We start from the raw sequence: 57,671 nt of genomic DNA on the forward strand, positions 1-57,671 counted from the left end.
GAACGGAATATGCACATACTGGATTATCCGACAGGGCTTCTTACTAGGACGGTTATACCGTTCAAAACAGGTAGTGCAAAACTGCCAGATGGTTGGTCATTTATTAACAATGTACGTAATCCAGACTGGCCGATGGGCGATAATACGGGGTCGTTGGTGCTATCGCCAACGGCTGCCTGGATTAACACAGCCAATGGCATTACCCGGATTAGTCTGGATAGCTTAACAGTACGATCGTACTCACCTAAAAACACCAGCGGCAAAATCGGGAATGTGAGAGCGATCCTGACGACTGACGATCAGGGCAATGTTTGGCTGGCGAATCGAAAATCAGTTAATGTGTTTAAGAACTCCTTTGCGGTACCGTACTATCAGCTAGGAAAAATTACCGACCAAACCGGCGACCTGACCGAAGCAGTGGTATATAACACGACCGCTTATTATTCATCGATTAGCCTAACACCTAAGTTATTTCATAGCTACAATGCTATTTATGAGCAGAAAGCCGATACACTGGCGAAGTTCTATACCGCTCCCGAAAATCGGGGCATAAATCAGACGATAGCGAGAGCGGGTATAGTCTGGATACTACAGTATAACGGAGCAAGCACTACAGCCCCCTTTGAACTAGTCCGACTGAATACCCTAACCCGCACCACTCAGGTATTTAATGCTGATAATACACCACAACTAAGAAAGTACATCAATCGCATAGTTATCGATGGATTAGGAAATCTGTGGGTGTCGCAGTCAGATTTGACCTTCTCATTTCCACCACTGGCCCGATATGATGGGCAAACTTGGACGACATTCAGCCAAAATAGCACAATGCCTATTTCGTATGTCACTAATATGGCCAGCGATCCATTGGGGAATTTATATGTAATTGATAACGCGTCTCCTCGTGGACTCTTTAAATATGATGGACTTAGCTGGAAGAAAATAACGACTATGCCGCTAAATGACTTAGGTGCTATGAGCGCTGATATCAACGGCAATCTATGGTTTAGCGGCAGTGCCTATCAGGTAATACGGTACAGCGCCTGCGCAAATGTGGCTACACCAACCCTGACAGTCTCTAGGCAGACCATTGAAATTGGCGAGAGTACTACACTTCAGGCGGCTGGCTGCTCTGACGTGATCTGGTCATGGACTAGCGAAACCGAAACGGTCACTAACCGCTTGGTTCGGGGAAGTAATCAACTGGTTGTAAAGCCGGAAGCCAACACCACCTATCGGGCGCGGTGCTATACCGGAAGTTGTGCCGGTGCTGATACTGTCCTGTCTGTTACGGTATTACCCAGGCTCTCCTTATTGCAAGCCAGCAAAGCGGTCTACTGCACCGGCGATTCGCTGACGGTCGGGTTCGGGGTGCAGGGAAAGGTTGTCAACCCAAATCAATACTGGTTTGTCGTGAAATCGGCTGGCAAAACAACGACCTTACCCGCTACGGTTCGGGGTGCTACGGTGTCGATGCTGGTATCGAATACATTTACCCCTGGCCGATATGTGTTTTATCTGGAGGCTTCCCAGCCGGTTGTGCGCACCCGCGATTCGCTTCAACTAACCGTATCGGCATTGCCCACCGCCGAACTGAGCAGTAACAAGCTTACATTCCCACTCGGCGACAGTGCTCGTGTTTCTGTAGCACTCACCGGGTTGGCTCCCTGGCGCTTTACTCGGTGGGATAATCAGGCGGTACGTGTCGATAATTCGCCTTATGTAGTTAGCCTCAAAGCCACTCAACCAACTAATTACAGTCTGTCGGTTACTGGGCTCAGCGATGCCAATTGTGCTACGGGTACCATCAAAAACTCCATAGTAGTAAGTGCGCTGGCATTAGGCAATGAACCGCTGTTATTAGAGGGAATCAGCGTGTATCCAAACCCGATAACTGACCAGTTGACTATTGAATTAAAGGCTGGCATAGCTCCCTTGGCCCGACTTCGGTTGAGTGATGAGCAAGGTCGGGAAATTCGCCAGAAAGTTCCTGTAGGCCGTGCCTTCCGGGACGAGTGGGATCTGCGGAGCTTACCGTCAGGGGCATATATTCTGCACATTGAAACACAGGATGGTCGAATGGTAAACTGGAAGGTGGTGAAGCAATAAAGGAAACGTGTGGCAAGTCGTGCAGGCCCGCCACACGTTTAGCCAATTACATTACACAGGATGATTATTGATCCGGTTAGCGATACCCACTAGTTATTGTTCGAAAGGAGCAGAGCTGCGGAGGCAACGCCAATCAGGATTAGCCAGGAAAGCCAGAAGCGACGACCGTCTCGTTTGCGCTCATCGGCTGTCATATCCCGGCGCCGTTTCGGCGAACGCTGAACGGCTTTGCTGAAATAATAGAAAGAGCCTGCCAATCCGCCCAGACCCAGGTAAAAGGTTAGTAAAGCGCCGAAACCGTATCCAGCGCAAAGAATATTACAGGCTAGCCCTGTCAGCACATATGCAACCGCCAGACCGGCTATCCCCAGAAGTATATACACGATACGTGGAGGGGTGTTGCTGGCTGCTGGTGTTACCTTGGCTTTTTCAGTCGAATGGCCGGGTTGCTGGACGGTATCGGGACGGGCGATGCTATCACGTACAACAGCGATGCTTCGACTGCCTAGCACCACACTTGGTGAGTCTGAATACTGAACGCGATGGACCCAAATGCCCCCCAATAGGCTGAATAGTAAGAAATTGGAAACAAATGCTGTGAAGGCCCATCGGCGCGAAACCCAATAAGGAGCAACCTTGTCTGTATGCTTGGTACGCATCTGAATCGATGCTGCCACACCAATGATGGCTAACAGGCTACTATATAACCAGGGTAAGGGTAGGTTATCGAGCAGGCTCGCTCCTAACAATACGGCATTGAAACCGTTGGCTAGTTCGCCAAGGATAATAAGCCCAATCGCCAACGGTGTATGACGACTGGCCCAGACGGAAAGAGTTTTCATAAGGCAAAGGTTTATTGGGTGTAACCATCTTGGCCTTAAACTGTTACCCGAAATGTAACTCTTTCTAAAAAACGAATTCCTGCCGGAGCTCCGGCAGGAATTCGTTTTTATTCCAGTGATAGATTAAGGTCTATTCAAGGGCTTTTTTCAATGTTTTCTCAATCCCTGATGTAAGCATCGAACTAAGGTTTTCGGCAACAGCTTCGACAAAGCCCGGTAACGTACTGAGGTCAGCCAACCAGAGTTTTTGATCGGAAAGAACACTTTTCACAAAAGCCTGTACGGTTGATTTGTCTTTGGGTTTCACGGTCTTCCAGTCGCCGTAGAAATAACCTGCTTTGTCGTCGCGGATGGGGTAGGTGAGGATGCCACCATTTACGGCAATTTCTCCGAAGAACTGCCCACCTTCTTCGCGAACAGCTTTCATAAAGAGTAGATAGGCCGCAAAACCTAGCGCCGTCATTGGCGGAACAGCGTTGTTCTGATCGAAATACCGTTGAATGGTCGCTACGTTACGGGCCTGCATTTTGGCCGTTTCCTGCAACGAAATATTCAATAGCAGATGGTCGAGGTGTGGGTTTCGGAACCGGTCGAGTACGTCATGGGCAAATTCCTTAACGGCCTCTTTATCCATGCCCGGAACCCCATAGTCAGGCACCGTTGGTACAATCTCGTTCAGCATCAGCGACTCGACGAATTTGCTCATGAGCGGATGGCGCATCTCGTCGGCAACGGTTTCCAGACCTAGCAGATACCCTAAAGGCATAGTCAGGGTGTGGGTGCCGTTCAATACCCGTAGTTTACGCTCCCGGTAAAAGTTGATATCTTCATCAATGATGATCTGCGGGGTATTTCCATCAGCAAAGGTGAGCATTTCCTTCACGCGGTCATCCCCTTCAATAGCCCACAGATGGTATGGCTCCGTAAAGGTCAGCAGGTTGTCTTCATAACCGGCCTCCTGTTGTAGCGCCTGCTGGGCTTCGTCGGTAGGACGGGTTACAATTCTGTCAACCAGGGAGTTGCAGAATCGGACGTGAAATTTGAGCCATTTTGTGAAGAGCTTACCCAGTTCGTTGAACTGCGCTAGTTTCTCGACGGCTTCGCGGAGCTTAAGACCGTTGTCGGTAACGAGTTCGGTTGGAATAACAACCAGTCCTTTGGCTTTGGAGCCGCCTACACTACGGAACCGCTCATACAAAAAGGCCGTCAGTTTAGCAGGGAACGACTGAGGGGGTTGCTGAAATATGCTTTCTTCCACATAATTCAGCCCAACTTCGGTCGTATTGGAAATGATGATCTGGAGTTTGGGATTTCGGGCCAGCATCAGAATCTCTTTCCACTGGGTCTGAGCCGCCAGTACCCGACTAATGGCCGAAACTACGGTTGTTTCAGCAACATCTTTCCCCTGTTGCACGCCCCGAACCGCTACGGTGTACAGATTGTCCTGATCCGAAAATTCATCGGTCTGACTATCAGTCGATTTTACGACCACAATCGAACCGCCAAACCGGCCATCGGCATTAGCTTTGTTGACTAAATAATCCGGCAATCCCCGAAGAAGAACACCGGTACCGAATTGCAGAATTTTTTCGGGATAAGTGGGCGTGGGGTGCGTCGAACGCGTTAGTTTAGGCATGGTTGGAGGGGTGGCATTCTGCTCTGCACTCATTAGGTAAGTAGTCGTTACTGTTGACAAAAATCGGTTTTATGACTGGTGTCGCCATCATTCAGCAATAATACGAACTCGTTTTGATAACCCGTACTGTGATTTTAGCAAATGTGCGAGTACTAGTACGATGTTGATAAAAGAGGACGACAACGAGGGTAAATACCCTTCCCAATCACCGTTTTAATTTGCCCGAACTGTCACCACTGGCCAGGGTTTCGATTTCGGCTACGGTTGCCAGATTCGCATCGCCCGGAATGGTGTGTTTCAGGGCAGAGGCAGCCGCTCCAAATTCAACGGCCCGTTGCAGGTCATTGAACGTCAGCAGACCATAAATCAGACCAGCTATGTACGCATCGCCCGTGCCAATTCGGTCGGTAATTGGCTGAATATCGTAGGTTCTTGATTTGTAAACGGTCTGCCCATCGAATAGTTTTCCCGAAAACTGATTGTGCGATGCGCTCAGTGAGTTGCGTTTGGTATCGGTAATGTACCGCACATTCGGAAACCGCTTGATCATGGCGCGTCCGGCCTCCTGAAACGTGCTGCCTACCACGCTGTATAGTTCCGAAAAAAGCCCTTTGCTACCTAGTACCAGCGTACAGCCTTCGGTCAGGGCCGGCATGATTTCTTGCGGACTGCGCCCGTATTGCCAGAGATTGCTTCGGTACACAATATCGGCCGATACGGGTACGCCCAGTCGGTTGGCTGTCTGGATGCCGTTCAGCAGGCAATCCGCTGCTCCCTGCGATAGGGCCGGGGTAATGCCTGTCCAGTGAAACCAGCTCGCTCCCTGTAAAACGGTCTCCCAGTCAATACTGTCGGATTTTATGCGGGCAAAGGCCGAATCGACCCGGTCATAGATGATCTGGCTGGCCCGACTTCCGGCTCCTGTTTCCAGAAAATAAAGTCCCAGCCGCCCATCGCCGTACTGAATGTATTGCGTATTGACGTCGTATTTGCGAAGGTATCCGGCTGCGGCCCGCCCCAGCGAATGATCGGGAAAGCGCGTAACGTGGGCTGCCTGTAACCCCAACTGAGCCAGCGATACAGCCACGTTTGCTTCGGTACCGCCGAAATGCATGGTTAGCGAATCGGTTTGGGTAAACCGCTCAACACCCGGCGGACTAAGCCGGAGCATGACTTCTCCAAATGTGATTATTTTCATCCGTTTTTTACAATCGACTGCCCACCAGCCAATGGGCACTTCGTTCTAATTCTTCGGCCTTTAGGGGCTCCAATTTCGGTAATATTAAATGAATAAGTACTAACGCAATCAGATACGAGCAACTGGCGATGATAAACATGGGTAAATAACCAAACGACGTAATGATGCGCCCCGACAGTAAACTCAGTAGAATGCTGCCTACGGCCCCAAACATACCACCAATTCCTGTAACAGAAGCCACCATAGTTTTGGGGAACAGATCCGAAGCAAAGGTGTACATATTGGCTGACCAGCCCTGGTGAGCGGCTGTAGCCAGCGCCAGCAGGCCAATCGCCACGGTCAGGCTACTGGTTTTGGCCGCAAAGAAAATGGGAATTACACAAACGGCACAGATCAGGAGTGTGGTTTTTCGGGCCTGATTGGCTGTCCAGCCCCAGCTCATGAACCGGGTACTGAGCCACCCGAAGAAGATACTTCCGGCATCCGAAACGATATAGATGATCAGAAACGGAACACCAAAGGTTTTGAGTTCGAGTTTCTCTTCAAAGGCATCGTTCGAGTTGAAAAAGTCGGGCAACCACGAGATATAAAACCACCAGATGGGATCGGCCATAAACTTCCCAACCGCAAAAGCCCAGGTTTGTTTATAGCCCAGCAACTGCCCCCAGGAAACTTTTACCGGAATTGCTTTTTCATTGTCGCTGCGAATGTATGCCAGCTCTTCCGCCGTAAGATTGGTCTGGCGCTCGGGCTTACTGTAGGTGAACCACCAGATAACCAGCAGGAAAAAGCCCAGTATTCCGGTAATCAAAAAAGAACTTCGCCAGCCAAACTGAATAATCAGGTAAGGTGCGATAAAGGCCGTCAGGATAATACCAACGTTGGTTCCGGCATTGAACAGCCCACTGGCAAAGGATCGCTCACTTTTCGGAAACCACTCGGATACGGTTTTGATGGCCGATGGAAAGTTAGCCGATTCGCCCAGACCCAGAAAAGCCCGTGCCCATCGGAGCCCGGCTATATTGGGCACAAATGCCGTCAGTACAGCCGCTATGCTCCAGACAATGATGCCTAATGAAAACCCCCGCTTTGTGCCAATCCGATCAATTAACCAGCCAACCAGCAGAAAACCAATGGCATACGCAAATTTGAAAGCCGCGTCGACATCACCATACAGTACCTTAAATCGGTCGGTTGCCTCCTTGGTCAGAACAGCGTCAGGAGCCAGGTCGAGCATTTCTTTGCGGAACAAATCGTCGGTCATCGTAAACGATAAAACCTGCCGATCTACGTAATTTATGGTTGTTGCCAGAAACAACAACGCGACAATACGCCACCGAAAGCGGCCCGAAGGGGTTGGTATTTGCACAACAATCAAAATAGGTTGGGGAGAAAAGAAAATTTAGATGCTTATTTACCCGAAAAAGTCGTCAGAGATAGTCGTTAGCCAGCAGGTGCTACTACCTATCGACTGACGACTAACGACTAACGACTAACGACTGAAAAGATTATGCTTGAACAAACCTGGCGATGGTTCGGCCCGAACGACCCTGTATCGCTCAATGATGTCCGACAGGCAGGTGCTACTGGTATTGTAACCGCCCTGCATCACATTCCAAACGGCGAAGTATGGTCCGTTGAGGAAATTAGAACCCGTAAAGCCCTTATCGAATCAAACCACCTGACCTGGTCGGTTGTCGAAAGTATTCCGGTGCATGAGGGTATCAAAACCCGTACCGGCGATTTTCAGCGGTATATCGAAAACTATAAAGAGTCGATTGTTAATCTGGCAGAAGCCGGGATCGATACGGTCTGTTACAACTTTATGCCGGTGCTCGACTGGACACGTACCGACCTCGATTACCCAATGCCCGACGGCTCGACCGGATTGCGTTTTGATGCAACGGAATTTGCTGCGTTTGAACTGTACATTCTTCAGCGCCCCGGTGCCGAATACCTGTACAACGACGACCAGAAACGGCTGGCCAAAGCAAAGCTCGACAGCATGACCGACGCGCAGGTTAAGCGACTTGTTCGTACGATCATTGCCGGATTGCCGGGCTCAGAAGAAAGCTATACGGTTGAAAAATTCCGGGATGCATTGGCCGCGTATAAAGACATCAGTGACCGCGAACTCCGACAAAATCTGTATGCTTTTCTACGGGAAATAGTCCCCGTTGCGGAGTCGGTTGGTGTCCGGCTATCTATTCACCCCGACGATCCCCCATATCCGATTTTAGGGCTGCCCCGCGTGGTGAGTACCGAGGCCGATGCCCGAGCGTTATTGGCCGCTGTCGATTCGCCCGCCAATGGGTTATGCTTCTGTACCGGCTCCTATGGTGTTCGTGCCGACAACGATCTGGCTGGAATGGCTGAGCGACTGGCTCCCAACATTCATTTCATTCACCTGCGTAGCACCCAGCGCGATGCCGATGACCATCCAGTCCGGGGAAGTTTTCAGGAGGCCAATCACCTTGAAGGCGATGTGCCGATGCCAGCCGTTATGCGTGCGTTGCTTGCCGAGCAAAAGCGCAGACAGGACGAAGGTCGACTCGATATACGGATGCCGTTTCGCCCTGACCACGGTCACCGGATGCTCGATGATCTGACATCGAGTAAGCGGACTAATCCTGGTTACACAGCCATTGGCCGATTGCGTGGTCTGGCCGAACTACGCGGCCTGATGTTAGGTTTATTAAGTCAATAGTAGAAGGTCTGTAGTCGATAGGTAGTGGTCGCCAATGTTAGTACCTGGCGACTGCTACCTATCGACTACAGACTATCAACTTATTGTTTATACACTTTTCCGTCTTTCATCACAAATTTGACGGCTTGTAAGGTTTTGATGTTCTGGATGGGGTTTTCGTCGACGGCGATGATGTCGGCGAATTTGCCCGTCTCAATCGAACCGATTTGCGCATCCAGATTCAGGAGTTTAGCGTTGGTCATCAGGGCCGATTTGATCGCTTCAACGGATGGCATCCCCGCTTCGACCATGTACTCGAACTCTTTGGCATTGTAGCCGTGGATAAACACCCCTGCGTCGGTTCCAAAGGCAATTTTTACCCCTGCTTTATAGGCTTTCGCAAACGTGGCCTGAATTTTCGGGCCAATAGCCAGTGCTTTTGGGGTGACCAGGGCGGTGTAATAACCGAAATGTTTGGCTGAGTCCGCTACAGTTTTTCCGGCGATGATGGTGGGGACGTAGTATGTGCCGTGTTTTTTGAACAGCTCGATGGTTTCATCGTCCATATATGTGCCATGTTCGATGGTCTGTACACCCGCCCGAATGGCTCGTTTCATACCTTCAGCCCCATGCGCGTGAGCCGCTACCGAAAAGCCGTAATCCTTAGCCGCATCGACAATCGCTTTGGCTTCTTCTTCCGTAAACTGCGGCCCAGAACCATCTTTAGCATTACTCAAAACACCCCCTGTGGCCGTGATTTTGATTAGGTCAGAGCCATCTTTATATCGTTGCCGAACGGCTTTACGGGCATCATCCGGCCCATTGATAACTCCATCTTCCGGGCCAGGGTCACCCATCAGGTCTTTCCGATAGCCGTTGGTGGGGTCAGCATGGCCCCCCGTTGTGGCAATGGATTTTCCAGCCGTTAACACGCGTGGCCCATCAACCAGACCGGCATTGATCGCATTCCGTAGTGATACATTAATGCCCGAGCCGCCTAAATCCCGTACGGTTGTAAAACCGGCCAGCAGCGTTGTTTTGGCGAAGCGTGCGGCCCGGAAAGCCACATCAGCCGGATTGCTTGTAAACCCGTCAATGGCACCTCCCCGCCGGGTTTGGGTTTCAAGGTGAACGTGCATGTCGATCAGGCCGGGCAGTACGGTCTTCGATTTCAAATCCACTACCTGATCCTGACTTGAAGCCGCCGTGTAGCCTTTCTGAACGGCCGTAATTTTATTGCCTTCGACAACAATGGTCATTTGCGGCTGAACACTATTGCCAACCCCATCGAACAGATTGCCACAGTGAATGAGGGTGCGTTGGGCAAAAAGGGGTGATGCCAGCAGCGACAGGCTGGCCAGCAGGTATAATTTTTTCATTGAAAAATAGGGGTTGGGTACGAAAAAGGCCGTAACGAACTCGTTACGGCCTGAAAATACGGAAAAGACGCTAAAATTGCTTATAGTCTGCTTACCTGAACAACCGCTGTTTGATTGGGAGCGGGCGCAAACGAAGTGGGGTAAGGAGTCACCCCCTTCAGAATCACTTTGTACACTTGATTGCTCAGGTTAACATTGGTTGAATCCAGCCGATTGTTATTGCTGTTATAATAACCTAATGTCAATCGAACTGTGGTGGAATCCGTATTCTTTGCTAACAGCAGTTTGACACTGACGGCACCTGCCGAGATGCAAACTATATCTCCTCCTTTTGGGCAGCGACCATCCTGAATCGAGTCAACACGCACTAAAACATCAGAACTCAGCCGGGCAGATTGATGAAGCCTGACCGAGACCTGATCAGCAGGTGTTGTTTCATTGGATTGACAAGCCGAGAAGGCAATTGTTCCACCAATAAGCAACTGAATGAATCGCTTCATAAAGTCTACGTTTTTATACGGATCGTATCGGCCCTAAGCAACTATAACTTCGTAACCTGCACAACTGCCGTTTGGGGCTGATTGCTTGAGCTAGTACCCGGATAGGGATTAACCTCACGCAGAATCACTTTATAAGTTTGGCTACTGAGCGTGACATTCGTTGAGTCGGGACGATTGTTTTTACTGCCAGGATCTGCGCCCAAAGACAGTCGAACGGCCGTCGAATCCTGATCTTTAGTCAGCAGCATTTTAACCTTCGCCTGTCCTGCCCAAATGCAGGTGGCATTGGCCGGACAGCGGCTATCCTGAATAGAATCGACCCGAACGGTTAGGTCGGAACCTAGCCGGGCAGATTGATGTAGCCCTAGCGATACTTGGTCAGTAGGGTCGGTGTTGGAATGTTGACAAGCGGCAAAAACTAGTGTTCCAACGAAGAGTAAACCAGAAAGCGTTTTCTTTAACTGTATCATTCGATAATCCTTTTTTTTATCAGGACTCTATGACTAAAAAAAGGGTTGCAACGGCAGGCTATCTTTTTACAATAACGCCATCAGCTACGAAAGTCAGCGCTTTTTCGGGCTGAGTGATCTTCTCGATTTCTTCCTTCGTTTTTCCGGCGTCCTGGGCGTAGTGGCGCAGGTCAGCTACGGGGGTAGTGGTGGTTTCGGCTAGTCCTTCCACAACGACGGTTTTGCCTTCGATATCTTTCGGAACAAAGAAACCGTAGTCTTTAAACGTAACACGCATGGTTTGCCCATCGGCGGTTTTAACCTTCATCCAGCAACCTTTTACTTTACAGACCGACTCAACGGTTCCTTCTATTTTAACGGGCATTTGTGCTTTGTCGCCCATTTTACTGGCCAACTGCGTAACGGGAATAGCCCCGGTTTCCGTAATTTTTTTACCGTGAAAGCTAGTCTGTGCGAAGGCAGTTATTGAGAGGACGATACAGAAGACTAACAGCAGGAAATTTTTCATGGATTTGATAGTAAGGATGTTATCGTTTGCCAAAAGTACACTTTTTTGCGGTACCCTCACCCCAACCCCTCTCCCGTTTTGGGAGAGGGGCTTTTTCGGCTCTTCTGTGGCGTTTTAACTATTCAATCGTCTACTGATAAAACTGTAAGGGCATGAAAGGACATTCGAGCACACCATCTATGAAGGAACTACGTCGGGAGCTTAGGCAGAATCAGACGGAAGCAGAAGAGGTATTATGGGCTGAGTTGCGTGGAAGGCGATTGGCTAACGCTAAATTTCGTCGGCAGCATAGTGTTGGGAATTATATCGTTGACTTTTATTGCTTTGACCATAAATTAGTCGTTGAAGTCGATGGGGCAGTTCATAACACGCCGGAAGCCCGAGTTAATGATGCGGAACGAGAAGTCGTCCTATGCGATTTAGGCCTAACGATAATGCGCTTCACCAACGACGACGTTTTGTATAGATTAGACTACGTACTAAAGAAAATAAGCGAAAATCTAAGCTGACTCGTTCCCCTCTCCCAGAACGGGAGAGGGGCTAGGGGTGAGGGGCAACTATATGCAAACCATTTCACAACGTATCACCGCCGACTGCCAGGCGTTTATCGATAAAGCAAATCAATTGTCGGAAGACGAATTCCGTAGCCATATCGGCGAAAAATGGTCAGTAGCTGATGTAATGCAGCATCTGTACCTTTCCGCCCGGCCGGTTGTTAAAGTCATGATGGGGCCGCGTGAGGTACTGACGCAGTGGGGAATGGCAGAGACCCCAACCAGAACGTACGAGCAGTTAGTCATAGATTATGACACTGTACTGTCTAAAGGAGTAAAAGCCCCGACGCCATTCGTGCCCCGGCCTGAAGATGTAGATGCCGAAAAGCAGGTGATGATTGATCGATTTATAGCGGTGTATCGGGCGGTGAACGACGAACTTGTCAACTGGTCGGAGCAGGAGTTGGATGAGTACTGCATGCTCCACCCGGCTTTGGGTAAACTGACTGTCCGGGAGATGCTTTACTTCATCAGCATTCATACCCAGCACCATCTGCGATTATTGTAAGTAATAGGTAATGGGCTTGTTGTAACGAGTCTAATGATCCGGAAATAATCACCTGTAAAGCCTATAGTATGCCTGTTCGAATTGTAGTGGCCGACGACCATCCGGTGGTACTCGATGGCATCCGGTTGATGCTCAGTAGTATCGATGGGTATGAACTGGTGGGTGTAGCCACATCACTGAAGGAGATCGTTTCGGTTTGTAGCCACACCCAGCCCGATGTATTGATTCTGGATCTGAACGTGGAGGGCAAAAATAGTCTGGAACTGGTGCCTGAGTTATATGATCGCAATCCTACAGTAAAAATCATTGTTTTTTCAGCCTATCAATCGACTGGATTGGTCAAAAAAGCGCTGGAAAATGGCATCAATGGCTATTTGCTCAAAGATGCTTCGAAAGCCGAATGGGTGGAAGCGCTCACCTCAGTTGGACAAGGAAAAGTTTATCTGAGCAAGTACCTGAAAGCCAGCCCTCCGCCGGTGTTCGATGCGTTGCCGCAGGAAGCGTATTTTCCGCAGATGGCGACGCTCTCGGATCAGGAGAAGAAGATTATCCGACTAACGGCGCAGGGGCTTATCGAACAGGAACTTGCCGATGCGCTATTCATTAGCAAGCATACAGTGCATACCCATAAGAAAAATATTTTCAGGAAGCTACATCTGCATACCAATGCCGATCTGGTCAAGTTTGCCTATGAAAACAACCTGGTCTGAACGGGAATTTCAACGATGTGTTTCATCCCTTTTGCCAGCCGATTGACCGAGAACTGACCATTTAGTAATTGCACCCGAGCCTGAATATTCTGTAGCCCAATTCCGGCTGTTATTTCCTGGTAGTCGTACCCTTGTCCATTGTCCGAAACCACTAAACGAAGTGTATGACTGAACTGGTTCAGGTAGACGTCGATCTGTTGAGCCTGTGCATATCGGGTTGCATTGTTGAGCAATTCCAGCGTGATTTGGTAGACCGTTTGGGTTATCAATGGTTGTAGGTGATCGGCTACGACTCCGTACGCGTCAAACTGAAGAACCAGGCTGGGATGGCTGTCGCGGATCTCATCGATCAGTTCTTCCAAAGCCCCCACAAGCCCATACCGCTCAAGCAATACGGGCGACAGCGCATGTGAAAACTGTCGGACATCCTGACCTACATCGCCCAGGGCTTCTACGAGCTGCTCTGCTTCGGACTGCTGTCCATTCAATTTTTCGGCCAGAAGAGAAAGTCGTAAACGTATGGTTCCCAGGGCAAGGCTAATGCCATCGTGCAGTTCCTGCGACAGCCGACGTCGTTCGATGATCTGGCCTTCCAGCAACTGAATGGCATTACGCTGCCGTTGATCAGCCAGCTCGATCGAAATCTGGGCATTGTCCATATAAATATTTTTGAACCGATTGGCCAGCAGGAAGGACAGCACAACTGTATCGAGAGAATTGGCAACCAGGGGTAAATTATGGGTAATATAGTTGTCGGGTAAAAAACCGGCATGAACCAGCGTGATGGATGAGCCGGACAGTAGGGTCATCAGAAAGCCGATTGCTACCCAAAGCCCTTCGGGTTGTCGGTTCTTACGATATACGATCAGGCCGGTAAAGGATACGGACGCCAGACTGATAAAAATGATAATATGCATAATGATCATGTACCGGAGTAGCCACTCGCCACTGTAATACACCGGATTGTACCAGTAATCGTTAAAGAGTCCCAAAGCCGGATTGTGCGACCAGAACACCAGCAAACAGATCACCAGCATCCAAATCAGTGCCTGCGTGTACCGATGTAAAAATGGATGTGATTCGCGCAGGTGGAAGAATGAGCGGACAAATAGCAGCGATGAAATATAAATCAGCATGGCACAGGACGGACGGGCTGCGCTGGTCCACCAGGTGGCATATGGCCAGAGAAACGCAAAACCGAAACCGGTATGAGCTGTCAGGAAAAGCCAGACCCAAATGGTGAAAAAGAAGTAATACACCGTGACCCGTAGTCGGAAAAAAAGCAGCGTCAATAGACTGACTGCACAATATAAACCGCCAATGCCCAGCATAAAGCCCACAAACAGATACAGTTTGTAATCACTGGCCCCGAAATAAGCCTTATCCCAAAGCTGTAACGGAATCTGTACCTGTTCCCCATGTTTATCAACCCACAGATAGCAGGTGATCGTTTGCCCGGCATTGACCGTGATCGGAAACAAAAAATGGGGATGCTGAATGGGCCGCTGATAAAATGGAAAATGATCACCGGTGAGCATACTTGTTTTCAGATGTCCCTGCCCCAGCGTATACAGCCTGAGTTTATTGATATGTGGATTTTCGACTTCGAGCAGTAATTGCTTTGGAGTCGAATCGGGATTATGCAACCGAAACCGGACCCAGTAAAAACTATTGGAGAAACCAGGGTTGATGGACGGGCCACTTTGCGACTGAAAGGGTTTATGAATAACCTCCTGAAAGGTTAGCCGCTTCGATGCATCCTCGAGCAACTGAACCTGTTTGTCCAGAACAACATCGCGAAACTTTCGGCCTACATCAATAGGCGTTTGTCCATACGTAGGTAACAGGATGATAGCCAGAACTATACATCCGGCCAGTTTTTGAAGGAGCCGTTTCATGGGTTAAGGAATGTTCACGGTAAGATACAAAAAATACCCTCCTGAGGGTATTGAACCAGGGGTTTCTGACTAGGTAATTTTCGGTGACGAATAAGCCGCTGTTTGGCTGTTAAGTTGAGCAGACAGAATAGTGTTTATCGCTGTAAAAATTTACTACCAGTCATGAAAACAAAATGGGTACTTTGGCTCAGTGTATTGAGTACATCGATCTGTCAGGGACAGCGGATTGAAGGGTATTTAGGTACCTATACTGATAACAATGCCAGAGGCTATATGCAGCCCTTGGCCGATGCGTTGCCCGCCATGTTCCAGTCGGGGTGGTCGCAGGATGCGCGCATCGATTCCGGGTTTCACCTGTATGTCGGACTGGTTGTGTTTGCTGCTTTACCCATGTCGGCTCAGCGACAATTTACAGCTACGACCCAACTGCCATTTACACCTGAGCAGTCGGCTACGGTGCCTACTATATTTGGTGATACCCGGTCCGTTAGTGTACCCGGCCACAGTGGTACAAGCTATACATTTGCCGGAGGGCTCGACACCCAGTACTTACCCCTGGCTGCTCCTCAGCTTACACTGGGAAACCTGTTCGGAACGGAAATCAGTATTCGGTATTTTGCCTTTGATTTTGGCAGGGATTTCGGCCGGGTGGACATGGTTGGCGGTGGTATAAGGCATAGCCTGAGTCAATACCTGAAGCGCTACACATCTATAAAAAATCTTGATGTAGCACTGGCCTATGCCGAACAGGAATTTAAAGCTGGTAATGTACTGAAGGTCCACAGCCGACAACTGACCCTCGAAGCCGGACAACATGGGGGGCACTTCGCATACTATGGATTTGTAGGTTACCTCATGGGTCAGACAGACATCCACTATTCGTACTCATCGGAAGCTACCAGTCGGATTGACCTTAGTTTGGCGAACGCCAATGCTTTCGTGGCCGGAGCAGGATTTAGTGTAAAAGCCTGGAAACTGAAGCTCAGCGCCAACGCCCGCTATGCTGGGTCACTAATTGCTACTGCTGGTTTAGGCCTGGATTTTTAACTACTAATCGCTATGAAACTATCCAAGTTAATGCTCTATGGTTTGCTGACTCTGATTATCGGAACTTACAATCAGTGCGCGCCAGAAGATTGGACCTACAAGTCGAAGGAGTATGTTGTCAGAAAAGATTTATCGAGCAAAATTCCCTTAGCCAGTGCCTCGACTAACACACAAGTTTTGAGTATCACGCCCAAACAGATCGATGCTGCATTGGGTTTGCAAGAACAACTTGATAGTGAATGGTTTGGGGAAAAAATGACCAAGACTCTAAAATCAGTCAAGGTGGAGAGTTGCTCGGTTGATATTAATATTTTGCCTGATAATCAGGCTACTATTATGTACTTAGAGGGTACGTTGACAGTGATTGGGAAAAACACACCCCTGTTTAATGAAAGTAAGCCCATACCCATGAGTGATCTTGTATTGTATCCATTGACGGAGGCTTTAAACAAGAACGCAGTCGCAGATGTCGAAAAAGCGATCAATGATAATCTTCAGAATCTGGATAAAACGCTGACGCTTACCTATAAGATAACACCAAGTCCCGCTAATAGAGTGGCTCGGGCCGAAGTTGATATGCATTTGGTCGTAACGGCTATTTATGATGTGTGTCAACTTATGCCCCCCGGTTCAGGCGGTAAAAACTGCAAATAGGTTCTCAATCCCGATAAACCCGAATCCATATTGACTATGAGAAGGATTGTTTATGCACTTATAGTGAGTGTTTTGTCTTATATCGTATCTACGCCGGTCTATGCGCAGTCGGTTAGTTTATCTAAATCGATCTACGCTCCCGGCGAACGCATTCAGGTGAATTACTCAGGTTTTCCAGGTAATAGCCGTGACTGGATCAGTATTGCCCAACCGGGTAGTGCCGATGATAAATACATCGTATGGGGGTATACTAATGGCAACCGAAGCGGAACTATCTCGTTCGATGGACTGGCGTATGGCAATTTTGAGATCCGGGGCTACTACAACAATGAAGGTATTATCCGGGTACGGGTGCCGTTTCGGGTGGGCAATACCGATCAGAACCTATCCGTCAAAACCACTCAGCCTACGTACAAACCCGGTGAAAAAATTACGGTCCAGTATTCAGGCATGCCCGGCAATAGCCGCGACTGGATAAGCCTGGCTCAACCTGGCAGTGCCGAAGATAAATACCTGGTATGGGGCTATACGGATGCTAAACAAACTGGCACCATAGAATTTGCCGGAGGCTTGCCTGAAGGTACTTATGAAGTAAGGACCTATTTCAATAACGAGGGCGTGGTCCGAACCAGGTATAAATTTACGGTTAGCAAAACCTCAACAACAACGACAACTACCCGAGCCAGCAAGCCAGGACGCTTCTGCAATAAAGAACTGAGCATTTTTTATTCAGGCGTATATGGATTAGGGTTATCTTGGGGGCGACTGGGATCGGATGTGATTACACCAGTTGCAGTTGCCGATGTGCAGGCAACGCTCAACAATACCATTGCCGGACTGAATACGATCACCTGTCTTGATTTTGATGTTAATCGAATCCGCGATTATTCCAGTCGGTTGCCGGGGATGTCGCGGGTGCAGGCTGTTAACGAAATCGATCAGTTGATCAAAGAAATACTGGTCTCCATTCAACGGGCCAACGTAAGCTGCGATAATGGGGCCAGTTTTGCTTCGTTATACGCTATCGGTATTCATCTGGGAGCGTCGCAGGGGATCGCCAACAGCTTCATATGCCGTATGATCCCGGCCGACTGGCAGCAAAATTTACGAAATCACTTGAGTCTGGTCAATAGTGGTATAGCTGCCTACAGTGCTTGTATTCCCGGTGTCAGTCCGGCACTAACGAGCACTGTTCAGGTTGGTGCCCCCAACGCATATATCCCCTTTTCGACGATTGTGGGCATCCATATTCAGGTATTGTGGGCTGTATCCTTATCCTCTTGCTGCTGTAGCTGCCGATAGTATAATGAATAATGGACAATGCAGAATGGATAATACAAAATGAGTGCATTATCCATTCTGCATTGTCCATTATTCATTTCTTGAGTTGGTCAAGTAAAGCCGCTACCTGCTCGGCCGAGGTTGCCGGGAAATTAGCAATCCGGATTTGGCTTTCTTTGAACTTACCGTACCCGCTACCAACGACCATATTCGCGGCTTTGACAGCGGCAATAACCTCGGCCGATGGCTTTTGTGTGGTGGCCACAACCACCGTTTGTGAGCGGTGCCGCTCCTGCTTCACGAAAGCCTCAAATGCGTCGGAACTGTCAAGGAATTTGTAGATCTGTTTCGCTTTCTCTTCCGTTTGCTTTCGAATGGTCTCGATACCGATCCGGTTGAAGTCTTCAGCGATCTTGCCCAACAGATAGATAAACAGCACGTTCGGCGTAGCGGGTGTTTCGAAGGTTTTATAATGCTTCCAGAGCGTCGGAAGCGTATGATGCGCCCCAATGGTCAGCGAATCGGACTTCTGCAAGCGTTCGGCTTTAGACAGACAGGCTTCACTGGCAATCCAGACACCCAGTCCGGCGGGCATCCCAAAGGCTTTTTGGACGGAGAAAAAGGCCGAATCGATCACGCTAAAGTCCAGATCAGGGTAAGGGGCCGACGAAACCATATCCACGCAAAACAGCTTTTTCGGGTATTTGCGTTTGAGTTTATGAATTTCGGCCGTTTTCATCTGCACACCCGATGAGGTTTCATTATGGGCCAGACACACAACCTCCGCATACTCAGGTACCTGAATATCGGCAGCATCGAACCCTTCTCCAAACGGCTTTTCCTGCACTTGTGCATGTTTGTGAAGTGCGTTCGCATAGTCGTAAAACTTCTGCGAAAAGGAGCCATTGACGAGGTGAAAGCTCTCAAATTCAACGCAGTTCAGTAGCATACGCTCCCACACTTCGGAAGCCGAGCCCGTAAAGAAAATACCATGTGTGGACGGAATAGTCAGCAACGTCCGAAGCTGCTCATCAGCGAACTTATAGATGTCCCGAAACCGTTGGCTACGGTGCGAAATCGAGCCAATTTGCTCATCCATAGCCGTTTGCAAATGTTTATAAAACGTTGGATAGAGTTCGGCAGGGCCGGGCGTAAAGTACGTTTGGGGCATAATAATTGACATTAGGGAGTGAGTGGGCAACCGCAGGGAAACCGGACCGACTGGCCCAGCAACCGATTGACTTTCTGACGCATAGCTGCCGATTTGGGAATAAAAACGACATGACCGGCTCCGGGCACTTCAGTGGCAGCTACTGGCCTACCCATCTGCTTATAAAACGAATCAACACACGATTTTGGCAGCAAATCTATGCAAAGATTAATACCGGCGAAGTCATTGGCCTGATAGAATTCATTAAAAAATCGCCATTGCTCATCGGTCAGGCAGGTTGTTAGCTGCTTGGATTCCCAAATACTTGACGTATCGGGATGGTTCAACAAGGCAGGCCAGCCAGCCTGAACAAAGGGCTTGATCTGCGATTCATGCAACCGCCCGAAGTAATGCCCGATTGTTTTCTTATTATGAAATCGTTGAAGCGCATAGAGCATATTCGTTCGATTGTATAACGGACAAAGACCTTCGGGTAAACCGACCGAATTACCACCGATTATGCAGAACGGCCAGTCTAAAATGGCCTCGCCAGGCTGTTGCTTTATCCGTTCAATGTACGCCTTGAAGGAGGCTGAATAATAATACGGGAGCTGACCGTAGCGATATTGATAGACGCTGATAACTTCCATCAGCCCGATCAGGGCCAGAACGGCCAGGAAAGCCGGGCGGATTCGGCCGCTCCAGTGCAGGGCGAAAATGACCAGAATAACCGGATAGGTGATGGTAACCCGCGAAGGCATCCGGTTAAACCGATCCCAGGGGAAAATCTGTAGTGTGGGTATCCGAATCGGGTGATACAATGCATGTAGTACACCGAAAACGAGAAAGGGGACATACGCCCAGCGGATGGGTTGGCGGGTTGTCGCGAAACCGAGTATGCCCAAAAATAATAGAAACCAGCCGGCACTGCCAGCTCCATTGCCTTCGGGCATATCGTGGAGGTAAGCATTCAGGGGGTCGAGGATGGGGTCAAAGCCCGGTAAATAGGGCATCAGTAACCGAAGCGGATGCACCCAGCCATGGCCATTGGCAAAGCGGTCTTTAAATACAAATGACTGCGTTTGCTGAACGATCTCGAACAGGAGTGGCAGATAGAGAAAGCCAACCAATAGGATGCCCAACAACAATCCAGCCGGGATAAGTGGTTTTTGCAACTCCTCGCGCCAACTGGCAAACAGTTTGCTGGTCTGCTCAACTGGTTTTTGTGGGCTCCGAACTAATCGCCAGCCTAGTAAGGCTACCACAAACAAGGTATTAACAGTAAATGAACTCAATGCGTAACCAGCCATATAGGTCAGGTCATGGCCCAGGCATAAGGTCAGCAGAAGAGTTTTCAGGAGAAGAAACCGAAGACTTACCTGTTCGCGCAGTACAACCCGTCGAGCGAGTAGGAAATCGGTCAGAATACTGAGTACGGTCCAGTGAATGACCGCGTGGGTAAAATGACCGGGGTATTTGTTAAGGGCGTAAAAGTTGAAAAAGCACACAAAAAGGCCCGCCAGCGCTGCCCGGAAATTGCCATAGTCTTTTCGAAGCAGTACGTAGGGGCCAAAACTGAGGGTAAACAGGCTGAGCAGGTAATAGATGTTCAGCCACGGGCCGTTGCCAAAAAAATGATACCAGCCTGCATACCAGTAGTCCTGCTCAAACGCCCAGCTCTGAAAAACATGATTGGTCCCGAAAGGGTAAAAGGTTTTGTCGTTCAGTAGATTCAGGTGGGGGAGTGGGTCGAACGACAGATTGTTAGCTACATAATACCCAATGTAATCCCACTGATCGGTATCGCTTGGAACGATACTTGCCAGTGGACCACTAAAATTTCGAATAAAAAAGACGCCGTAAAGCAGCGTCAGACCCCCAAAAAGCAACGCTACTTTACCGGGCGAAAACCAGTTGGCATAGCGTGATTCGGATGGTAACGGTGTGAAGTAGAGATCGGTCATAAAAGAGGGAAAAAGGAGGAAGGGAGTAAAGGAAAAAAGGAGGTTGGGGTCATTTCCTTGCTTCCCTTCCTCCTTTTTCCTTTACTCCCTATTTAATACAGAAGCCTGAACTTAATCGTATTGTCTATTTTCCTTAGCTCATCGACAACTTCCTGCCCGTATTCTTTGGCAACGTCGGTAATCACATAGCCGATCTGCTCGTTGGTTTTGAGGTATTGGCCGTGAATATTGAGGTGGTATTTGGCAAAAATGGTGTTCATTTTCGCCAGAATGCCCGGTACGTTGGCATGGATGTGCAGTAGGCGGTGCGATCCTTTGAGCAACGGTAACTGAAGCTCTGGGAAATTGACACTACCATAGGTACTACCATTGTTCATGTATTCCAGAAGCTTGCCGGGTACGAAGTTGCCAATGTTTGCCTGAGCTTCTTCGGTGCTGCCACCAATGTGTGGCGTCAGAATCACATTGGGCAAGTTACGCAACGCACTAACAAACTCTTCGTTGTTGGTTTTAGGCTCATGCGGAAATACATCGACGCCCGCACCCGCCACTTTGCCCCGCTCAATGGCATCGACCAGCGCCGGAACATCCACAATATGCCCACGGGAAAGGTTTAGGAAAATGACCCCGGATTTCATCAGCGAAAACTCCCGGTAGCTGATCAGGTTTTTGTTTTCCTTACGTCCGTCGGTATGCAGGCTAATGATGTCGGCAACGGCCAGCAGCTCATCCAGCGACTTGCATTTACGGGCATTGCCGAGCGCCAGTTTATCCACCACATCGTAGAAATACACTTCCATGCCCAGTGCTTCGGCCACTACCGACAACTGCGTACCGATGTTGCCATAGCCGACCAGTCCCAGCTTTTTGCCTCGTACCTCAAAGCTGTTCTTGGCCGATTTATCCCATCCGCCTTTGTGCATCAGGTTGCTTTTCGGAACAATGCTTCGGATCAGCATAATGATCTCGCCAATAGCCAGTTCGACTACCGAGCGGGTGTTGCTGTACGGCGCATTGAACACCGCAATCCCTTTCTGGGTGCAGGCATCGAGGTCAATTTGGTTGGTGCCGATGCAGAACGCACCGATCGTCATCAGTTTGTTGGCATTTTCAAGGACACGGGCGGTCACGTTGGTTTTGGAACGGATACCCAGAATCGACACATCGCGAATGGCTTCGATCAGTTCTTCCTCATCGAGCGCTCCCTTCCGAATTTCCACGTTAAAGCCTTCCTGTTCAAAGAGCTGAACGGCCACGGGGTGAACGTTTTCCAACAGGAGTACTTTAATCCGGCTTTTAGGGTATGACTGGCTGCGGTTCAAGTTGTTGTGGTATAAAAATTCGTCGAGCGACGGAGCAATATGGTCAGCCTTTTCCACTACTTTCGGGCGCATTACGTTTTCGGTAAAGGCATAAAAACGGTTCGCCAGCCCCGATGCCCGGATTTCGTAGTCGGTATAGCCATCGCCAATGACATAGACTTCGCCATCCAGATTCAGGTTCCGAATCACCTGCGATTTGCCCCCGTTGGCCGACAATGGATTTTCAGGATCGAAACCAATCACGGCACCGCTTTCGTCGAATACAAACGTATTGGCAAATACATTTTCGGGCAGAATGCCCAGCGAAGTGACAATTGGTACGATGAACTCCTTAAAACCGTTTGAGACCACGTAGATGTTCTCGGCATTTTCGGTCAGGAAATCCTTGTTGCGCTGAAACGAATCGGAAATTTTGCCCATCAGGTTTTCGATGAGGGCTGGTAGTTGATCGCGGTGTGCTTTGAGCAGGTTCAGCCGTAAGTTGAGCGATTCGGTAAATGAAATCTCACCCGACATACCCCGGTCCGTAATGGCTTTAATCTCGTTAAGGATATCCTCGCGGTCAGGTCGGCCAATGAGCGAGATTTCGCCCAGCACGTCGAGGGCCTCTACCTTCGTGAAGGTGCTGTCGAAATCAATGATGTAATACGTCTGTTCCAGTGGTTTGGTGAGCATGAAATTGAGAATCTATTCCGACTCTTTATTAAATTGTTGTAGTAAGTATTCCAGTTTTAAACGTAGGACGGGGATGTCTTTTTCAACGACGGCCCAGATTATATCGTAGTCAATGCCAAAGTATTCATGGACAATTATATTTCTTATTCCGGTTAATACTCGTCATTCAATGTCTGTAAAGCGGTTTTTGGTTTCCTCCGAAATGTGATTAGATGCTTCGCCGATAATTTCAATGAGTCGGGTTAAGGCAAGTTGTAACTTTCGGTCAAGTAGGAAATTTTCATAATCTGTATTAGCTGCAAAGCTCTGAATCTCAGCAATAGAATTAAGCATGTGCTGAATCCTGACCTGCTCATTTAGCTGTTTTTTCATAGATCAACACTTTGTCCTGATCAATGTAGGGCTTCACATAAGGGGAGAGGCCGTTTGCTGAAACAAGATCAACAGATAAATGAAGTATATCTTCCAACTGAAGCTTCATGCGTACGAAGTCAAATAAGGATACTTTTGGCTCTAATTCTACCAAAATGTCAAGATCACTTTTCTGTGTAGCTTCACCACGAGCCTGAGAGCCAAACACGTACGCTTTCTTAACCGGTTGGGAATCAAAATACTGCTGAATTGCTACTTGATAAGGTATCATATCCCTATTCGTTATCCGTTCGTAAAAACTCCAGTGCTCGCTTCTCCGACCAGTAGGTGCCCTGGAGGCTGCTATGCCTGTCGGGGAAACCGCAGTGACCGCCTTGCTCAGGAAACTCCATCCAGACGTTGGGTAGTTCCCATGCCATCGATTCCGGAAAACATTCCGGGGAAAGAAACGGGTCATTTTTCGCATTAACGATCAACGTCGGAATAGCAATGGATGGGATAAACTGAAGCGAACTGCTCTTTGTGTAATAATCCTGCGCATCCCGAAAACCGTTCATAGGCGCTGTAAACGTATTGTCGAACTCCCGAACGCTCCGAACTTTGCGAATGGCTTCGGTCGGGAAAATACCCGGCATTACGTCGGCTTTCTGCAAGACCTTGCGTTTCAGCGTTCGGTTGAATCGGTAATTATACACCAGGCTATCCCATCGCTCCAACCGCCGGGCGGAGCCCATCAAATAGATAGGGACCGAGAATACCACCGCTTTTTTGATCGCCGGATCAACCGACTTTCCCTTTTCGCCGAGGTATTTCAACGTTACATTGCCTCCTGCACTAAAGCCCATCATGTAAATCGTTGTATACCCTTTGCTTAGGGCATACTTGACCACAAAATCAAGATCGCTCGTTTCGCCAACGTGATAGAAGCGCTGTTGCCGATTCATTTCGCCACTGCACGACCGATAGTGCCAGGCCAGACAATCGAATCCATTCTGGGTCAGATGCCGAACCATACCCGCCAGATACGGACTCGTCGAGCTGCCTTCCAGGCCGTGGGAGAGAATAATCAGGCAGTCGTTAGAAGTGAGGAGCGAGGAGTGAGAATCCATCCGGCAACAAACAGTCTGCGCTAGCATGCTCGCTCCTCGCTCCTCACTCCTAACGACTGCTTTTGCCCAATCCATATCCAGAAAATCGTCGTCGGGGGTTTCGATTCGTTCGCGCACGTAGGCGACCGATACCTTGCGGAATAGCGAGGGGATAATGGTTTGTAAGTGGCCGTTCCACAAACGGGCGGGCGGCTTATAGCTGGATGGGGCAATCAGCGGCATTGCACACGCGGGTGATTGAAGCCGCAAAGGTAAGCGTTCTGACGCTTAGAAAGCTGGTAAATTTAAAAAAGATGGCTTTCAGCTCTTTTTCTTCTATAGTTCTAGTGCTTTTATTGCCAATTTCGCATTCATAGTAACCGAATAATAAAATAATGTAAACGTATCAAAATAAAAAGGCTGGTCGTAATGCGGCCAGCCTTTCCTATTGAATACAACCTGAATTGAAAAAAGCAATAGTGGATGCTGCGTGAGCAGCAAGTGAGTCAAAATTGGTAAATAAAAAGATTTAATACAACTATTTCGATAAAGAAAAATTATTTTAATACTAAATATTCTCTTTGTGGCCCTATATTGCGCAATGATCATATATATGGCAACTTCCTGTGAATAAACGGTTAAGATGGTGGCTGCTTGGGCTAACCGCGTTGTTAATAACATGCCGTTCGAAAGCGCCTGAACCTGCCCTGATTGTTAATACAAGAGTGGTTTTGCCGTCGCAGGCTGCTTTGGTATCGGTACAGCCAACCGGCGAGACAACCGCCGAAGTAATCGTAAAACTGACCTCGGCCATCAAGCCTACCGACTGGCGATTAACTGCCCAGACTTCATCCGGCACCCTGTTGACGCTGACAGCAGGCGATACTGAGCAGTATGATCCATTCAGTTTGACTATATTCCGCCTATCGGGAGTAGCAAAAGGGCAGGCCTATACATTGCGGCTGGGTTTTCGCTATAACCAGAAAGACACGCTTACCCTGGAGCGGGCGTATACCCATACCAGCTACAATCCCTGGAAGCGGCTGGCCCAGTTGCCGTTCGATAATGGTGACTTTACGGGATCGATTGTCAGCTTCGTGTCAGATCTGAATCGGTCGGGTAGTACGGTGCAGGTCACCCGGTATGTGGATGCCGACACCTGGCAGCGGGCTTTGTATAATTACCAACTGAATACCTGGTATGATTATACCCCACCCGCTCTGACGCGCCGACATGGACTGATTGAGTATGTACTGTATTATCACAATATCGACCGGTCCTATTTCTATGGCATGGGCTACCAGACCGATGATCTGTTTCCTGACAAATACATGTATGCGCGGGATTTATACGCGATTTTTCCGGATGGTGGTAGCGCCGTAATTCCTTATTACCAGGGAGAGGATGGAGAGGTAGTTTATTTTACGACCACCGAATGGGCGTTTTTCCTGACCAACAATAGTTCGCCTGCTATGCGTGGTATTTACGCCCAGTTTGAGCAGGAAGCGCGGGCTCCGCTACCCGAAAAACCAGGCGTCATGGCCACGTTTAGCATCGGCGAAACGGGTTATGTGGTCAATCAGCTACCTGGAAGACAGCCGCATCTGTTTGCCTATGATTCGCAGAAAGATACCTGGGCCCGAAAAGCCGATTTTCCGGGAATGCAACGATCAAGAGGAATAGGCTTTTCGGTCAACGGGAAGGGGTATTTTGGGCTGGGAACGGCAACGGATCAAAGCGGCCTACGCGACATCTGGCAATACGATCCCAGTACCGACACCTGGCAGTATCTGACCGACTATCCGGGGCAGGGAAACCGCTATCTGGTAGTGTGGAGTGGGCCTAAGCATGCTTATTTAGGTTGGGGATATGAAAATCAGATGGTGGCCGGATCGGTGGGGCGCCGGATCGTAGGCTGTACCGATTTCTGGGAATTTGTTCCCTGATCATGTTATATCCGCACAGAATAAAGATGTTGATGACTATATACCGAAGTGTACTAATTGGCTTACTACTGTTGGCAGTGGCTTGTGTCGATGAAGTTCAACTGCCGATTCGTCAGGTGCAGCCACGTTTGGTAGTCGATGGGTTTATTACCAATGAGCCTCCTCCTTACCCCATTAAACTGACGTGGTCGGGAGCTTATTCGTCGGGAGGAGGTTTTCCCGAAGAACTCATCATTAATGGGGCTGTTGTGACCATTACCGATAATGGCGATCGAACTGTTCAGCTTGAGCAGGACCCGTTGCTACCTTCGTATTATTGGGTACGGGACCCAACTTTTCGAGGTCAGTCTGGGCATCGGTACACGCTTAAAGTTGTGTTGCCTGATGGCAGTGTCTATGTTTCCACGCCCGAGCTATTAGCCCCTGTCGCTCCTATTGAGCAGATTTATGCTGAGTACCAACGATCAAGTGGGGTTTCGGGGCAACCTGATATGTACTCGGTTCTGATTGATACCCGCGATCCGGCTACCCCCGGTGATTATTACCGGTGGTCGAGCTACAGTTATGTTCCACGCTGGGCTAGTTATGACCCTCTGCATCCTCCTGTAGGAAGTATCAGTGTTTGTAATGATTGCTCATGTTGGGTACCTTATTACGGTCAGTTGACCAATGTTCTATCAGATGCATTAATCAATGGTAACCGAATCAGCCATAGAGCTGTATTCAATTCGCCGGTATATGCGATTGGGCGGCAGTACGTTGAAGTTCGGCAGTATTCGCTGACCCGTCCGGCTTACCAGTACTGGAAACTTTATGAAGAACAGCGCAGCCGCACCGGGTCGCTGTTCGACCCACAGCCAGCCTCCATTGAAGGCAACATGCATCAGCAGGCCGATACCACGGTGCTGGCACTGGGCTATTTTGGGGCATCGTCGGTCAGTACCAAACGGCTGGTTATTCCGGGCGATACCATTCAATACGATACGTTTCTGAACCGCCTGAATAAATCGTTTATTCCGCCGGGGCATTGTCCTGATAACTTCCCCGTATACCGACTAACTCCGCCAACGGGTTGGTAAAAAAGGACTCATTGTCCAGAAAGGTTGACGATATGAACCGACTGTCTACTCTACTCTCTACACCAATGACGGGCGTTTCAGGGCTTATTCTGGCCCTGGCCCTGATAGGAGTAGTCAGTTGTAGTAGAACGGATGATATACCTATCATTTTAGCTGACGAATCGTCCATTATTCCGCCAACGCTGGTGAGTGTTCAGCCGATGGCATCGGATCGGGCCGAAATTATCGTCAAGTCAGGGTTTGAATTCAACCCACCCGACTGGCAACTGACTATTGTCGATACCACTGGCAAACCTGTTTCGGTTCAGGCGGCTTCGGTGAGTCGCCTGGATTTGTTCAATCTAATGCCCTATCAGGCTACAGGTTTGGTGGCGGGCCGGACGTATCGGCTTCGGTTTTCTACCAAGAACGCTGGTGGCGATTCCATTTCTGTGCAACGTTCGTATCGCCATAACCCAGGTCAGTCGTATTGGGCTCGACTTGCACATGCGCCTGTAGACGGGGGTGATTTTGCCGGAAGTGCGTTAAGTACAGCCAATATACCGGGCGCTGATAACTCGCAGGTATCGATTTGGCAGTTGAAGCGGGATGATACCTGGCAAACGCTGAGTTATACTGCTGGCATCGATAGTTGGTATGCCTTCAAATTTACCTATGACTACAGAGCAAGTCATGGTTTAGTGCGATTTCGTTTACAGGCCGCCAAAGGGGTTGAGTATACAATGTCTGGGCTAGGGTTTGTCGTCAACGAACTGCTGCCTGGTCAGCGACAGTATCTTAAGGATATGGTCATTCCCGATTTTGCCGGACCCGATGGTGAGGTTCGTTGGTTTGCCGTACTCGACCGGGCTTATCAGCTCGTTGAAGGTGGCCCTTCTCAGGTGTGGGTTCGGATGGGTACCTGGGACCAGTACCGCGCTCCCGACCTACCTGAACCAACGGGTACATTAGCTACTTTTCGGATTGGTACAACGGGCTATGTCATAAATCAACGTCCGCAGCAGGCAGCCCATGTATGGGCGTTCGATACCAAAACGGAGCAATGGTCCCGAAAAGCTAATTTCCCGGGTGCCATTCGGAGCCGGGGTATTGGGTTTCAGCGCAACGACAAAGGATATTTTGGCCTTGGTATTTCGCCCAATGACGAAACCCTGCGGGATGTGTGGCTATATGATCCTGGTAGCGATCAGTGGCGTTATGTAACCGATTATCCGGGGGCAGCCAGCACCTATTTAGTGGTCAGTGAAGTGCCAGGGCATACCTACCTCGGTTGGGGCTATGAGCATCAGGCTACGTTGGCAGGTGGTATCCGGTTAGTTGGTTGTACTGATTTTTGGGAATTCAAAGGCAATTAACCGATGCGAAAAACACGACATATACGCCATCTACGCTGGTTGAGCTATAGCCTGCTCTTGTTGGTATGGAGTTGTGTCGATGAGGTCAGTTTGCCCATTCGCCAGACTGAACGTCGGCTGGTAGTTGAAGGATTGGTGACCAATGGCCCCTTTCCGTGGGTGCGCCTTACGTATACAGGCAAATACGATTCCAATAATCCGGCTACGCCCGAACTAGTCATCAATGATGCGCTTGTGGTGATCAACGACGATCTGGGTAACCGAGTGCGGTTGGTACCCGACCCGTTTGCACCGGCTTATTATGGCGTAAACGACAGTAGTTTTATTGGCCGGGTTGGTCGTTCGTACACGTTGTCGGTGACGTTGCCTAATGGGAGTCGGTATGAATCAAAGCCTGAGCTGCTTACCCCTGTACCGACACTTGATCCGTTACAGGCACGTTCCCGAAAAGGGTTCAGCGAGTTAGGACAGCCCGATTGGTACGATGTGCTGGTCGATACGCAGGACCCGCCTGGTCCCGGAAATTATTATCGCTGGTCGTCGATGGCCTATATTCCCCGCTGGACCAAATTTGACCCGAAGCATCCGACCCTAACCCCATTTGGCTATGATAGATGTTACTGCTCGTGCTGGGTGCCCATCTTTGGGCCACCAACCGATGTGCTGTCGGATGCGCTCATCAATGGCAATCGAATCAGCAATCGAGCCGTTTTTAGCGTGCCGATTTACGCCGTAGGCAATTACTATGTGCAGGTACGCCAATACTCCATAACGCGGGCGGCTTACCAGTACTGGAACCTTTACGAGCAGCAACGCAGCCGAACGGGTTCGTTGTTCGATCCGCAACCAGCGTCTATCGAAGGGAATGTGCGCTCGGTGGTCGATACAACCAAACTTGCCCTGGGTTTTTTTGGTGCTTCGTCGATGAGTCAGCAACGGCTCATCATACCCGGCGATACCATTAATTACGACAAGTTTCTGATTTATGGGAAGCAGTTTATTCCACTCACCGGTAGCTGTGATGTTAATTTCGTGCAACCTATTCCAGTACCACCCCAGGGATGGCCTCCTCGCTGACAACCTGATCGACAAGTAGCTAATGACAATCGCTAATTTTTTGATGATATGCTTCAATTCTACCTTCGCCTTGTTCTGATTAGCACCCTGCTGCTTATGACCAGTTCCGGTTTATGGGCTCAGATTCGGTTTCGTATTTATGGGCAGGTGAAAGACGGCGTAACGGGCAAACCGATGGCGAACGTGTCGGTCTACGATAAAAAGCAGGGGGCCGGTACGACAACCGATAGTACCGGCGCTTTTAGTATGCAGGTACTGCCCGGTCCGTATACTCTAACCTTCTCGGCAGTTGGGTATTATCCGCGCAGCCGGTTTCTGGAGATTAGCCAACAAACTATACGGATGGAAGTGGCGCTGAACCCCGATACACGCCAACTGGATGAAGTGAATGTAACGGGCCGGACACCCGATGCCAATGTATCGGCAACGCAGATGAGTGTAGTACGGCTCGATATGAAAAACCTGCGCAACATTCCGGTGGTGTTTGGTGAGGTCGATATTCTGAAAGCGTTGACTTTGCAGCCGGGTGTCAGTACAGTAGGTGAAGGAGCGGGTGGGTTCAATGTGCGCGGAGGCCGTACCGATCAGAATCTGGTGCTGCTGGATGGGGCTCCGTTGTTCAATACGAGTCATATGCTGGGGCTGTTGAGTAACCTTAATGCCGATGCCATTCAGGATGTAACACTTTACAAAGGCGGCATTCCGGCAGCGTATGGGGGACGGCTATCGTCGTTGTTGCTAATGAATACCAAAGCAGGCGAATCGGAACGAATCAGTGTCAATGGTGGGATCGGTTTATTGACCAGTCGGCTGGTAGTGCAGGGGCCCGTTACCAAAACTAAAAAACTGACGTTTCTGGCAGGAGGACGAATTGCCTATCCATCGTTTACCCTGGGGTTGTTTCCGGCTCCCACCAATAAAGACCGGGCGTTTTTCTATGATCTGAATGGTCGGCTGACGTACCGGATCAACGAAAATAGTCAGGTAACTGCTACAGTATATCGGAGTTATGATACCTTTAAATTTCCACAGGATACGCTCTATACCACCCAGTCGACGCTTGTTACGGCTCGCTGGAGCCAGCGCTTGAATCCCCATCTTTCGCTCAATCTGAACGCCACTCAAAGCCATTATCAGTTTTTTCTGGACGGACTGACCGTTGCCAACACTTACCGCTATCGATCAACTATCCGCCAGCGCGATGCCCGACTCGATTGGCTATGGACGCCTATGGCGGCTCATCGGATTGAGTTTGGTGGGTCATTGACCGGCTATCAGTTGCTGCCGGGAGCCATCAGCCCGACGGGCGATAATTCAAACATTATCAGTTTAACCCTACCCACCGAACAGGCTCGCGAATGGGCTGGCTATGTGTCGGAAGAGTGGACCCCTTCGCGGGTGTTGTCGGTACAGGCCGGTATTCGGTATGCACAGTTTACCAATGTGGGGCCAGGGGTAGCTTATACGTATGCTGAGGGGCAACCCCGCACGCGCGAGAGCCTTACTGATACGCTGCATTTTGGGAGTGGACAACCACTGGCGCAATACAGCGGGTGGGAGCCCCGCCTGACCATCCGGGCGAATCTGACCCAGAATAGCTCATTAAAAGTGAGTTATAACCGGACTCGGCAGTACCTGCACCTGATTTCAAACACAACCGCCATTTCGCCCGTCGATTTCTGGAAAGTCAGTGATGCGCTGGTACCTCCGCAGGTGGCCGACCAGTTTGCGATTGGCTACTTCCGCAACGTTGCCGATAATGCCCTTGAAACCTCAATCGAGGTCTACCATAAATCCCTCGAAAATCTGGTTGAATACCGAAACGGGGCTACGCTACTGCTTAACCCAACGCTGGATGCCGATCTACTACGGGCGAAAGGGAGGGCCTATGGGGTGGAGGTTAGTATTCAGAAAACCCGTGGCTTGTTGACCGGACTGGTCGCCTATACCTACTCGCGGACACTGGCGCAGGTGCCGAGCCCCTATGCCAGTGTGCAGATCAACGGCGGAGACTGGTATCCATCCACCTTCGACCGACCCCATAACCTGACCATCGCTACCCAGTGGAAATGGAGCCGTGGCTGGACGTTTGGGACCAATTTCGTGTATACCAGTGGCCGACCTACTACCTACCCGGATGGTACGTACCGACTCAATGGCACCAAAGTGCTGGATTATTCACAGCGCAACGCCGACCGTATTCCCGATTATCATCGGCTGGATGTGTCGTTTACGAAAGATGGCCGCCGGACAGTGGGGCAACGTCGATACAGCAACTGGTCGTTCTCATTTTACAACGTATACGCCCACAAAAACCCCTATTCAATTTATTTTCAGCGGGTAAATACCACGACCAAAAGCTATCAGCTATCCGTTTTCGGGACGATCATTCCCTCGGTAAGCTGGAATTTTAACTGGTAATGGCTGGTTGTCGTTGTATAGAATTAGCCGATAAATCGTTACCTTTGGTAAACACCCGCCAATGCCATGTCTGAACTACTGCTGCAAATTCTAGATACCCCGCAGGCTCCGCTCATTCTCCAAAAAGCGCAGGCTATTCTGGACGAAGAGCGCCATAAACGGCGTGCCTTTTATGAATGGCTGGATGAAGATAAAAAAGCCGAGTTCATCAATGGAGAAGTCGTGGTGCATTCGCCTGCCCTGGACCGCCACAACTCGGCGATGCTGCTGTTGGCAACGTTGCTGAACGTTTTTGTTAACGACCGTCAGTTGGGGTATGTTCGGGCCGAAAAAGCGCTGGTTGAGCTGACGCGTAATAGCTATGAACCCGACGTGTGCTATTTTGGGCCAGCCAAGGCTGCACAGATTATGCCCGATCAACTCTACTACCCAGTCCCCGATTTTGTCATAGAAGTACTGTCGAAGAGTACCGAAAAAATTGACCGAGAGACCAAATTCGCTGATTACGCTGCCCACGGTGTATCGGAATACTGGATTGTCGACCCACTGCGCCGAACAGTCGAACAATACGGTATTGACGCTGATACGCTGGAATACGCTTTAATCGGTACGTTCGGGCTGAAAGATACTATCAGTAGTCATGCGGTGGCGGGATTTTCGATACCCGTTCGGGCTGTATTTGACGAAACGGCCAATATTCTTGCCTTACGAGATCTACTTAAGTCCTAAGCACCACTAAATTGCTAGGAGCTTTAGCTTGAGAATCAGGAATTAGTCAGCACGGTGGGCGGTACAAAATGCTTCTGATTCAATTGCAGATTTTCGGCTGTCCAGGCTACATCGCTGATAAAGGCTGACCCGCGCACCGGGCAATTGGCGACCTGACAGTAATGACAACAGTCCTGCATACACGGATCGGTATGCACAAAAATTTCCACTTCAGCCTCAAAGCCATCCTTCAGCGTATCTTCGAAATGGTGTACCTCGTCGTGTACGTTGGTCAGTTCCCAGTAGTAAGGGAGGGTTAGGTGACAGTCGATATGGAGGTCGGCCCCGTATTTCTGCACGCGTAAGTTATGGACATCGATCCAGTTCCGATCACGATTGGTATTCAGTAACTCGACGACCCGGTTCAGGGTTGGGATGTCGGTTTCGTCCATGAGCCGGGCTACCGACTGGCGGGTAATCTGGAAACCGTTGTAGATAATGACCAGCGACAAGCCTAACGACAGGGCACTATCGATCCAGTGCTGGCCTGTAAAGGCAACCAGTGCCACGCCAACCATCACGACAATACTACTGAAGGTATCGGTGAGCAGGTGTTTACCATCGGCAGTGAGCGCTGCCGAATCCGTTTGTCGCCCCGACCGAATGAGCATCCAGCCAACAAAGGCGTTGGCCGCAGCCGTAATACCGACCAGCACAAAGCCCCAGTCGAGGTTGCTCAGTACTTTCGGTTCAAAAAAGCTCAGAATGGCCTGCCAGATGATGACGATCCCAGCCGACAAAATCATAGCGCCCTCGAAACCGGACGACAAAAACTCAATTTTACCGTGTCCGTAGGGATGATTCAGATCGCGGGGTTGCCCAGCCAGGTAGATGCTGTAAAAGGCGAACCCGCTGGCAATGACGTTCACAATCGATTCGACCGCATCGGACAGAATGGCCGTTGAATAGGTCAGAAAGTACGCTGTGAACTTGAGAATCAGCAGGGCAATACTCAGCCCCAGCGAGATACCCATCCAGCGGTATTTCGTTTGTTGACTGGCACTCATGAGGCCGTTGATATAGTGTTTGAAAGCGCAAAGATAATGATTCTGGACCGGATTCGATGGTCTAAAACTCAGTCAGCCGACTCCATTTAAGGCGTCATAAACTGCCAGTTGATGGAACTATAGTGAAAGTCAGGCGTAGTTGGCCGAGCCCAGTTGCCTACACGTTTGCCTTGTCGATCACGTTTTACGGTCAAGGGTGTCCAGGTGAACAGGCCTCGCTCGTAATTGTAGGTTTCGCCGTCGTCATCGTACAGCGCCCAGGTCGTTTCTTTAGTTCCATAATGGCGTATGGTCAAAGCAAGCTTCTCCTGATTGCCGGGTATGTTTAGCCGCGAGGGAATCATGGGAATAATACCCCCGTCTTTCACGAACAACGGAATTTTGGATAGACCGGGCGCGATCTCAATAAGCTGGGCCTCGCCAACGAACCGACCGGTATAGAAATCATACCATTTACCCGCAGGTAGCCATACCGTCCGCTTAGATTGACCAGCAAACATGGGCGCTACCAACAAATAATCGCCAATCATAAACTGGTCATTCAGGTCTTTAGAAGCGGCCATGGCATACGGGTTATCGGTCGAATTCAACCGCCCTTCGGTGGTATGGGACGTAACCGAAAAACCATCGACCAGATTCATGGCCCGGATGGGTGGTTTTCCGGCATAATGGTACTGCGCGAAGGTAGTGTACAGGTAAGGGAGTAGCTGCATACGCAGGAGCATGACATCTTTAACATCCTGTGCCACATCGGCAAACGTCCAGGGTTTGGTGCCATCGGCCCAGGCATTCAGCATGGCCATGGGCGAAAAACAGACCGACTGCATCCGCCGAAGCCACTCTTCCGACGTTTTCGACGAGCGGGCTTCGGGCGTCCACAATACGCCAATGAAACTACTGGTACACAGGGCCGTAATGAAATCGCGGTGGTCGTAGTAGTCGTTGTAAATCACATAGGGCAGGGCTGAGGCACCAGCATTGGAGCCCCGCACCAGTCCGTAAGTCCGCTGATTTCGTTCCCGAAACCAGTTGTCGGTCATTTTCTGAAATTGCAGGCCGTAGATCTGGCGCATCTGTTCGGCTGGAATACCCGATGGAAACGTAGCCACATCCGGCCAGAGCCAATGGTCGTACCCGTCCACTTCATCGACTTTATAACCCGAAATCCCAATTGACAGATGTTGTTGACTGAATAGCTGCTTGTACAGCTCCTGCGGTTTGGGAAGGGTAAAATCCGGTACACGTCCAACCCAGACCATATGAGAGCCGGTGTAGGGCAGTATGTCTTTGAAAATCGGCGAATGGGATGATACATATGGGTTTATCCACAAGTTGGCCCGGATATTCTTTTGGCGCAGTGTCTCCAGAAATTGCGCAGGCTTTGGAAAACGAGTACTATCCCAGACAAAACTATTCGGGTAAGAGTGCGATTGCCAGCCAGGCTCCAGTCCGACAAAACATAATGGATACCCTCTGGTTTCGAAATCGGCCACTTCAGCCAGTATTTGCTTGTCGGCAAACAACGTTGGCATACGATGCGTAAAGCCTAGCCCCCACTTGGGCGGCAACACCCCGCCACCATTATACAGGTTATACCGTTGCACCACTTCCATCGGCGAATTACCCGCAAACACGTACACTTCGGTACCTAAAGCCGGTACGACCATTTCGACCGCATCAGAGTAAGGCTGCGCACTCCAGTCGCGTTGCGTATTTCGGTCTTTTTCGGGCGGAACGTCTGGACTGTCCGTCCGAACGGCTGTTCCGGCATACACGGTGATGTAGCGTGCCGAATTGATCAGTACGCCATAGCCCAGGCTGGACACATAGAACGGTACCGGAGCGTGCGTACGTCCGTTGTCCTTCCCATTGTAATGATCGACGTGCAGGGTTTTAATCTGGCCCCGTTGCTGAACAGTTTTGAAATTTAGCCCTAGTCCGAATAGTTGTTCGCCTTTCTGTAAAGGGAAGCGTAAGTACGTTTTGCCATCAGTTAATTGGTGGATACTGCCGGTTAAGACGCTGGGAAACGGGCGCTCGCCTAACGATTTCAAGCGGTCAATTTGTGGGGTGATGCCTGTTATGGCCAAGGGAGTGATTCGATCCGATGTTCCCACTACGGCCTTCCACACACCCGCTGCTACTGGTTCCCATCGAAAATCTGTCGACTGAGCTGTAGCGAATGAGCTCATACTAAGACCGATAAAAATCAATAAGGTAAGGCGTCGGACGGACATGGTAGTAGTTCAGATGGCTTTGATATGGAGAAGCAAGTCGGGGGTACGCAGCTACTCAAATTGAGAAACGCTGGGCCGCGATTGCATCGCGGCCCAGCGAAGTTCGCGTCTGTGACGCATGTATAAATGATGATAAACCCAAAATATTATCCGTAAAAAAGCTATGTGTTGTTTTTACATAATGAGTCTTTATGTACTTTTGACGTAAAGATTCTGTGATGCAATTGTTTTGTACCTGCATTCTCGTTCCTAACGATTCATATTCTATTTTCTCATGAAAAAGATTGCTTTACTTATAGCCTCCCTCTGGATGGCAGTTAGCGCTTTGGCGCAAACAACTCCACCCAGGCGCCCCTTGCCGATTATCGACGTCCATGTACACGCGATGAAGGTAAGTCCTGGCTTTGCCGTTGAAATGTGCCCCTGGTTTCTGCGCGATATGCCCGGTGGTGACCCAACCCAGAATCTACAGATGCGTGCCTTCCTGAATACCGATTGCGTCGATCCCCTACAACCGGCTAAGTCGGATGAGGAAATGCAGAAGGCTATATTGGAGACGATGGAGCGGCTTAATATGACCATCGTAGCGTACGGTGATCCTCAGATCTTACGAAAATTGAAAAAAGCGGCTCCCGACCGGGTTATTCCGGGTATTGGGGTTAGCTCGCCCAAGGACATGACCGTACAGGCTTTTACCGATTCATTATCATCGGGTTTTTATAAAGTGATGGGCGAAGTGGCTCCGCAGTACCAGGGGTTATCGCCCAGCGATATGTCGTTGGACGGGTATTTTGCAGCCGCCGAAAAACTGAATATTCCGGTGGGTATCCATATGGGCACTGGCGGCAACGGGATGGCTAACCTGACACAGGCGAAATACCGGGCGTCGCTGGGTAGCCCGTTCCTGCTCGAAGACGTACTGGCTCGCCATCCGAAGCTAAAAATCTGGGTGATGCACGCGGGCTACCCGATGCTGGACGAAATGATTGCGCTGATGGGGGCTAACGCTTATGTGTATGTCGATCTGGCGGGCTTTATCTGGAGCTATCCGCAGGCCGAAATTCATATGTACCTGAAGCGGCTGGTGCAGGCTGGTTTTGGCAAGCGGATTCTATACGGCACCGATTTTATGATGTGGCCTAAACTGTTCGAAACCTCGATCAGTATTATTGAAAATGCTGACTACCTATCGTTCGATCAGAAGCGCGATATTCTGTTTAACAACGCCGTTCGTTTCTTCCGACTGGATGCCAATAAGTTGAAGTAGCCGATTGCAACTAGTAGTTTACACAACATCCCGACAGATTTGAACCTGTCGGGATGTTGTGTAAACGGATGATCACCTGTTTGCTATTTAGTAGAGCTATCCCGTTTTATCGGATTTGTGGGGGTATTCAGCGCCTGGTCAATCCAGGAAAGCACAGGGTCGGCAAGTTGTTCTTTTGTAAAATGACTATTGCCTTTTAGCAACGTAACGATAAAACAGGTATATCCAGGGCGGGATGCGCTGGCTTCCCGGCTTTCCACGATCAGTGTACCATGGTGCAGTTCGGTAATCGTTTTGGCCAGCGCCAATCCGATTCCATAGCCTGTGTTCTTTGAATCGAAGTCATAGACTTGAAAATAATTCGTGAAGAGATTTTTTACATTCTCTTTGGCAATCCCTTTACCATTGTCGGTAATCCTGATTTTGACCACGTGCGTTTCTTCTTCCAGCCGAACGTCTATTTCTCCGCCATCATGAATAAATTTATAGGCGTTGGCCAGTAAATTATAAATCACTTTGGCTAATTGGTCAGGATCAAACCACAGATGAATCGCGTCTTTATTGGCTGAGAATAAAAGATTGATTTTTCGCTTCTCGGTTTCATATTGGAACGAATTGAGGCTATTCCGTACGAAACTGACCAGATCATTATTCGTAATTCGAAGTGGCAACTGGTTGGCTTCTGCTTTTCGAAAGTCCAGCAATTCGCTAACCAGATTGAGTAAGTTTCCAGAGCTATTTTTGGCATACGTTAGCTGGGTCTGTACTTCCTTATCCTTCTTTTTGTTTAGTAAAAGCATATCAATAGGACCAACGATTAAGGTCAGATGCGTACGAATCTCGTGTGAAATATTCGTGAAAAAATCAAGTTTAGCCTGATTTAGATCCTGCTCGCGTCTAAGGGTTTCTTTGAGCCATAAAGTCCGTAAAATCAGATAAAGGACAACGAAAAAGGCAAGAAAATATAAGCAGTTGGCCCACCAGGTACGCCAGAAAGGTGGTCTGACAATAATGCCAATCTGGGCAGGTTTCATACTCCATACACCATCGTTATTCGCTCCTTTTACCAGTAATGTATAATGACCCGGAGCTAAATTCGTGAATGTGACGGATGGATTCTTGAGGTAGTGCCAGTCGTGGTCGATCCCTTTCAGTTTATAGGCGTATTGATTCTTTTCGGGATTGATGTAGTTCAGTACGGCAAAGTTTATACTAAAAAAGTTTTGCTGATAATTGAAAACCAGTTGGTCGGTCTGACTAATATCACGACTCAATAAGTGAGTTTCATCACCAATCGTTATGGGCTTGTTCAATACGTCGAGGCTTGTGAAGGCTACAGTCGGAACTTGCGTATTAAGCCGTACAGCAGCCGGATGGAAGTAGACCAGACCATCGTTGGTGCCAAAATACAAGGTGCCATCAGCACGTTGGTAGGATGCATCTGCTTCGAATTCGCTACCACTAATGTTGTCAGCGGCCGTGTAGACTAAACTACTTTTTCGAATAGGATCAAACCGAGTCAGCCCCTGCTCAGTTCCCAACCAGAGAATACCCGTAGGATCGCTCTGTATCGAAAATATAATTGTTGACTTCAGACCATCCGCTTTTGTATAATTAACAAACTTATGCTGTGTTTTATCAAATCGTTTTAAGCCATCTTTACGTGTTCCTGCCCAAATATTGCCCAGTCGGTCCTGATGGATGCATAATATATGTTGACTTAGAGTCGCTTTATTTTTAGTAAAAGGGAGCCAAATTAACCGGTTACTGCCATTTTCAAGTAAATAGATTCCACCACTGTAGCCTAACCAAATATTGTGTTCTTTATCTTCCAGTATTGACCTTACTTTTAAGGTGTCTATCTGGGCAACTCTGGAAGGTTTGCCCGTAAGTGGTTTTAGAATACCTTGTTTTTTGGATAAAATAGAAATTCCCTTGTCTGTTAAAACCCAAAATTGCTGTCGACTATCTTCTAGCAGTGCATAAACGATATCGGAGGCTATTAAGGAGGAATCTTTTGAAGTATAGCGGTAGGATACCCACTCTTTATGAGCCGGATCCAGGCGGCTAATTCCCCCCCGGCGAATGCCAACCCATGTATAGCCCTCCCTATCGACATAAACAGATTTTACCTGAAGAGTCGGTAATTCCATTTTAGGGTTTGGGCCTGCCCCGTAGTGTTTAATCTGGCCTGTTTGGGTATTAAGAAAGTCCAGACCGGCGCCATCTGAACCTATCCATAGATTACGTTGGGAATCTTCCCTAATTTGGCTGACAATTTTAAAACTAAGCCCTTTCCCCGGTAAACCTGCTTTGATGACTTTAAATGGGGTATTGTTTGGGGTAAGTACATTTACCCCACCATAATAGGTGCCGAGCCATAACGTAGCCTGTTGGTCCTGAAAAATGGCAAATATGTTGTTGTCGTTTAAACTTTTGGGGTTATTGGGGTCATTTTGGTAGTGCGTGACTTTCGTTGTGCCGACTTCTAATTGAGCCAGCCCATTGGTTTTGCCAATCCATATGGACCCTTTTTTATCGGAAAGCAAGGTTAGAATTTCAGCTTGCTTAAATGAAGCTTGTGGCGAAATAATCTCCTGAAAATGGCTAAATGACTCATCTGTACCATTAAACCGATCCAGTTGGCCATGCTTTGTGCCGACCCATAACGTATGCTGACTGTCAATAGCCAGCGCCGTAACTGAACTCTCGCTAAGACTCCTGGAGTTGCTGTTATCGTGCCGAAAGGTTTTATAGTGAACAGAATTTCCGTAAAATGACATTTGGACCAATCCGTCTTCGGTAGCCAGCCATAAATTCCCCTCCTGATCCCCAGTTATGCTGTTAATCGAGTTGCTCAGTCCTGGAAATGAATATCGCTTAAATCGGCCCGTGACCGGGTCGGCTAACTGATTAAGGCCTTGTTTGGTGCCAACCCAGACTCTACCCTGGTGATCCTGATAAATACAGGTTATGTAATTGTTACTCAGGCTGGTGGTAGATGATGTGTGGAGAAATCGCTGGAATGAGTCAGTTATTGGATGATACAGATTGAGTCCTTTGTCGGTACCAATCCATAGTCTATGGTGTGAGTCGAAGAGTGTAGAGAGTATCCAATCAGACGAAAGACTATGGGGATTGACAGGGTCTGGCTTGTATACTCTAAAGTTTTGTGAGTCATATCGGTTTAGCCCTTCTGCTGTACCGAACCACATAAAACCCCTGTCGTCTTGGGTAATGGCCAGTACGGTATTTTGCGCTAAGCCGTCGCGTACATCCAGATGCTGAAATGCGGGTATTTGTCCCGATACTGAGTTTGTGAAAAGGGCAATACAGAGTAAGGTAGCCCAGAAGAATCTGATCACTGAATGATAACAAGAAGTAACATTATGTACGGTGGTCATAACTTCATGGCTAACTTGTTATATACAGTTTACAAGTATAATCCACTAGTTAAGGGCACTAAGTTGACTAATTATTTCACCTGTTCATACAGTCTCTAAAGATATTTTTAGTTTGGTATTTATATTGTCATTTGTGTATATACAATATCCCTTATTAGCGGCTATGTTAGTAAATTATTTTAAAAATAAGCGTATTGTGTCGTATTTTAATTCAGTTAGATAACCATATTCCGTGAATTCTATTGAAAGAGTGATATCGTTCAAATTCAATAAAATTCGCAGAATATGGCCAATGATTTACTCAATTATCGCGATGCCTGAGCAGTGGGGGCTTTTCGGGGTAATTTAGCATCTCGCATAGCTGCGTTATACACGAAGCTGGCAACAACGGTAGCGGCCTGTTTCAGGTCGTCGGGTTGGAGATGATCGTAGGTGTCCATATTGGTATGGTGGGTGCGGGTGCTGTACTCGATAGGGTCCTGAATGAACTGGAAGCCCGGTAAACCAACCCGATCGAACGAAAGATGGTCGGTGCCACCAGTATTTCTGGGTGTAATGGTTGTAGCGCCAAGGTCGTTGAGCGGTTTTAGCCACTGAGCAAAGATCGGCCCTACTTCCTGATTGCCTTGCAGATACACTCCCCGAATTTTTCCCGTTCCATTATCGACGTTGAAGTAAGCCGCTATGTTATCACCTTCTTTAGTAAGCTTGGTCGTGCTGGATTCAACTAAATGATTGGCAACGTAATTCTTGGAGCCGTGTAATCCTTGTTCTTCCCCACTCCAGAGAGCCAGGCGAATTGTACGGCGGGGTTTAACACCGATGGTTTTCAGAATCCGAACGGCTTCCATCATCACCGAACTTCCGGCAGCATTGTCGGTGGCGCCCGTAGCCGCATGCCAGGAATCGAAGTGAGCACCCAGCATCACTACTTCGTCTTTCAGTTTGGGATCAGTACCCGGAATTTCGGCCAGTACGTTATAGCCTTTGGTGTCGTCGGTATAAAATTTGGTTTTTACATCAATGTCCAGCTTGACCGGAACCCCGGCTTTCATGAGTCGGCAAAGCGTCAGGTAATCTTCAACGGATATCGACAGGTCGGCCAGGTCGTCGGGTGTTGATCCTAGAGCGGCATTGGCGTAGTCGCCACTAACAAACAGGGTGCCGTCTACACTGTTCTGGGTTGAATTGAGCATACCGAGTGCACCTTCCTGCTTGGCCAGCTTCCGCATTTTCTGATTGAACGCATTTTGCGTGCGCATAGCCAGCATCCGGCTGCGGAACGTTGTGTCGCCACCCGCTCGTGGACTAGGCGCTGCTTCGCTGGCCATTTTCTGAAGTTCGTCGTCGGTGAAGCGGGTCGCATCGGCCTTGTAGGTCGGCGGAATTTTGTACGACTGGTCAATCAGGATAACCTTATTTTTTAGCTTACTGCGGTAGCTTTCCAGGGCCGTGGTGTCCGTAGCACTGATGTAGAGGATATCGGCGGCCTGTAGTTTGTTGGTGCTGCCACTCCAGGCTCGAGGTACGGCAATGATCGATTTGTAATAGGGAGCGGTCATAGCCAGATAGCAATGCTCTACGGCCCAGCCTTTACCCCATTCGCCCCAGGGCTCCAGCCGAGGGTTTTGTAAGCCCCAACTGGCTAACTTGCCTTTGGCCCAGTTCGCAGCTTTCATGAAACCGGGCCCTTGTAAGCGTGGACCATTGACATCGGTCAGATAAAAAGCCGTTTCCATAACCTGCGAGTGCTGCAGCCCTTCCTCGCGAATTTTCTGAATGGTAGCCATATTCAGTTTCTCATCCTGTCCGTAGGTAAACACCGACGTGCCGAGAAATAAACTAGCTAGTAGAAGTTTGTTGTGCATGTGATTGAACGAATTGAGTAGTAGCCCGAAGATACCGAAAATGGGGGAGAAGTTCGTGGCGTATGGCCGAAAGGGACTATCTTAGCGACTTTTTGAGAAGCAATTCCGATTATCAGCAAGCTGGCAAAGCTTTAGGAGGGATTACCTCTTCCGCTTTCACCCCTATGGAAACAACCGAAAATCCCTGGCAGACACTCAACTCGTCGGTCAAATACGAAAACCCCTGGCTATCGATTCGCCATGAAGATGTAATTACCCCGGCTGGCACCTCTGGCATTTATGGCGTGGTCAGTTTTAAGAACAAAGCCATTGGGGTAATTCCCATCGACAGCGAAGGTAATACCTATCTGGTAGGACAATATCGCTATCCATTGAACGAATATTCCTGGGAAATTCCTGAAGGGGGCTCGCCACTCGGAACCGATCCACTCGATTCGGCCAAACGGGAACTGAAAGAGGAAACCGGCCTGGAAGCCTCCAAATGGACCAAAATTGCCCGGATTCATACCTCTAACTCAGCCACCGACGAAGAAGGATTTCTGTACATTGCTGAAGAACTGGTACAGGGTGAACATGCTCCTGAAGAAACCGAAGACCTGCGTGTGTGGAAGCTTCCGCTGGCCGAAGCCGTCAACATGGTCATGACCAGCCAGATTACCGATTCACTTAGTGTCAGTGGCCTGATGATCGTAGCCCGCTTGCGGGGAATCTAACAGTTATAGAGTTATACAGTTGTAAAGTTTAAAAGTGATCTTGGTGATTCCTGCTTGTCATTTAAGGGAACTTTACAACTGTATAACCGTACAACTTTATAACTTCACTTTCTGTGTTCTTACCTATTCTCTTTGGTTTTTTACTGGGCGTTGGTCTCTGCCTGACATTTGGGACTGTTTTTTTTGCCCTGATTCAGAATAGTGTCGATAACGGATTTCGGTCGGGACTTAAGATGGTATTTGGGGTCATTGTGGGCGATATTATTTTCGTGGTTGCGGCTCTGATCGGCACATCCTTTATCCCCAAGGTACAGGGCTTCGAAAACATCATGGCTTTGGTTGGGGTGATCTTCCTTGTCGCCCTGGGGCTGGTCAATATCCTGAAGGGAACGCCCCGATTGGCTTATCCCAAAACTCGTTTAGGGAACTTTGTCTACTATTTTACGACGGGCTTTTTTCTGAACGCCCTCAATCCGGTCAATTTTGTGGCCTGGGTAGCTATTGTAGCCTATATTCGTTCGCACCTGCATTATTCCGATGCGCAACAGTATGCATTTATGATTTCGGCACTAGTGGGCGTATTTGCCACCGAATCGGCACTGGCCTACTACGCCAATCGGCTCAAGCGCCTGTTTACACCCCGCGTCGTTAAAATTTTTAACCGCACCACCGGCATTGTGTTCCTGATCGGGGCCGCCAACATCGCCTACAATCGCCTGCTGGAGCCCCTGTCGAAAGCGTTGAATTGGTAGGTATTTAAAGAGCGAAAGAATGAAAGAGTGAAAGAGCGAATGGTTAGCGCAAGCTTTTTTCGCTCTTTCACTCTTTCATTCTTTCGCTCTTTAAAAAGGCTTCCCACTCCTTCACCAGTCCCTTCTTCAGCACGCGGGGGAATTTGTGCTGACCGCCCATCTTGCCGCGCGATTCCATCCAGTCGTAGAAGGTTTTGGCTGGTAGTACGGTTACCGAAATATCTTTCAGGGCATGTTTTCGTTCGACGGCGTAATCGTCGTTGAGTTCTTTGAGTTTGGCGTCGATGCGGTCGCGGAGGAGGTTCGCGTCAACTTTATCGTCGGTGCCGATGTACCAGTCGTGGGCGAAGAGCGTACCGTGCGAAACACCGGCCACGGTGAATTCACGAACCGAAATGCCCAGTTCCTGCGATACCAGCTCAATAGACTTATTCATGTTGTCGACCGAAAGGTGTTCACCACACAGGCTCAGGAAGTGTTTCGTTCGGCCTGTAATTATGATTTCGGCTTGTTTTTTATTCACAAACCGAATGGTATCGCCGATCAGATAGCGCCAGGCACCCGCACAGGTCGAGATGAGTAGCGCATATTCCTTACCTTCCTCAACCTCATCGATCATGAGCGTTTGGGGGTTGTCTGCCAGTTCGCCATCGGGCGAGAAATTCTTTTCGTTGAAGGGGATAAATTCAAAAAATAAGCCGTTGTTTAGCACGAGTTGCATGCCTTCGGCATTTGGGTGGGTCTGAAAAGCAATGAAGCCTTCCGAAGCCAGGTAGGTTTCGATGTAGGTAATGGGGTGGGCAAGGAGCTTTTCAAAACCTGCCTTGTAAGGTTCAAACGACACGCCACCATGACCAAACACCATTAAGTTCGGCCAGATGTCGTGGATGGTTTTTACCTGGTATCGGGCAATGATTTTCTCCATCAGCAACTGAATCCAGGCCGGAACGCCTACCACATAGCCAATATCCCAGTCGGCAGCCTGTTCCGTAATTTCGTCCAGCTTCAGCGCCCAGTCGCGTTCCTGCGCTATATCTTTTCCAGGCTTATAAAATCGCTGGAACCAGAATGGAATCTGACTGGCCGTAATGCCGCTTAAATCGCCTTCAAAATGTCCCTGGCGGGCGTTTAGATTTGTACTGCCACCCAGCATCAGGTAGCCTTTTTCGTAGAGAGTAGCCGGTAAATTCTGGTATTTTCCCAATGTCAGAATTTGGCGAATACTGGACCGTTGAATGGCCCTCGACATGGCTTTGGTGACCGGAATGTATTTTGTCGCGGCTTCGGATGTGCCTGAACTCAGGGCAAAATATTTCACCCGACCCGGCCAGGTGATGTTTTTTTCGCCAGCCAGTGTCCGATTCCACCAGGTATCGAACATCTTGTTGTAGTCGTGAATGGGTACGTTTTTCTTGAATTTCTCGTAGAATTCATGGTGGGTGCCAAACTCGACCGACCGGAGTAATTCGTCGAAATGGTAAGTCGTACCAAATTGCGTAAACTGTGCTTTCTGAATCAGTTTACGAAAGGCCTTTCGTTGCTGGCTGAACGGATTCGTTTTCCGCAGCCGAACGGCATTCGTCAGTCGAATACCACTTTTAAGTAAACTTCCTAAGAGCGCCATCGTTTGTTGATAATGAACAATGGATAATGTAAAATGAATAATGTATAAATCGCATAAGATTCATTGTCCATTATTCATTTTACATTATCCATTAAAGTTATAACTTCCAGTTCTTCAGTTCCTCCATCATGCTGTAGGCTGTCAGGTCGTAGTGACAGGGAACAACAGAGGTATAATTGTTGGCCAGCGCATATTCGTCGGTGTCTTCGGCGTGGGTGTCGAAGTTGACAAAATCACCAGCCAGCCAGAAATACCGACGCCCGTGTGGGTCGCGCCGTTCGTCGAACACTTCCTGCCACTTGGCATTCGCCTGCCGACAGATTTGAATACCTTTCAACGGCTCGGCAGTACGGGCTGGGAAATTAACGTTCAACGCCGTTCCCCGCTTAATGCCCTGCTGGAGCACGTTGCGGGCAATAGCCAGAATGTGTTCATGCGTATGCGAAAAATCGGGCTGGCGCGTAAAATCGTTCAGCGAAAACCCAATGGCCGGAATGCCTTCGATAGCCGCTTCGATGGCGGCCGACATGGTGCCGGAATATAAAATACTGATGGATGAATTGCTGCCATGATTGATACCACTGACCACCAGATCGGGCGAACGATCTTTCAGGACGTGATGCTTAGCCAGCTTTACACAGTCGGCAGGCGTACCCGAGCATTCATAGGCCGGTATGTCGCCGAAAACATCGGACGGATACAGCCGTATTGGATTAGCTATCGTGATCGCATGACCCATGCCCGATTGCGGGCTGTTGGGAGCTACGACAACCACCGAGCCAATTTGTTTCATCAAGTCTACCAATGTTCGAATGCCGTGGGATGTGATCCCATCGTCATTCGTTACTAAAATCAGCGGTTTTTGTTCAGACATACACGTCAAAAGTCAATAGCTGGTAGTCAATAGTTGTCAATGAAGTATATAATGATAGTTTTTACATGGACGACCGCTTCGGAGAGCTGGTATCGACTACAGACTATCGGCTGGCGACTATTGACTATCGACATTTCTGCTGCAATACTACGGAAATCGACCAACCTTTTGGCTGAAATACCAGCGAATGACACGTTAAATAATCAAGTATCGTTTCGGATACAAAGAATAACCCGAAATTCGTAGTTGATTGTTCGCAATAGAATCCATGCTATCGTCAAGGCATAAAATTTTCCTGGAAGTGGCCCGGCTGCTGAGTTTTACCAAAGCCAGTCAGACGTTGTTTTTGAGCCAGTCGGCCATCAGTAAACACATCAAATCGCTGGAATATTTTTATAAGACCGGGCTGTTTGAACGGCATGGTACCAGTATTAGTTTAACGCCGGCGGGGCAAACCTTGTACGCTAAATTGCTGGAAGCCGGGCAACTACAGGAGGAATTGCACCAGGAGCTTCAGCAGATCAACGAAAACTTTCTGCCGCCAACCAAACTAGCCGTTGGCTCCAGCACGACTATCAGCCTCTATGTGCTGCCGCCCGTGTTGTCGGCCTATTTGAAACGGTATACCAATATCCAGATCAACGTCCTGAACCGCAATTCGAACAATATTCAGAACGCTCTGCTGGCGCATGATATTGATATGGGGATTGTGGAGGCTATGACTCGAATTAATACCCTGACCTATACACCGTTCATGACCGACGATGTACTGGCGGTTTGCTCAGCGAAGAGCCCTTTACGTGACCGAACACTTACCGTGGCCGATTTGCCAACTATTCCACTCGCGCTGCGTGAAAACGGTTCGGGTACGCTGGCTGTTGTCGAGGATGCACTCAGTAAAAAAGGTATTAACATAGCATCGCTGCGTGTCCTGATCCGGTTAGGAGGTACCGAAGCCCTGAAAAACTTTGTACTGGCCGACACCTGTCTGGCGTTTTTGCCGAAGCGGGCCATTATGAAAGAACTGGCTGCTGGCGAACTGGTTGAAGTGCCTATTCAGGATTTAACGCTTCAGCGGACCTTCTATTTTATTCAGCGTAAAGGCACCGAAAATAATCGGCTCGTCAGCGGATTTATTCAGTTTGCGCTTAAGTATTATTCCAAAAGGGAATAACTCATCTCAAAACGGTATTTGCTTCGTGGGTGGTTAACCGGGATTTTTCGGAAAAAATCAAAACCATGAACGTAGCTGTTACATCATCGCTATTAGGCGATTTGCATTGCTCGCATTGCGGCAAGACGCATGACCCGGCCATTCGCCAGACGGTGTCTCACTGCTGCCAGGCCCCGTTGCTATGTGACTATGTGCTGGATGTAGGCAGTGTATCGCCTGGTGATTTGGCATCCCGACCTAAATCACTCTGGCGGTATGAAGAGCTTCTGCCCGTTATCCAACCCGAAAACCAGGTAAGTTTAGGCGAAGGATTTACGCCGATGCTGGCACTTGACCGGCTGGCCAGCCACTATAATCTGCAACACCTCCTGCTGAAAGACGAAGGACTAAATCCAACCGGTTCATTCAAGGCGCGGGGGCTAAGCATGGCTATCTCGAAAGCCAAAGAAAACGGCGAACAGGCCTGTATCATTCCAACGGCTGGCAATGCGGGAGTAGCGATGGCAGCCTATTGTGCGCGAGCCGGTATGGAAGCTGTTGTGGTGATGCCTCGCCATACGCCCGATGCGTTTAAGGAGGTTTGTATCGGCTATAACGCTCGGCTGATAGAGGTCGATGGGCTAATCAACGATTGTGCCGCTAAAGTGCAGCAATTAAATCAGGACGGTAAGTATTTCGACGTATCGACGCTGAAGGAACCCTATCGGCTGGAGGGCAAGAAAACAATGGGGTTTGAAATTGCTGAACAATTGGTATGGCAACTGCCCGATGTGATCGTATATCCGACAGGTGGAGGGACCGGCCTGATTGGTATCTGGAAAGCGTTTGATGAAATGGAATCGCTGGGGTGGTTGCCTAAACACGTAAGACTTCCCCGCATGGTGGCGGTACAGGCCGAGCAGTGTTGCCCCATTGTAGCCACCTGGCAGGGTAAGCAACTGAATAGTAAACAATACATAGGTCGTCCTACCCTGGCCAATGGGCTAGCCGTTCCCCGCCCAATCGGTGAGCCATTGATTATGAATGTCTTGCTGGAGTCGGGAGGGACCGCCATCGCTGTTTCGGATGATGAAATGGTGTTGGGCGTCCGTGAACTCTGCCGGTACGAAGGGATTTTTGCGGCCCCGGAAGGCGGTGCCGTATGGGCCGCTACGAAGAAACTACTCCAACAAGGCTGGATTCAACCACACGAACGGGTATTGCTCCTGAATACAGGCTCCGGCCAGAGCTATCTGGATAACCTGAAGGGAAAGTTGGCCGGTTAATTGGTTGGCTGGTTAGTTGGTGCAACCTAAGTTTTCTGTCATTCCGACGAAGGAGGAATGACAGAAAACTTAGGTTACAATGTAATTAGTACAAAAGCTACTGACGAGTTAACTAATCAACCAATCAACTAATCTACAAATTAACCGATAACGCTTGTCCCTGGCGGCTTTTGAAACCTTGCAGGGGTGAGTAGCTATCGGTTACCTTGCCGTAATAACCGGTGCCGTCGTATTCGCGTAGGTTCGGATCGGCCTTACAGTCGTCGGAGCAGGTGCCCTGATGTTCAACTCCACAGGCTTCGCACATCGTAAAATGGTTGTTGCAGGCTGGGCTGGCGCAGTTGACCATCCGGCTGGTGGACGTACCACAGCGGTGGCAGGTCGAGATGACAGCCGGATTGACGTGGTTGACCGGCACCGTAACCCGGTTATCGAACACGTAGCACTCGCCGTCGAAATCTTCGCCACCGGCTTCCATTCCGTATTTGATGATGCCGCCGTGGAGTTGATACACATTCTCAAAACCCTGAGCCAGCAGGTAAGCCGATGCTTTTTCGCACTTGATGCCCCCCGTGCAATAGGTAACGATTTTTTTGCCGGAACCTTTCAGGTGCTCAATTTCGGCAATGTGTTCGGGTAGCTCGCGCAGGTTCTCCATGTCGAACGTGATGGCCCCTTTGAATTTACCTACCGAATGCTCATAGTTGGACCGCATATCGACCAGCACCACATTGGGATCGTTTTTGATGGCCACGAATTCGTCAGGCTCCACGTAAATACCCGTTTGCCGGAGCGGATCGACGGGCAGGTCGGAGTGAACAATTTCGGGTTTTACCCGAACATGTAGTTTCTGAAAGGTATGATCGTCGGATTCATCGACTTTAAATTCGATACCAGCAAACCGAGGGTCGGCCCGAAGCGTATTCATGTAGGCTTCGCAATCGGCAGTTAGGCCCGACACGGTCCCATTGAGCCCCTCAGGAGCCACGATGATCCGCCCCAAGAGGTTGAGGTTGAGACACAATAAATGGTGCTCCTCCCGATATTGCTCTGGATTCTCAATGGGTGAATAAATGTAATATAAAAGCACTCGATACGGTTTCATGACAAAGAGCGAAAGAGTGAATGAGTGAAAGAGCGAATACATCAGGGCAAATCGGGCTCTTTTAACAAACTCTTTTCAACTACAAAATTAAACTCAAAAGACGAAAGTTCGTTATAGAATGGAAAAGGAGATACAGGAAGTATAGTAGCGATTTCCTTTCTCCTTTTCTCCTTCTTCCTTTCTGCTTTTTCCTATGCACATCGCCATTACCGGAAATATTGGGGCCGGGAAAACAACCCTGGCCGAAATGCTGGCTGCTCAATTTGGCTGGGAAGTCCTTTATGAAGCGGTGGAAGGCAATCCCTATCTGGCCGATTTCTATGCCGATATGCCGCGTTGGTCGTTTAATCTGCAAATCTTTTTTCTGAACAGCCGGTTTTCGCAGATGAAACGAATTCTGGATCTTCAGGAGGCCACGGAATCCATTTCGGGCCAACGGAGCGTGATGATTCAGGATCGGACCATTTACGAAGATGCCGCCATTTTCGCCCGCAACCTCTACCAGCGTGGTGAGATGGCCGAGCGCGATTACCTGACCTACCGGCAGGTATTCGAAAATATGACGAGTCTGGTTCGTCCTCCCGATCTGATGATTTATCTGCAAGCCAGCTTGCCCCGACTTCGCCAGCGTATTCGGAAACGGGGCCGCGATTTTGAACAGGCCATTAGCGACGAATACCTCGGAAGTTTGAATCAACTCTATGACGAATTTGCCGAATCGTATCAACTGGGCCCCTTGTTGGTGCTCGATGTAGACCGGCTGGATTACGTAGCTCGCCCAGCCGACTTCGATGAAGTGATCAATCTGATCAACACCCACCTGGAAGCCCAGATCTGATGGTTCATAAACACCTTGATAAACTCAAGGTGTTTATGAACCATTTTCGTTTTACCTATAATCCACTAATGATCCGGGCGTATACATTGTTGGCTGGGTTTCCGTCATACGTTTGTGTGGCATCGTCGCTCACATTCACCGTAATATTGGATACACTCCCTGAGTTGGCGGTAGTACGAGTAATGGTAAAACCCAGTGCGGTTGTTGCATTGGCGGCAATAACCTGTCCGGTATTCATCGTCAGGGAAATCTGTTGATTGGCCACATTACTGATAACATGCCATTTCGGATTGTCAACGGCTACGGGGTTACTGGTGCCCTCGGTCACATTGATGCTGGTCAGCGCCGTATTGAACGAAACCGAATAGCCGACAGGAACGGTAATCGTAATGACGACACTGCCACTTGAGGTTGGCAATCCACCCGATTCGAATACGTTTACAACGAAGTCGCGCGCATTGTCGGGGCTGGTGATTCCAAAGTTAGACTGTGGCAGAAGTACGGTTGGGCTTAGATCAGGAGCTTGGATGGAGCCCAGCGTTGCAAAATCGCTCCGAAATTTCTTGAAATTGGCCTGCGCCAGGTCTTTTGCGGCCGTACCATCGCTATAGTATACCTGATTACCATTGTCCATCAGAAACTGGATTGAACTGGTAGCATCCAACGTGGCTGGTAATTCAACAATTGATTCGATGCTGCTCCCTCCGCCACCACTCAGGCCGCTCAGATCTGCCGAACACTGACGAGCCGGATCGGCCGGATTGCCCGTCCAGGTGAACAGTTTAAAGGCATTGGGATCGGCTCCCGCATTTCCCGAAGGGCCAGCCACAATCAGGTACTGCCCATTGCCATTGCCTTTAATTTCCCGAATGCCGCGTCCGCCGAGATCGAGTAGAATAGGGGCACCGAAGGTAGCCGGGCCTGCCGTTGGGTTGTCGGAGACAAGTGAGGTGAAATTGGTAACCGGTATAATCAGTGCCTTGGTTCGGTTCGATGTGGGTTCTATAGGCGCTCGGAAAGCCAGGTAACCCGTTGTGCCATCGGGAGCCACTGTCAGCCCTTCCAGACCAAAACCTACTCCTCCAGCCGCTTCGGGATCGACTCCATCAGCAGCGCTGGCCTGCAATCCAAAGTAATTCGCTCCCAGGCCATGTATATTGTTGAGATCCCAATTGATCAGATCGGTTTTGAGCCCGTCGTAGCGGCCCACATAGCTTAAGACTGTACTAGCTCCACTACCCGACATATCAGTGGCAAACAGCCGATTGCGATTGGGTCGGGCAGCCCCGCTCGATGCGTTGTTGTGCGACCCTAACCAATAGATACGATTTCCGATACGAACCGAAGCTTCGATATTCACCTGACGAGGTATACCTCCCGAAAGATCAGTTAAGCCCAGCGAAGTAGTATAGTCGAAACCAGCGATGGGTAAGCCTGAGTTGTGTCGATTGTATAGCCGAAGCACCTGGTTGTCATCGTCGCCGACCAGCATATAGGTTGCGTCGATAGCCTGAGCGGTCGATGCATCGCTGGTACCTGTATGAAACCGGCTGCTAGCCGTCGAAGCTGCTGAGGCCGCATAACTAATGGTATACGATGCTATACTACTGCCATCCGACACTGTCGCCATAATGGTGGCGTAGCCAACACCGGTAGGGGTAATTTTCAGATTTCGGCTGGCTCCGCTGCCAGTCAGGGCCAGGTTGGCATTGGAAACGACGCTGGCATTGTTACTACTGGCTGTTAGGGTAAGGCTAGCAACAGGTGTGTCGGGGTCGTCCAGCGTGAAGTCAATGCCCAGCGTACGGGCAGGATCGGTAGGGTCATCGATAACACCACTAATGGCTGATCCGTTTAGATAAGCAGTTGTTGTAGCGGCAACAACAATAGTAGGTGGTACACCAACTGCTACATCATTATCGGTAATGGTAACCGACACCGGGTTCACAACTAGCCCATTATAGGCTGGGTCGGTACTGGTTGCTGCGTGGGTAATGGTTGCAGAATGAACACCTTCCACCACATTATCGTCGATAGCCGAAATCGTTACCGTCTGTGTCAGGCTAAAATTGGCAGGAGTAAAGGTCAGCGTTGTTACATTGGTTGTCAGTTGCGAACCCGGCGTAATCGTTACCAGCACATCGGCGGTGGGTTGGCTGGCCAGAGCTACCGTATAGGTATCGCTGGCTCCCCCTTCGGCCACCGTTGTCGTAGTGCCGGATATGCGCACCAGTACGCGGTTGATCGGGCTAAAATACCCCCCTGGATTTCCGACATTACCATCTGCCGACGCATACGAATGCTGGGCATCATTGATAACCGACAGGCGCCAACTGGTAATGCTATTCGTGCCGAGATTTTCCTGATTTGTCCAGGCGCTGAATCCATTGGTGAATACTGTGCTGCCTCCTGCACTGCTACTCGGGTAGGTGAGCCGATCAACCAGTGTATTTGTGGCATCATAAATATTGATTTCATCGCCATTACCTAAGTTCTGATTGTTGCTGCCAATCACCTTTACCGTCGCTGGCAGATACCAGGCCGTGCGAAAGGCAGCGGCAGATGCTTCGGCAATGACGACCGACTCGCCCGGCTGTACCAGGCCGAATGCCCCGATGGAAAATGAACCGGCCACGCGGGTATTGTCGTCGAAACTCCAGCCAGTCAGGTCAATCGGTGCCGTGCCAATGTTTGTCAGTTCGATAAATTCATTCGCTGTTCCTGCGCCATTATACGCATACTCCGTTATCCGAATGATACCCACAGGGGCCGCATTAACGGATAGCGAAAACGTTGTACTGACCGAGTTACTGGCAGGGTCAGTGGCTACAACCGTCACGGATTGCACGCCCGTAGCCGTAGGTGTACCACTAATAATGCGCGTAGTATTATCGGCCGACAGACCATTACTTAATCCTGTGATGAGGTACGTGATCTGTTGATTTTCAGGGTCGGTAAAGGCTGGTACTGTAAAGCTAAACGCCGTATTGACCGTAGCGATCTGGTCGGCAATGACGGGAGCTGTAGGGGGCTGATTGGCATTGATCGTGATAGTGAACGTGCCTGATGTAGAAAGAGAAGCCGGATCGGTAGCCACGACCGTTACGGTCGATACCCCTGTTGTCGTAGGTGTCCCGCTGATCACCCGACTAACATTATCTGCCGAGAGACCAGCCGGAAGGCCCGTAATCATATAGGTCAGCGATTCATTCTCCGGGTCGGTAAATGCAGGAGCGGTAACGCTAAAAGGCACAGCCGCTATACCGGTTTGATTGGTAAGAGAAGGAAGGGTAGGAGGCTGGTTGCCTGAACCAATCATCGTTATGACGGCTACGGCTGAGTTGTTGGTTTCATTACTCTCTGTAATGCTATGGGTAGGGTCAACCAGGGCTGTACCGCTTGTCAGGTTGCCACTCACCGTCGGCGTTATAGTCACGGTAAGCGTTGTGCTGCTTCCGGCTGCGAGTGAACCACCCGAAAAAGTGACGAGATCGCCTGACTGACTAGCCGTAAATCCATTGGCCCCAATAGCTGAATTGTAGGTAGCACTGGCCGACAACGGCAGGGTAAACTGAGCCGTAATGCCTGCCGCATCGGCAAAGCCCTGGTTACTGACAATCAGCGAATAATTGAACGGTTGGTTAAGCGTGGCCGAAGCTGGTGCCGTAAGCGCGATGGTCAGATCAGGCTGGGGGGTAACGGGGGCCATGGCAACCCCCCGGAAGCTGGTGTTGGCCGGAGCGGTCGCAATGGTTGAGACAACGGCACCAGCACCTGTATCCGTCACTTTTATGAGTCGATTCGCCGTTGATTCGGTCGTGGTGGCGTAAATGACGGGATCGGTTCCCGAGAAATCGACCGTCAGGCCGAACGTGCCTGTTGTGGAGCCCGAACCCGTTCCGAATGTATAGGCCAGCGACCAGGTACTACCATCAACTATCCATTTCTGGATGCCTCCGCCGTTGCTGATAGTTCGGCCGTCGGCAATGTAGCAGATCGTTCCGGCAGCATTAAAGAAAAACCCAGTTGCCTGAGAGCCAGTACCGGTATTGATCGTATTGGTTATGGTTTGCCCGGATTCGGTAGGTAGACCGGTACCTACCTGATAAATTCCTAAGGTAGTAGGCGATCCGGCACCTGATTGCGTAGAAAAATAAAGTTTACCAGTAAAGATGGCTACGGCTCGTGTGTTGACTTTCGCATTTTGTACGGTGGCTGCTGTGCCTGTTCCAAAATAATCGGTTCCATCATTGCCACCAGCCGACCAGTAGTTGGCAGCACCATCAGATGCCGCTCCCCGGATGTTATTCGCCGAATAAAACGAACTGCTGGTAGCAACCCGGCTGAACGTACCTGCCGCGTTGACGGTACCAATACCACGATTGATGGTAGCCGCCGATGCACCTGCTAGTTGGGTTGCGTTCGGTAGCGCCTGAGCATACCCACCGAACACCAGTAAACTCCCATTGGCCGAACGCGTGAGCAGCCCTTCCGAAGCCGCACTACCACTAATGATTAACGGATCGCTACCGGACGAAGAAACGGTAACGGTTGTGCTGGCTGTTCCTGCCGGTGAAAATTCTCGAAGTACAATGGGGTTGCCCGTATTGACAAGTGTGCCACTTCCGTTGCCAGCCTGCAATACTACCACATTACCGGGAGTATACTGAGCAAGAACAGGAAAAGCAGGCAAAAACGCTATGACCAGTAATCGGGTGAAGAACTGCTGCGTGTGCCTTCTAACTAAGGTGCGTATAGGTTTTTCCATAACTAATGCGTTTATCGGCTTTGATACGTGAAGGTGCTACTGGACAATTTATGTTCCCTTTTCTTGATGCCGTTTTGATCGGGTGCCCTATGCCAAAATTGAATGACATCAAAATGGTTTATTATGATGTAGCTCAGTGGTTTTACTAATTGCAATCAGCAAACCCGTACGCTTATTGTTGCTAACTGATTCATAGTTAAAACTCTAAATTTAATTCAATAAAGCCCATATATAGCCATATTTTACATATAATACGTTTTTGTAGGACAAATTGGCCTTTGGTTAATTGACTCTATAGTCAATGCCCAGATGGATACATCCGGGTTGTCTGTCAGCTTCCTGCTGGTATGGGCGAGCGGAGCAACCCTTCGATACCTGACGGTGATTGGCTTAGAAGTTGTATGAGTATTTTTACGAGATAAGCCAGCATGGAGATCATGTGTAGGAAAAGCAGATTTAGTGACTCATACCTTGCTAAGGGCCTTGATTTTGGCATATACGAACAAAACATAGTTCTTTTAAAAGATAAAAAGCAGAGTTAGGCCTTTGGCGTAATTCTTGCACAGCTCAGTCAATAGGTACAATCTACCACGGATATAATTCATTGATGTCCGATATAACACACTCAACTGGTTTGCCTATCGAATGACTGTCTACTTTACTCAAACGGCCAGTAACCCTGCTGAGTTACTCACCTGGCCTCCTTTACGGGTTTATACAAGCGATAGTGGAGCCAAGTGGCGGGCTGTTGCCGACTTAATGTATTTGCGGGGAGAAGCCAATTACACCTGGCTTCACTGGGTCAATGAATCGCCCATATTGATTCCATATACCCTTAAGCGAATGGAAGCCAAATTGCCATCTGCCTGGTTTACCCGTACCCATCGTCATTATGTGGTGAATCAGCGGTTTATGGAGCAAATAGAATTAAGTAATTCAGGGACGACATTGCATCTGACCAATGGAGCCGCTTTGCCTATTTCACGGCGTCGCTGGTCGTTTTTGCGTCGTCAATGGGCAGGAGATAACGAACTGATTGAACAGGAAACCACTCTCATTCAATCATCCATTGCACCCAGACTTACTGTCTTTCCGCCTGACAAGAGCTTTCTTTCGTCGATCCTGATCGGTGATTAATTCAGAATTATAAGCGGGAGACTTACCTTAACAGGGTTGATTGGGTAGAAGGATGGTATGCTTACCTGCGGTTTCGATTGGGAGTAGGAACTGGTGGTACTAAGCAACATGAGCGCGATAGCGCGTATGATAGCTTGTTTGCCGAACACTTCTTGCCATAAAAAAAGCCTGACGGCAATGCCGATTCAGGCTTTCTGTTCTAATAATCTTGTCAGAGTTGAGTTTACTCGTTGTGTAGGCATTTTGTTTCACCAGTAACAAAAACACCCGGCTCAATAGTGGCCGGGCATTTTTTATAAAATCATTGATGAGTTTACTTCGTATTTACGATGCGTATAAGCGGTTGGATTGGCGAATACTAAAAAAATATGCATCAAGAGCCAATACAGGGCCTATAGCATGGCCTCAACACCGAATCCCCTAAACTATTTAATCCGGTGT

At 49.2% G+C, this 57,671-nt stretch carries 43 protein-coding genes and 1 pseudogene (1 of these 44 only partly in view); 21 read left to right on the forward strand and 23 right to left on the reverse strand.

Going from position 1 to position 57,671, the window contains the following annotated elements:
• On the forward strand, positions 1-2,109 hold the 3' portion of the coding sequence (locus ACYVFD_RS21470) for a zinc-dependent metalloprotease (RefSeq protein ID WP_461092553.1). Its footprint begins 1,590 nt before the window's first position; only the last 2,109 of its 3,699 coding nucleotides appear in the window; its start codon lies off the left edge, out of view; its stop codon occupies positions 2,107-2,109.
• 89 nt (positions 2,110-2,198) lie between these two features.
• Here the strand turns inward: ACYVFD_RS21470 and ACYVFD_RS21475 are convergent, their stop codons facing one another.
• From ACYVFD_RS21475 to ACYVFD_RS21490, 4 genes are all read right to left on the reverse strand, one after another.
• Positions 2,199-2,951, reverse strand: a complete 753-nt coding sequence (locus ACYVFD_RS21475) for a hypothetical protein (protein ID WP_461092554.1) — start codon at positions 2,949-2,951, stop codon at positions 2,199-2,201.
• A gap of 130 nt (positions 2,952-3,081) precedes the next feature.
• Positions 3,082-4,587, reverse strand: a complete 1,506-nt coding sequence (locus ACYVFD_RS21480) for a tagaturonate reductase (RefSeq protein WP_461092720.1) — start codon at positions 4,585-4,587, stop codon at positions 3,082-3,084.
• 205 nt (positions 4,588-4,792) lie between these two features.
• Positions 4,793-5,785, reverse strand: coding sequence for a PfkB family carbohydrate kinase (locus ACYVFD_RS21485; RefSeq protein WP_461092555.1), 993 nt, complete (start codon positions 5,783-5,785; stop codon positions 4,793-4,795).
• 7 nt (positions 5,786-5,792) lie between these two features.
• Positions 5,793-7,154: an MFS transporter gene (locus ACYVFD_RS21490; protein ID WP_461092556.1), complete on the reverse strand. Its 1,362-nt coding sequence runs from the start codon at positions 7,152-7,154 to the stop codon at positions 5,793-5,795.
• A gap of 141 nt (positions 7,155-7,295) precedes the next feature.
• On the opposite strand from ACYVFD_RS21490, the gene uxuA reads away from it, so the two are divergent.
• A complete protein-coding gene (uxuA, locus tag ACYVFD_RS21495; protein WP_461092557.1) occupies positions 7,296-8,492 on the forward strand; it encodes a mannonate dehydratase in 1,197 nt (398 codons plus the stop codon).
• A gap of 80 nt (positions 8,493-8,572) precedes the next feature.
• Here the strand turns inward: uxuA and ACYVFD_RS21500 are convergent, their stop codons facing one another.
• From ACYVFD_RS21500 to ACYVFD_RS21515, 4 genes are all read right to left on the reverse strand, one after another.
• Complete coding sequence (locus ACYVFD_RS21500) at positions 8,573-9,850, reverse strand: metal-dependent hydrolase family protein (protein WP_461092558.1); 1,278 nt, start codon at positions 9,848-9,850, stop codon at positions 8,573-8,575.
• A gap of 80 nt (positions 9,851-9,930) precedes the next feature.
• A complete protein-coding gene (locus ACYVFD_RS21505; RefSeq protein ID WP_461092559.1) occupies positions 9,931-10,350 on the reverse strand; it encodes a hypothetical protein in 420 nt (139 codons plus the stop codon).
• Between the two features lie 41 nt (positions 10,351-10,391).
• The gene (locus ACYVFD_RS21510; protein ID WP_461092560.1) at positions 10,392-10,820 is read right to left on the reverse strand and encodes a hypothetical protein; all 429 of its coding nucleotides are present in this window, start codon (positions 10,818-10,820) and stop codon (positions 10,392-10,394) included.
• Positions 10,821-10,878: 58 nt separating this feature from the next.
• Positions 10,879-11,328: a DUF4920 domain-containing protein gene (locus ACYVFD_RS21515; RefSeq protein ID WP_461092561.1), complete on the reverse strand. Its 450-nt coding sequence runs from the start codon at positions 11,326-11,328 to the stop codon at positions 10,879-10,881.
• A 179-nt stretch (positions 11,329-11,507) separates the two neighbouring features.
• On the opposite strand from ACYVFD_RS21515, the gene ACYVFD_RS21520 reads away from it, so the two are divergent.
• The 3 genes from ACYVFD_RS21520 (at position 11,508) to ACYVFD_RS21530 (ending at position 13,100) form a co-directional block, all read left to right on the forward strand.
• Entirely contained in the window at positions 11,508-11,837 is a 330-nt protein-coding gene (locus ACYVFD_RS21520) for an endonuclease domain-containing protein (RefSeq protein WP_461092562.1), read from the forward strand.
• Between the two features lie 52 nt (positions 11,838-11,889).
• On the forward strand, positions 11,890-12,390 hold the full coding sequence (locus ACYVFD_RS21525; protein ID WP_461092563.1) for a DinB family protein: 501 nt from the start codon (positions 11,890-11,892) through the stop codon (positions 12,388-12,390).
• Between the two features lie 68 nt (positions 12,391-12,458).
• Entirely contained in the window at positions 12,459-13,100 is a 642-nt protein-coding gene (locus ACYVFD_RS21530) for a response regulator (protein WP_461092564.1), read from the forward strand.
• Here ACYVFD_RS21530 and ACYVFD_RS21535 read toward each other — a convergent pair.
• Entirely contained in the window at positions 13,079-14,998 is a 1,920-nt protein-coding gene (locus ACYVFD_RS21535; RefSeq protein WP_461092565.1) for a sensor histidine kinase, read from the reverse strand. The two genes, ACYVFD_RS21530 and ACYVFD_RS21535, sit on opposite strands and share 22 nt — an antisense overlap.
• A 162-nt stretch (positions 14,999-15,160) precedes the next feature.
• Here ACYVFD_RS21535 and ACYVFD_RS21540 point away from each other — a divergent pair, with 162 nt between their 5' ends.
• Genes ACYVFD_RS21540 through ACYVFD_RS21550 form a run of 3 tightly spaced genes read left to right on the forward strand, consistent with a single transcriptional unit; the run spans position 15,161 to position 18,001 of the window.
• The gene (locus tag ACYVFD_RS21540) at positions 15,161-16,045 is read left to right on the forward strand and encodes a DUF6588 family protein (RefSeq protein WP_461092566.1); all 885 of its coding nucleotides are present in this window, start codon (positions 15,161-15,163) and stop codon (positions 16,043-16,045) included.
• A gap of 12 nt (positions 16,046-16,057) precedes the next feature.
• On the forward strand, positions 16,058-16,699 hold the full coding sequence (locus ACYVFD_RS21545) for a hypothetical protein (RefSeq protein ID WP_461092567.1): 642 nt from the start codon (positions 16,058-16,060) through the stop codon (positions 16,697-16,699).
• A 36-nt stretch (positions 16,700-16,735) separates the two neighbouring features.
• A complete protein-coding gene (locus ACYVFD_RS21550) occupies positions 16,736-18,001 on the forward strand; it encodes a hypothetical protein (protein WP_461092568.1) in 1,266 nt (421 codons plus the stop codon).
• Between the two features lie 73 nt (positions 18,002-18,074).
• Here the strand turns inward: ACYVFD_RS21550 and ACYVFD_RS21555 are convergent, their stop codons facing one another.
• The 6 genes and pseudogenes from ACYVFD_RS21555 to ACYVFD_RS21580 form a co-directional block, all read right to left on the reverse strand.
• A complete protein-coding gene (locus ACYVFD_RS21555) occupies positions 18,075-19,151 on the reverse strand; it encodes an aminotransferase class V-fold PLP-dependent enzyme (protein WP_461092569.1) in 1,077 nt (358 codons plus the stop codon).
• Between the two features lie 11 nt (positions 19,152-19,162).
• A complete protein-coding gene (locus tag ACYVFD_RS21560) occupies positions 19,163-21,094 on the reverse strand; it encodes a hypothetical protein (RefSeq protein ID WP_461092570.1) in 1,932 nt (643 codons plus the stop codon).
• 92 nt (positions 21,095-21,186) lie between these two features.
• The gene (gene serA / locus ACYVFD_RS21565) at positions 21,187-23,091 is read right to left on the reverse strand and encodes a phosphoglycerate dehydrogenase (protein WP_461092571.1); all 1,905 of its coding nucleotides are present in this window, start codon (positions 23,089-23,091) and stop codon (positions 21,187-21,189) included.
• Between the two features lie 12 nt (positions 23,092-23,103).
• A pseudogene (locus ACYVFD_RS21570) lies at positions 23,104-23,463 on the reverse strand (HepT-like ribonuclease domain-containing protein).
• Entirely contained in the window at positions 23,444-23,734 is a 291-nt protein-coding gene (locus ACYVFD_RS21575) for a nucleotidyltransferase family protein (RefSeq protein WP_461092572.1), read from the reverse strand. Before ACYVFD_RS21575 ends, ACYVFD_RS21570 begins: the two are co-directional and overlap by 20 nt.
• A 4-nt stretch (positions 23,735-23,738) precedes the next feature.
• The gene (locus ACYVFD_RS21580; protein ID WP_461092573.1) at positions 23,739-24,794 is read right to left on the reverse strand and encodes a YheT family hydrolase; all 1,056 of its coding nucleotides are present in this window, start codon (positions 24,792-24,794) and stop codon (positions 23,739-23,741) included.
• Positions 24,795-25,177: 383 nt separating this feature from the next.
• Between ACYVFD_RS21580 and ACYVFD_RS21585 the strand changes: the two genes are divergently transcribed.
• The 6 genes from ACYVFD_RS21585 (at position 25,178) to ACYVFD_RS21610 (ending at position 33,158) form a co-directional block, all read left to right on the forward strand.
• Positions 25,178-26,497, forward strand: coding sequence for a Kelch repeat-containing protein (locus tag ACYVFD_RS21585; RefSeq protein WP_461092574.1), 1,320 nt, complete (start codon positions 25,178-25,180; stop codon positions 26,495-26,497).
• A 32-nt stretch (positions 26,498-26,529) separates the two neighbouring features.
• Complete coding sequence (locus ACYVFD_RS21590; protein WP_461092575.1) at positions 26,530-27,576, forward strand: DUF4249 domain-containing protein; 1,047 nt, start codon at positions 26,530-26,532, stop codon at positions 27,574-27,576.
• A gap of 32 nt (positions 27,577-27,608) precedes the next feature.
• Positions 27,609-28,931: a Kelch repeat-containing protein gene (locus ACYVFD_RS21595; RefSeq protein ID WP_461092576.1), complete on the forward strand. Its 1,323-nt coding sequence runs from the start codon at positions 27,609-27,611 to the stop codon at positions 28,929-28,931.
• A 3-nt stretch (positions 28,932-28,934) separates the two neighbouring features.
• Complete coding sequence (locus ACYVFD_RS21600) at positions 28,935-30,008, forward strand: DUF4249 domain-containing protein (RefSeq protein WP_461092577.1); 1,074 nt, start codon at positions 28,935-28,937, stop codon at positions 30,006-30,008.
• 48 nt (positions 30,009-30,056) lie between these two features.
• Positions 30,057-32,429 (forward strand): TonB-dependent receptor, encoded by a 2,373-nt coding sequence (locus tag ACYVFD_RS21605; protein WP_461092578.1) that lies wholly within the window; start codon positions 30,057-30,059, stop codon positions 32,427-32,429.
• A 66-nt stretch (positions 32,430-32,495) separates the two neighbouring features.
• The gene (locus tag ACYVFD_RS21610; RefSeq protein ID WP_461092579.1) at positions 32,496-33,158 is read left to right on the forward strand and encodes a Uma2 family endonuclease; all 663 of its coding nucleotides are present in this window, start codon (positions 32,496-32,498) and stop codon (positions 33,156-33,158) included.
• A 35-nt stretch (positions 33,159-33,193) separates the two neighbouring features.
• Here the strand turns inward: ACYVFD_RS21610 and ACYVFD_RS21615 are convergent, their stop codons facing one another.
• Together ACYVFD_RS21615 and ACYVFD_RS21620 are read right to left on the reverse strand one after the other, a co-directional pair.
• On the reverse strand, positions 33,194-34,204 hold the full coding sequence (locus ACYVFD_RS21615; RefSeq protein ID WP_461092580.1) for a cation diffusion facilitator family transporter: 1,011 nt from the start codon (positions 34,202-34,204) through the stop codon (positions 33,194-33,196).
• 86 nt (positions 34,205-34,290) lie between these two features.
• Positions 34,291-36,396, reverse strand: a complete 2,106-nt coding sequence (locus ACYVFD_RS21620; RefSeq protein WP_461092581.1) for a glycoside hydrolase family 31 protein — start codon at positions 36,394-36,396, stop codon at positions 34,291-34,293.
• Positions 36,397-36,715: 319 nt separating this feature from the next.
• Here ACYVFD_RS21620 and ACYVFD_RS21625 point away from each other — a divergent pair, with 319 nt between their 5' ends.
• The gene (locus ACYVFD_RS21625; protein ID WP_461092582.1) at positions 36,716-37,708 is read left to right on the forward strand and encodes an amidohydrolase family protein; all 993 of its coding nucleotides are present in this window, start codon (positions 36,716-36,718) and stop codon (positions 37,706-37,708) included.
• An 83-nt stretch (positions 37,709-37,791) separates the two neighbouring features.
• Here the strand turns inward: ACYVFD_RS21625 and ACYVFD_RS21630 are convergent, their stop codons facing one another.
• The gene (locus ACYVFD_RS21630; protein WP_461092583.1) at positions 37,792-41,073 is read right to left on the reverse strand and encodes a ligand-binding sensor domain-containing protein; all 3,282 of its coding nucleotides are present in this window, start codon (positions 41,071-41,073) and stop codon (positions 37,792-37,794) included.
• 344 nt (positions 41,074-41,417) lie between these two features.
• Positions 41,418-42,980: a M28 family metallopeptidase gene (locus ACYVFD_RS21635; RefSeq protein ID WP_461092584.1), complete on the reverse strand. Its 1,563-nt coding sequence runs from the start codon at positions 42,978-42,980 to the stop codon at positions 41,418-41,420.
• 164 nt (positions 42,981-43,144) lie between these two features.
• On the opposite strand from ACYVFD_RS21635, the gene ACYVFD_RS21640 reads away from it, so the two are divergent.
• Both ACYVFD_RS21640 and ACYVFD_RS21645 read left to right on the forward strand, forming a co-directional pair.
• Positions 43,145-43,693: an NUDIX domain-containing protein gene (locus tag ACYVFD_RS21640; RefSeq protein WP_461092585.1), complete on the forward strand. Its 549-nt coding sequence runs from the start codon at positions 43,145-43,147 to the stop codon at positions 43,691-43,693.
• Between the two features lie 113 nt (positions 43,694-43,806).
• Positions 43,807-44,445, forward strand: a complete 639-nt coding sequence (locus tag ACYVFD_RS21645; protein ID WP_461092586.1) for a LysE family translocator — start codon at positions 43,807-43,809, stop codon at positions 44,443-44,445.
• A 67-nt stretch (positions 44,446-44,512) separates the two neighbouring features.
• Here ACYVFD_RS21645 and ACYVFD_RS21650 read toward each other — a convergent pair whose 3' ends face one another.
• Both ACYVFD_RS21650 and surE read right to left on the reverse strand, forming a co-directional pair.
• Positions 44,513-46,069, reverse strand: coding sequence for a GH3 family acyl-acid amido synthetase (locus ACYVFD_RS21650; RefSeq protein WP_461092587.1), 1,557 nt, complete (start codon positions 46,067-46,069; stop codon positions 44,513-44,515).
• Between the two features lie 97 nt (positions 46,070-46,166).
• A complete protein-coding gene (gene surE, locus ACYVFD_RS21655; RefSeq protein WP_461092588.1) occupies positions 46,167-46,943 on the reverse strand; it encodes a 5'/3'-nucleotidase SurE in 777 nt (258 codons plus the stop codon).
• Between the two features lie 268 nt (positions 46,944-47,211).
• On the opposite strand from surE, the gene ACYVFD_RS21660 reads away from it, so the two are divergent.
• Both ACYVFD_RS21660 and ACYVFD_RS21665 read left to right on the forward strand, forming a co-directional pair.
• Positions 47,212-48,117, forward strand: coding sequence for a LysR substrate-binding domain-containing protein (locus ACYVFD_RS21660; RefSeq protein ID WP_461092589.1), 906 nt, complete (start codon positions 47,212-47,214; stop codon positions 48,115-48,117).
• 65 nt (positions 48,118-48,182) lie between these two features.
• The gene (locus ACYVFD_RS21665; protein ID WP_461092590.1) at positions 48,183-49,382 is read left to right on the forward strand and encodes a threonine synthase; all 1,200 of its coding nucleotides are present in this window, start codon (positions 48,183-48,185) and stop codon (positions 49,380-49,382) included.
• A gap of 133 nt (positions 49,383-49,515) precedes the next feature.
• Here ACYVFD_RS21665 and trhO read toward each other — a convergent pair whose 3' ends face one another.
• Positions 49,516-50,487, reverse strand: a complete 972-nt coding sequence (trhO, locus tag ACYVFD_RS21670; RefSeq protein ID WP_461092591.1) for an oxygen-dependent tRNA uridine(34) hydroxylase TrhO — start codon at positions 50,485-50,487, stop codon at positions 49,516-49,518.
• Positions 50,488-50,680: 193 nt separating this feature from the next.
• Here trhO and ACYVFD_RS21675 point away from each other — a divergent pair, with 193 nt between their 5' ends.
• Complete coding sequence (locus tag ACYVFD_RS21675; protein ID WP_461092592.1) at positions 50,681-51,325, forward strand: deoxynucleoside kinase; 645 nt, start codon at positions 50,681-50,683, stop codon at positions 51,323-51,325.
• 55 nt (positions 51,326-51,380) lie between these two features.
• On the opposite strand, the gene ACYVFD_RS21680 is transcribed toward ACYVFD_RS21675, so the two are convergent.
• Complete coding sequence (locus ACYVFD_RS21680) at positions 51,381-56,093, reverse strand: putative Ig domain-containing protein (RefSeq protein ID WP_461092593.1); 4,713 nt, start codon at positions 56,091-56,093, stop codon at positions 51,381-51,383.
• A 645-nt stretch (positions 56,094-56,738) separates the two neighbouring features.
• Here ACYVFD_RS21680 and ACYVFD_RS21685 point away from each other — a divergent pair.
• Positions 56,739-57,230 carry a LytR/AlgR family response regulator transcription factor gene (locus ACYVFD_RS21685; protein WP_461092594.1) on the forward strand — a complete coding sequence of 164 codons (492 nt, stop codon included), beginning with the start codon at positions 56,739-56,741 and terminating at the stop codon, positions 57,228-57,230.
• The last annotated feature ends 441 nt before the right edge of the window (positions 57,231-57,671 follow it).

This window comes from Spirosoma gilvum, from assembly GCF_054776815.1.

What these genes read in the sequence shown, in the direction of transcription:
- ACYVFD_RS21475 (WP_461092554.1), bottom strand. Translation starts at nt 2,951, where the DNA reads ATGAAAACTCTTTCCGTCTGGGCCAGTCGTCATACACCGTTGGCGATT.
- ACYVFD_RS21480 (WP_461092720.1), bottom strand. Translation starts at nt 4,587, where the DNA reads ATGCCTAAACTAACGCGTTCGACGCACCCCACGCCCACTTATCCCGAA.
- ACYVFD_RS21485 (WP_461092555.1), bottom strand. Translation starts at nt 5,785, where the DNA reads ATGAAAATAATCACATTTGGAGAAGTCATGCTCCGGCTTAGTCCGCCG.
- uxuA (WP_461092557.1), top strand. Translation starts at nt 7,296, where the DNA reads ATGCTTGAACAAACCTGGCGATGGTTCGGCCCGAACGACCCTGTATCG.
- ACYVFD_RS21500 (WP_461092558.1), bottom strand. Translation starts at nt 9,850, where the DNA reads ATGAAAAAATTATACCTGCTGGCCAGCCTGTCGCTGCTGGCATCACCC.
- ACYVFD_RS21505 (WP_461092559.1), bottom strand. Translation starts at nt 10,350, where the DNA reads ATGAAGCGATTCATTCAGTTGCTTATTGGTGGAACAATTGCCTTCTCG.
- ACYVFD_RS21510 (WP_461092560.1), bottom strand. Translation starts at nt 10,820, where the DNA reads ATGATACAGTTAAAGAAAACGCTTTCTGGTTTACTCTTCGTTGGAACA.
- ACYVFD_RS21515 (WP_461092561.1), bottom strand. Translation starts at nt 11,328, where the DNA reads ATGAAAAATTTCCTGCTGTTAGTCTTCTGTATCGTCCTCTCAATAACT.
- ACYVFD_RS21520 (WP_461092562.1), top strand. Translation starts at nt 11,508, where the DNA reads ATGAAGGAACTACGTCGGGAGCTTAGGCAGAATCAGACGGAAGCAGAA.
- ACYVFD_RS21525 (WP_461092563.1), top strand. Translation starts at nt 11,890, where the DNA reads ATGCAAACCATTTCACAACGTATCACCGCCGACTGCCAGGCGTTTATC.
- ACYVFD_RS21530 (WP_461092564.1), top strand. Translation starts at nt 12,459, where the DNA reads ATGCCTGTTCGAATTGTAGTGGCCGACGACCATCCGGTGGTACTCGAT.
- ACYVFD_RS21535 (WP_461092565.1), bottom strand. Translation starts at nt 14,998, where the DNA reads ATGAAACGGCTCCTTCAAAAACTGGCCGGATGTATAGTTCTGGCTATC.
- ACYVFD_RS21540 (WP_461092566.1), top strand. Translation starts at nt 15,161, where the DNA reads ATGAAAACAAAATGGGTACTTTGGCTCAGTGTATTGAGTACATCGATC.
- ACYVFD_RS21545 (WP_461092567.1), top strand. Translation starts at nt 16,058, where the DNA reads ATGAAACTATCCAAGTTAATGCTCTATGGTTTGCTGACTCTGATTATC.
- ACYVFD_RS21550 (WP_461092568.1), top strand. Translation starts at nt 16,736, where the DNA reads ATGAGAAGGATTGTTTATGCACTTATAGTGAGTGTTTTGTCTTATATC.
- ACYVFD_RS21555 (WP_461092569.1), bottom strand. Translation starts at nt 19,151, where the DNA reads ATGCCCCAAACGTACTTTACGCCCGGCCCTGCCGAACTCTATCCAACG.
- ACYVFD_RS21560 (WP_461092570.1), bottom strand. Translation starts at nt 21,094, where the DNA reads ATGACCGATCTCTACTTCACACCGTTACCATCCGAATCACGCTATGCC.
- serA (WP_461092571.1), bottom strand. Translation starts at nt 23,091, where the DNA reads ATGCTCACCAAACCACTGGAACAGACGTATTACATCATTGATTTCGAC.
- ACYVFD_RS21575 (WP_461092572.1), bottom strand. Translation starts at nt 23,734, where the DNA reads ATGATACCTTATCAAGTAGCAATTCAGCAGTATTTTGATTCCCAACCG.
- ACYVFD_RS21580 (WP_461092573.1), bottom strand. Translation starts at nt 24,794, where the DNA reads ATGCCGCTGATTGCCCCATCCAGCTATAAGCCGCCCGCCCGTTTGTGG.
- ACYVFD_RS21590 (WP_461092575.1), top strand. Translation starts at nt 26,530, where the DNA reads ATGACTATATACCGAAGTGTACTAATTGGCTTACTACTGTTGGCAGTG.
- ACYVFD_RS21595 (WP_461092576.1), top strand. Translation starts at nt 27,609, where the DNA reads ATGAACCGACTGTCTACTCTACTCTCTACACCAATGACGGGCGTTTCA.
- ACYVFD_RS21600 (WP_461092577.1), top strand. Translation starts at nt 28,935, where the DNA reads ATGCGAAAAACACGACATATACGCCATCTACGCTGGTTGAGCTATAGC.
- ACYVFD_RS21605 (WP_461092578.1), top strand. Translation starts at nt 30,057, where the DNA reads ATGCTTCAATTCTACCTTCGCCTTGTTCTGATTAGCACCCTGCTGCTT.
- ACYVFD_RS21610 (WP_461092579.1), top strand. Translation starts at nt 32,496, where the DNA reads ATGTCTGAACTACTGCTGCAAATTCTAGATACCCCGCAGGCTCCGCTC.
- ACYVFD_RS21615 (WP_461092580.1), bottom strand. Translation starts at nt 34,204, where the DNA reads ATGAGTGCCAGTCAACAAACGAAATACCGCTGGATGGGTATCTCGCTG.
- ACYVFD_RS21620 (WP_461092581.1), bottom strand. Translation starts at nt 36,396, where the DNA reads ATGAGCTCATTCGCTACAGCTCAGTCGACAGATTTTCGATGGGAACCA.
- ACYVFD_RS21625 (WP_461092582.1), top strand. Translation starts at nt 36,716, where the DNA reads ATGAAAAAGATTGCTTTACTTATAGCCTCCCTCTGGATGGCAGTTAGC.
- ACYVFD_RS21635 (WP_461092584.1), bottom strand. Translation starts at nt 42,980, where the DNA reads ATGCACAACAAACTTCTACTAGCTAGTTTATTTCTCGGCACGTCGGTG.
- ACYVFD_RS21640 (WP_461092585.1), top strand. Translation starts at nt 43,145, where the DNA reads ATGGAAACAACCGAAAATCCCTGGCAGACACTCAACTCGTCGGTCAAA.
- ACYVFD_RS21650 (WP_461092587.1), bottom strand. Translation starts at nt 46,069, where the DNA reads ATGGCGCTCTTAGGAAGTTTACTTAAAAGTGGTATTCGACTGACGAAT.
- surE (WP_461092588.1), bottom strand. Translation starts at nt 46,943, where the DNA reads ATGTCTGAACAAAAACCGCTGATTTTAGTAACGAATGACGATGGGATC.
- ACYVFD_RS21660 (WP_461092589.1), top strand. Translation starts at nt 47,212, where the DNA reads ATGCTATCGTCAAGGCATAAAATTTTCCTGGAAGTGGCCCGGCTGCTG.
- ACYVFD_RS21665 (WP_461092590.1), top strand. Translation starts at nt 48,183, where the DNA reads ATGAACGTAGCTGTTACATCATCGCTATTAGGCGATTTGCATTGCTCG.
- trhO (WP_461092591.1), bottom strand. Translation starts at nt 50,487, where the DNA reads ATGAAACCGTATCGAGTGCTTTTATATTACATTTATTCACCCATTGAG.
- ACYVFD_RS21675 (WP_461092592.1), top strand. Translation starts at nt 50,681, where the DNA reads ATGCACATCGCCATTACCGGAAATATTGGGGCCGGGAAAACAACCCTG.
- ACYVFD_RS21680 (WP_461092593.1), bottom strand. Translation starts at nt 56,093, where the DNA reads ATGGAAAAACCTATACGCACCTTAGTTAGAAGGCACACGCAGCAGTTC.
- ACYVFD_RS21685 (WP_461092594.1), top strand. Translation starts at nt 56,739, where the DNA reads ATGACTGTCTACTTTACTCAAACGGCCAGTAACCCTGCTGAGTTACTC.